Source organism: Peribacillus sp. AS_2, assembly GCF_026891895.1.
GTDB lineage: Bacteria > Bacillota > Bacilli > Bacillales > DSM-1321 > Peribacillus > Peribacillus frigoritolerans.
The window spans coordinates 1-57,671 of the sequence record NZ_JAPTGA010000004.1; the positions used below are offsets into that span (position 1 = coordinate 1).

The following is a 57,671-nucleotide window of genomic DNA, read 5'->3' on the forward strand; positions in this document are numbered from 1 at the left end:
GTTCCCTCCAGAAGGCGGCCGTCCATATGCTCCTACTGCACAAAATGCTTGGCAAATGGGTGAGCTCGTTGGATACAACCTATATGCAGCATTTGAAGGCAAGAAACTTGAAGAATTCTCACCTGTAAACTCAGGTACACTTGCGAGCCTTGGCCGTAAGGATGCGGTGGCAACCGTTGGGGCCAATAACACGTCCCTTAAAGGCCTTCCGGCTACATTGATGAAAGAAGCAAGTAATGTTCGTTACCTATCACACATCAAAGCCCTATTCAGCCTGGCTTATTAATTTTAACAATAAAAGAGGACCATTCATCTTTTGATGAATGGTCCTCTTTTGAAATCAAATCTTTACTTGGTTGATGCTGAATCTAAGGGAAAATCCCTCAGGTAATTTAGCCTTTGTCAATATTCTGGTTTCTTTCAAGCGTATATCATTATAAGAGGAGACCTCCATCAATTCTTCATCCATATATGCAGGATGGGTCATTATTTCCACACTCTCCCCATCCATTACTCTCCCTTTCAAGTTTTGAAAGTAATCTTCAACCACCATTTCTCCATAAAAATCATCCAGGAAAACATCTGTAACGGTTTGAATCCCTGCAAGGTGGCTTCCGGCATTACGGACTGGCAATCCATATTTAACTGACAGCTTTTTAATAACCGGTAGAAATGCTTTGATCCCGTGTACATGATGGTGGCTATCGAAATGAGTCGGGAATAGGCCAAATTCCAAAAATCTTTCGATTTGCGCTGACCACTCCCTCTCCAATTCGCCCAAGGAAATGCCGGCAGGATCCCCATATACCGTACCTTGCTTCTTAAAGAAACCAGATTCGTCAACCAAACTCGGAACATCACTCAACAAAGGTTTACCCCATGTCAGGACTAAGTGAATACCTACCTTCAACGAGGGTGTTTTCTTGGAGATTTCAATCGCATGCTCCGTTGCTTTCGCATTCATCATGATTGTTGCCGAATTGACAATTCCATATTTGTGGCTATCCAAAATCCCATAATTCACCGCTTTAGTTAACCCAAAATCATCTGCATTTACAAGGACTTCAATCATGATAAATTATCCTGCAACTCCTTTTTTTCAAAAAACTGCGGCAAATAATCTTTATGTGCCTCCAGCATTTCGTCCAAGATAAGTTTTGCAACCCGGTCGCTTGGAACGAGTGGATTGATCGTCATGGCAAGCAACGCAGTATCATAGTCCCCCGAAATTGCAGCTTCGATGGCTACCCTTTCAAAGGATTTGATTTGCTGAATTAATCCGCGGACAGCGACAGGAAGCTCTCCTACATTGATTGGTTTAGGTCCATCCTTAGTTATCACGCAACTGGTTTCAATCGCCGATCCGTACGGGATGCCTTCAATTGCACCATGGTTGACCGTATTCACCGCTTGAATATCTCGCTTATCCGTATGCATCGAGCAAATCAACCGCACAGCCGCATCACTGTAGTACGCACCTCCGCGCTCTTCAAGCTGCGGCGGCTTGATAGCCAGATCCTGGTCTTTGTATAGCTCGAATAAACCTGCTTCAAGTCTTTGAACGACCTCTGCGCGTGTTTCCCCTTTTTCCGCATCCTTCAATTCTTGGGCCAGCACATCACCCGTTTTATAATAGTAATTATGGTATGGACACGGAAACAGGTTCAACGCTCTAAGGAATTCCGGCTCCCAGCCCATTGCATGGATATTCTTCATCGTGACAGCTTTAGCTGGATCAGTAATCAACTGGATGATTTGATCTTTGACACTCTCGCCATCAACGAATACATCCAAGCCGTAAACCATATGGTTTAACCCAGCAAAGTCGATACGGACCCTTGATGGTTCTACCCCCATCAAATCCGCAACACCTCGTTCCATCCCAATCGGCACATTGCAGAGTCCGATGATTTTGGAAATATTACTGTGACGCAGAACTGCTTCCGTTACCATTCCTGCAGGATTCGTGAAGTTAATCAGCCATGCTTCCGGACATAATTCCTCCATCTCATGAGCAATATCCAGAATGACGGGAATCGTTCTAAAGGCCTTGAAAAGCCCGCCTGGTCCATTCGTCTCCTGTCCGATCACTCCGTGTTTCAATGGAATCTTTTCATCAAGAGCCCTGGCTGCGAGCTGGCCAACCCGCAGCTGGGTTGTTACATAATCAGCACCTTTAAGCGCTTTCTTCCTATCCAGCGTGAGATGGACTTCAATATTCACACCAGCCTTTTCAATCATCCTTCTTGCCAAATTCCCGACAATTTCAAGCTTTTCCTTTCCGGCTTCGATGTCCACGAGCCAAATTTCACTCACAGGAAGTTCTTCATGATATTTGATGAAACCTTCGATCAGTTCAGGCGTATAGCTCGAACCTCCGCCAATCGTGACGATCTTCAACCCCTTGCTCATTCAGCAGTCCTCTCCTTCACAGCATCTGCATGTAAGAATTCTTCGCGTAGATCGATCATTTCAATTGCAAGATCCTTCATAGTCATCGCTGTCATTAAATGATCTTGTGCATGCACCAGGATAATCGGAAGATCAAAAGAGTCCCCGCCTGCCTCAGCATGGATTAATTGGGTTTGGTATTTATGGGCTTGCAGTAATTCCGTTTCCGCCTCGGCGATTTTCAAACGGGCAGAATCAAAATCCTTCTTCTTTGCCTCCTGCAACGCTTCCATTGCAAAGCTTCTCGCATTCCCGCTATATAAAATCAATTGAAAGGATAGCTGGTATAATTCTTCTTTTTCCACTTTTCATCACTACTTTCTTAAAGGCTTAGCGTTTCTGAATCTTTTGTAAGCTTTGTTTCATTTTTTGTGTCTATCTTCACTTGAGCATAAACGAATGGTAAATAAATCGCTGTTGAAATGACTAAGTTGATTGCAGCCAAGACCGCTCCAGACACATGCCCGCCTGTGGCCAGGAATCCACCCACAATTGGAGGGGTTACCCATGGAATCTTGGCAACGATCGGGAAAACCATTCCGCTGCTTACTGCGATATAAGATATCACCGTTGTAATTACCGGGCCTAGAACAAATGGGATGAACCACATTGGATTCAGAACGATAGGCAATCCGAAAAGAATGGGTTCGTTTATCTGGAACACTCCTGGCGCCCCTCCGAGTGCAATCATCTGTTTATACCGTTTCCGACCGGCGATGATCATTGCAATGATAAGGCCCAATGTTGCACCAGATCCGCCTAAATATACAAATGCATCCAGGAAAGAACCCGCCAATACGCCGTATTGGTCCATGTCTTTGACGCCTTTTGCATATAAATCGATATTTTTCACTCCCGAACTTTCAAAGAGCGGTGTCGTTATCCCGCCAAGGATATTAGGTCCATGCAAACCGATCATCCATAATAAATGAACAAGAAAAACTAGTAAAATAGCGAATGGCAATGAATCTACTGCACTTTGTAACGGAGATACAATCACTTTACTCAGCCAGTCATTCAGTACCTGCCCATCCGTAGCTTTACGGAATAGCAGTCCGAATACGCCAGCGATAAAGATTGTTGCCATACCCGGCACTAACTTTGCAAATGAACGGGCTACCGCTGGAGGTACTCCATCTGGAAGCTTGATGACTAAATATTTTACCCGGGAAAGTCTCACGAAGATTTCAGTCGCTATTAAGGCAACGACAATTCCTGTAAATAGGGCTGTAGCATTAAAATAGTTTACGCTTACAAAACCCCATGCCCCGCCAGTAACATCCTTATCATCGATGGTTAAAGTTACATTTCCGATTTGAGGCAATAGTAAGAAGAAACAGGCTGCGGATACCAGCATCGCTTCAAAACCATCGTCACCGTATGATCGTGCCAATTTATAAGAAATGCCGAATACAGCAAATACCGTCATGAATGCAAAGGTTCCAAACCAAATATCACCGCCGAGCGTATTCCATGCTGGACCGAAGATGGCCTCCATCATTCTTCCGTATGGCTTGATGACTTGCCCTAGATTATTAAACAGGACGGCGAATGACCCGATCATTGTAATCGCTATCATTCCAATCAATGCGTCACGAATTGCAAGCAAATGCCGGTTATTTCCTACCTTTACCGCCCCAGGCATAATATACTTATCAATAAAAGTCATCATATCCTTATTCTCCTTTTATTAAAGTAGTGGCTTGCTTTAGCACTTCTTCACCATTACATAGTCCATAGAACATCGGATTGATGGTTGCGACTGGAATTCCCTTTTCTTTCCCCGCTTCCTGTAGCTTGGAAAGAAGATATCTAACCTGCGGCCCTAATAAAATAACATCGGCCTTATCTATTTCATTGTTAACTTCTGTAGAACCAACTGCCCATATATGACACTCTACCCCTTGGTTTTTAGCACTTTCCTCCATCTTGGTAACTAATAAACTAGTAGACATCCCTGCAGAACAACATAATAAGATATTCATTGAAATTACCCCCCTTTTTAATGATTGATTATTCAGTATTTTCAAGTGAGTTGAAACCGTTTTCTTTCTTATAAATAACCGATGTTACTTTTTTATCACTTCCCTTGAATGAAATGGGTATTATTGCCTCCATACATACATTGTAGTTACAAATCGAAAAAATATCAACACAAATTTAAATTTGTTACTACAAATTTGTGAATTAAAGTTGATTATTGTACTTATCCGAGATAATCTATATGTATATATTGGGAATGAGCATAGGAGGAATCACTGTGGAGACCATGAATAAAGAAGCGGCATTGCATTCCATAGTTAAGGAATCGATTATCGATCTCATAAAAAATGGCGAATATCAAACAAATACAAAATTACCGACTGAGGCTGAATTTTGTAAAATATACGGGGTAAGCAGGACAACAGTTCGCACGGCCTTACAGCAATTGAACGTCGAAGGCTATATTTACCGTGTCCAAGGCAAAGGTACTTTCGTTTCGGAGAATAAAGTGAAGCAATTTCTTACAAGCACGGTTGAAAAATTCTCTGAGCAAGTCACGATGCAAGGTAAAAATCCTTCAACAAAGGTCATTAGCTTAAAGGTGATTGAAGCAAACGCTACCCTTGCCAAGCTTTTCAAACAAAATATTGGAGACCCCGTAAATAAACTGGAACGGATACGTTACGTAAACGATATCCCCCTTCAATATGAAATTGCCTTTCTCCCTTGGTATAAAACACCCGGGCTTAATATCGAAGCCTGTGAAAAATCACTCTTTAAAGTACTTGAGACACAATTCAATTTAAAAGTAAAAAAAACGGTCGAACACTTGGAGTTTTCACTTGCCGACGATTCCATTTCTGACAAGTTGGACGTACCGAACGGCTCACCTTGTTTTTCATTGGAAACTTACACATATGAGAATGACGGATCGGTCATTGAATTCTCTAAAACTCTCTTTAGAGGCGATCGTGCTCACTTTGTCATCGAGCGGAACTATTGAAATAAGACGGATGCCTTATTAATTAAGGCATCATAGTCTGAAGACAAACTCGATTTTTTTTAGTGTTTGTAAGATTGGAACGTTGAATTCCACACCAGGGCCCCCCTCCAATCAACTGGAACGTTTTTTTAATAAAAACTGCATGCAAACTTAATTTTCTTTAGAGGCAATCATAACGATTGCCTCTTTTTGTTGCGCATCTTATATATTTTTACATAATTACAAATACATTCATTTTATGAGTAAAATTGACAAATATATCATAATCACCTAATCTAGAAGACTAGGAGATTCCATTCTATTTACATTGGCATTCAACTTTGTACCTATTTTTTGAAAATATTAATAAAAGATATTAGGAAATCTCTTACTATTAATTAATTAGGCAGGTGGATTTTATGTGCGGTTTTGTTGGATGTATTCACGAATATCCGAAAGCCATAAATTCAAATATGAAAGAAACGATTCAGAAGATGAACACGATCATTACCCATAGGGGGCCGGATGATGAAGGATATTTCTTTGATGAATTTGTGAATTTTGGATTTAGGAGATTAAGCATAATCGATATAGATAATGGAAACCAACCCCTTTCATATGAAAATGAAAGATATTGGATCATTTTCAATGGCGAAATCTATAATTATATTGAACTAAGAAAAGAACTCATTGATGAAGGATATGAGTTTACGACAGATTCTGATACGGAAGTAATATTGGCCCTCTTTAGTAGCCAAAAAGAGCAAACTGTCCAGAAATTGCGAGGCATGTTCTCTTTTGTCATTTGGGATAAAATCGAGCTAAAGCTTTTTGGTGCAAGGGACCACTTTGGAATCAAGCCTTTTTTCTATTGTGAGCAAGATGATGTTACTTATTTTGCATCAGAAAAAAAGAGTATTTTGACAGCCATGAATGACGAGCTGGATGTGAATTCATTACAGCATTTTCTTAGTTTTCAATATGTTCCCGAACCAGCGACCCTATCCAAGAATATTGAAAAGTTATTACCTGGACATTACTTCACTAAAGAACCAGGAAAGAAAATGGATATAAAAAGGTTCTGGAAACCTATTTTTCACCCTTCCAATATAGACGATTCAAAGGTCCTAAAAGAAATACAAGACACTCTGATGGATTCCGTAAACGTCCATATGAGAAGTGATGTTCCAGTTGGATCTTTTTTATCGGGCGGGATTGATTCATCATTTATCTGCTCCATCGCAAAAGAGATTAACCCTAAGATCAAAACTTTTTCTGTTGGGTTCGAAAGAGATGGATATAGTGAAATAAACGTTGCACAGGAAACAGCAGCCGCTCTTAATGTAGAAAATATAAGTTATATCATTAGTCCTGAAGAATTCTTGGCGGAACTGCCGAAGATCATCTGGCATATGGATGACCCTTTAGCGGACCCCGCTGCCGTTCCACTATATTTTGTCGCCCGGGAAGCTAAAAAACACGTCAAGGTCGCTTTGTCCGGTGAGGGGGCAGATGAGTTATTCGGCGGATATAATATATACCGGGAGCCCCATTCCCTGCGCATGTTTTCCTATTTTCCAACATCATTGAACAAAGTGTTGAAGGCGATTTCCTCTGTTTTGCCAGAAGGTGTTAGAGGAAAGAGTTTTATAGAGCGTGGAGTGACACCTTTAGAAAACCGATATATCGGGAACGCAAACATATTCGGCGAGAAAGAGAAAAAACGACTACTTGTGAATTATCACAACGGACTAGAAAATGAGAAAGTGACAAATCCCATCTATTCAAGTTCTTTAGGGTATGATCCTATAACCCAAATGCAAAACATTGATATTCAAACTTGGCTAAAAGGTGATATTTTATTGAAGGCAGATAGAATGTCCATGGCGAATTCTTTAGAGGTGAGAGTTCCCTTTTTGGATAAATGCGTTTTCAATACGGCTTCAAAACTTAATATGGATCAAAAAGTGAGAAATGGAACGACCAAATACATGCTCCGAAAAGCTGCCCGCGGGATAGTGCCGGAACATGTATGGAGCAGAAAAAAGCTAGGCTTTCCTGTTCCGATACGACATTGGCTGAAGGATGAGTTATACGATTGGGCAGTAAGGTTAATCCAGGAAAGCCCGACTGACTACCTTTTTAATAAAGCGCAAATTATAGAATTACTTGAAAACCATGTAAATAATAAAGCGGACAACAGCCGGAAGCTCTGGACCATTTTGACGTTTATGACCTGGCATCAAATTTATATAGAAAAACGATATGAGCCCCAAAAGAATTTACAATATGTTGTAAATTAAACATCCATTAAAAAAGGGAATATTGCTTAAGTGCTTATTAAGCATAAATTAAACTTAGTCCGATTTGGCGCGGCTCTTTAATCCCGAAGGACTTTTGCGATAAACTGAACCCCGTCATAACGGGGGTTCAGACTGTAGACAAACTCGATGAAAATCGAGTTTGTCTATTTTTCGCTTGTACAATTTGGACGTTAATTGGAACGTAGGGCACTCGCTTTCCGCGGGCGGTCGGCCCTCTGCTCTCGCCTGCGGGGTCTCCCCTAGACGCGCTTTTCTAAGCAGGAGTCTCGAACACCCGCTCCAATCAACTTCGGCTTACCTTTTAGATAGAACACTTTTGCCTAGAGTCATTTTTGCTTTAATATAGAAGTATTAAAACTTGAGGTGATGAGGATGCTTTCTAAACATGATTCTATTCAACGAGATCGACTTGAAGTAATTACTTTAGATCAACTGGTTCTTTTGTCTTTCTTTCCAAGTCAAAATATATTTCGGTATTAAAATGCCCTCAATTTTGAGGGCATTTAATAAGGCTTAATCCCCATTCTGATTAAGCCATTTTTTTGTGACAGCTATCATCTCTTCTTGTTGTTTCTTAGCTGAGATAGTCGCTTCATTATCTCCCTTTTGCTTTCCGTATACACCAAATTGACCGTGGTTTCCTCCCGCTATCTTATGCATGTTTGCCTCTTTAGATAGTAAGTGCTTTGTCTTCATAATCTTCTCTACTGTAGATAGCCCGTCATGTTCTGCATATAACGATAGCATAGGAACTTTCATTTTTGAAAAGTCATTCGAGTCACTGGGATATGAACCGAGGAGGATAATCCCTTCCACCTCTTTTGAATTTTCATAAGCATATGCGGAGGCGGCTACTCCTCCTAACGAGTGTCCAGCAACATACCATTTCTCCACTTCTGGATATGTACCTTTAGCTTCCGTCGCTTTATTTTTATCAAACAAAGCGAAATTGAACCTCACATTTGGGATAACGACTGTATATCCCTCTTTTGATAATTCTTTTGCATAATATCCGTATGCTTCCGGCTCAACCTTGGCACCTGGATACAGGACAATGCCCACTTTCTTGTTTTTTGTTGGTTCGAATGTGACAAACCCATTTTCCTTTTTTATATCCCCCTTTCCAACTAACGCATACAATTCATCTGATGGTTTGTATGTTTGTTCTGACCATATATAAAAGGCGCCGAAAGCGATAATCATTAATAGAATTATACTAACGAGAATATATTTAATGACTTTTTTCATTTTATACCTCACTATCCCTAAAATTTATTTCTAAGTACTTTTACTAACGCACATGATACTGGTATTGCTCTTCATTTCCTTATGGGCTATATAAAACGAACATTACGTCTAACTTCCTTCTCTTTTGAATATCTTATGTCATTTTCCTCATGTAGACGGATAAGTCATCTCTACTTAGTCTAAAAAAGAAACAAGACTCGGAAGGATCTGGTTATAATCGCCATTTATGATAATTTTTGATGCAATGCTTCCATCCTTGTTTAAATATAAAGTTTCTTATGTAGACCTTTGATACTTTATAAAAAGCACATATAAAGCCTACCCATTATATTCTCCGAATAGGTATTTCCAATCTTTCCTGAATTTGAATTTCACAATAAACTAAAATTATATTTAAATGGGTACTTTTATTTAAAGTTGATATGTTTTGTTCTATTATAGTACGGAAAAAACAATATAGGGGGTGATGTAGTTGGATACTATTTTATATTTTTGTTATTCAATCGTTTATATGATTCTTTTTATCATGGGAATGGCGTTACTTCGACAGGACCGCAAACTCTTTTCGTATTCAAGCTTTCTTCTTCTAGTTACTTTCGGGCTTATCGTGGATAACTTAATTATTGCCTCGGGAAAGTTCATTGGTGATGGCCCTTTGTTAAAGTCATTAAATGCATTACGTTTCTGGAGTCATGGATTTATCACTCCCACATTGATCTTGTTTGGATGGGAAATGGCAAAAAGAATACATATTCCTTTTACAAAAAAAACGATAACACCCTACTTTTTCCTTTTCCTTACAGCTGGGCTTATCATCTATGAATTTATTGAAAATATGCATAAGACATTTGTACCAATCTACGAGTATGGAGTTTTAAGATATGTTAGTGAGGAATCTTCGGGCCCACCTTTAATGGTGCTTATTGTCACCTTTATATTATTGGTGATTAGCATCTACATATTTATAAGAACACGTTGGATTTGGATGCTTTTAGGGGTTATAGTCATGATAGTTGGAAGTGCCATTCCTATTCCCATAGAAAGTTCGGCTGTTACCAATGCATTTGAATTAATTTTATTATGTTCACTATGGCTTACAAACTATAAACTAGAACCTCGCTCTCCATATACAAAGTGATTCATCCTTAGAAATAAAAGAAAATTAAAAGATAAAAAATGGAATAGGAGCATGCAAAAAAAAAGTAATAAGGATTTTACAATCCGCTTTAAATTAAACACCTTTATTGGCTTCACTCTTTGCACCCAAGCATCCATTAAAGATTGCTTGGGTGTTTTTATCACCGAAAAAACAATATCCATTCAATATAACAATTGGTATATGACGAATTTCTCAAAAGGATTAGATTCAGTCAAGCCAGGTAATATCACTTCGTTTTTCAGCTCGAAAGCGGTTTGATTTTCGAGGAAAAAAATATAATCTTGTGAAGCATAATATAGTATCAGTTCGATTTGGCGCGGTTCTTTTTCAAAGGAAAGCAAAATGTTATTGATGATTTTCATGAAAATCTGTACCGAGAACGGATTAAAGAAATAAAAATGATTGTCCTGCGTATCAATATCATATTCTTCTGCCAAGCAACAGTGGAATTCTATATCGTTTTTGTCGTTTTTCCTTTTTTTCATGTAGCCATTCAGATTCTCGATCGCTTCTTTATAGAAATTTTCATTCATTTCCACGCCAACCACAGATGATTGATAGAAGTGATGGATCAAAAAATTCAAGCGTCCTTTACCGCATCCAAAATCCACAATGCGATCATTTCTTTTCAATGGATATTCTTTTAATAACTGTTCTAATGCGCTGTATGGCGTCGGTTCATATCGATGATAATGCAAAGAATCATTGAATTTTTTTTGTTCACCTTCCGTCCTGATGTTCAGCATTTCATCATAATTTTTTACTTCCATTGTTATATGCACCTGCTTCATGTTTTTTAATAAAGGGCGTCCTAGCTAAAAACCCCGGAAAGTGTTGATCTTATCCAGGGTAATGTTTTGTTATATGAATGTCCAGACAATTAATTGGATTTTGCTCTCGTTACATAATCATTAAAATCAGAGATGCTTGGGTTGGCTATATGATTACCGCCTTCCACTTGGATCGTCTGACTTGTAATGAATTTGGACTCGTCAGATGCAAGGAATAATACGGTATAACCGATATCATCCGCTTCACCATGATATGGCAATGCATTGAATTTGCCAAAAATATCGAGTACGGCCTGAGGCATATTATTTTTCGCTGCAGGAGTTAAAATGAGACTTGGTGCCACTCCATTACAACTAATATGATCTTTACCATACTGTGCAGCGATATAACGAGTCAAATTCACTACACCCGCTTGGACGCACCATATGCGGATCGTACGGAGTCACCTGTAAATCCAGCCATTGAGGCCGTATTTATAATCGAACCTCCTCCAGCTTTAATCATGTGAGGAATCGCAAACCTGCTTCTCAATAGCACACTTTTTAAATTCACGTCCATAAGTCGATTCCATTCTTCCAAATCTAAGTTCACGACATCCAGATCTTTATGCAGATTAGTTAAACCCACATTATTAACGAGTACCGTAACCGTTCCATATTGTTCAATGGTAAAGTCGACTGCTGCCTGTATGGAATCTGCTTGTCCAGCATCCAAAAATACTCCAGCTGCTTCCCCACCTTGTTTTTTAATGTTTTAGGCCGCTTCTTTTGCTCCTGCTTCATTAAAAACAGCAATCACGACTTTTGCGCTTTCTTTAGCCATTAGTGGGGATATGGATAACCCAATGCCTGAAGCTCCACCTGTCACTAACTTTACCTTGTACTCTCCCCATGATAAACCACCTGCGCTTCAAAATGTGAATAGTTTTGTTTTATTAATCATGACTAACAGTACAGAATACAACGCATATAAAGTTATTACAAATAATTATACCTATAGTCTAATTTCATAAAATGCAGATGTGGTAAATTTTGTACCAATACAGAAAAAAGCTGAAGCACCCAGAATTGCTTCAGCTTTTTTTCATTTTTCTTCTTCATCATCCCATATGATCCAATCATGAGCTTCTAGAATTTCCAGGAATTTCATCAGCCTCGGTAAGGCTGGTTCCGCTTCCTCACCAAAATGTTCACTCATCGCTTCAGAGATCTGATTTACATTCCTTTGGAACTCCATCTGTTTAATGGCATATGCTCCAAACTTATCAAGCTTGATTTTACGGACTGATGGCTGTTTTAAGAAACGAATGGTCATTCTTTCCACAAAATTGGTCCTTTGAATGACCAAAAAAGTGGCTTCCGAAGATTCTTGCACCATAGTGACGCGTCTTTCCAAAAGGGGAATCATGGTTAACAGGTTCCTCTTTTTTGATTGGCGTTTACGAAGCATCTTCTTTTTTCCCTTTGCTGGATACGAACCAAAGCAATCCAGCTAGAGCAAGGAATAATAAGAATGGCAGCAAATTGCTGGCTAATTTAGCCGCAGCCGGAACTTGGACACCTGCTGCGATCAATATGGCAATAAGAACACCAATTAATGATTCACCCGCTATTAAACCAGAGGCAAATAATACACCTCTGTCAACCCGTGCTTTAAGCGCTTCTTTTGTTTTCGAGAAGAACTCAACGAAGAATCGAATAAATCCACCGATCATGATTGGTGCACTAGTATGAACCGGCAAGTATATGCCCACTGCAACGACAAGTGAATTCAAACCGAAAAACTCTAATGTAATGGAAATAGCCGCACCGATAAAGATCAGAGTCCAAGGTAAATCTCCCCCTAAAACACCTTCGGCAAGTATTTTCATAAGTGCCGCTTTAGGTGCAGGCAGTTCTGCAGAACCCATCGTATATGCGTTATCCATAAGAACCAGGATAAAACCTATGACAGAAGCGGACGCAACAACACCGATCATCATGGCAACTTGTTGTTTCCATGGTGTTCCGCCGACGATATATCCTGTTTTTAGATCCTGAGAAACATCACCTGAAACCGCAAGCGCTGTACAAATGATTGCAGCGACGGTTAAAGCTGCTACCATTCCAGTCGTACCAGTAAAACCAGTTGCCTTATAGACAATCGCAACAATCAATAGAGTGGCGATCGTCATTCCAGAAACAGGGGAAGACGAACTTCCGACGATTCCAACAACCCTTGAAGCCACTGTCACGAATAAAAATCCAAAAATCGCGATTGCAATCGCACCGATGATTCCTACATCCGTTATAGGTGTGAAAGCAATGATTAAAATTAAGATGATCGTACCCAACCAAACGTATTTAGCCGGTATATCTTGTTCTGTACGGATAGAACCCGATTTTAGTTGTCCTTTATTGGCTTTTACGCCTTTAAGAGTATCAATAACTGAACTGAAAAGTATTGGTAATGTTTTGATCAAAGTGATCAATCCGCCCGTTGCAACGGCACCAGCACCAATATAGCGAATATAATTATCCCAAATTCCCCATGCATCCAATTCACCGATCGGTACATCAGAAGGGAAAATGGCTGTCCCATTGTTTCCGCCAAAAAAGCTGATGGCCGGTATTAAAACGACCCAGGCTAATAAACCCCCACCTAGCATTTGTCCTGCAACACGCGGTCCAATAATGTACCCTACACCCAAAAGGGAAGGAAAGGCATCAAGACCAACCACTGCATTTTTAAAATTCGTGATCCCTGTTTCAACCTCTGTCTTGAAAAGCTTAAATCCATCACCAAGCCCTTTAACAACACCGCCAATTACCAAACCGGCTCCGATTAGCTTGGCGCTTGTACCGCCCTTTTCTCCTGACTTCAGGACCTCGGCACATGCCGTACCTTCTGGATAAGGCAATGTTTCATGCTCCCTTACAATCAAAAGCTGGCGAAGGGGAACCATCATGAAGACCCCTAAAAATCCCCCAGTTAATACTACGAAAATGATGAATGCTTGACTCACGTCCATGTCCCACATGAATAATGCCGGAATGGTAAATACAGCACCGGCACCAATAGCCTCACCTGCCGTGGTCATCGTTTGCACAATATTGTTTTCTAATATTGAATCCCTGCGAAAAACCCCTCTTAATATGGCCATTGAAATTACCGCCGCGGGTATAGAAGCAGAGACAGTTAAACCAATAAGTAGGCCTAAGTATGCATTTGCCGCCCCGAATACGATTGCAAGAATGATCCCTAGAATGATTGCAGTTGCAGTCAATTCCGGTAGAGATTTAGATGCAGAAACGTACGGGACGAATTTACTCTCTTTTGAATTGTTCGACAATTTAGCCACTTCCTATGTTAAACTTTAAAATCACAGAGAACATTATATCACTGTAATTTAAAGTCACGCAATGGGGAAATTCTGCTTATTAAAAGTTTGATTATATCCAATAATCAGATTAGTAGTTTCGGTTATAAAATATATAAAATAATATTGATATAATAACCATGACTAATACGTTACCCGAAGTCACTGTCTATCATTCATTCAATGAAAGTATCATCAGCAACCCTTATCACCTCGATAGGCACATAACCACTGGGTAAGTGCACATTAGAATGAGATTTAACATATCCTGAAAAATCAAGTCTTAAAAAAGGAATGATAAATTCATGGTCTCCTATATGGACTATACTTCACCATCCACACAATTCTTTTTCGATGTCAATAAAAGCAATTTCATGAAAAAAGACAATCAAAACTATATTAACTCATTAGGTGTTAAACAATTAAATACCCTCGAAAATGTTTCATTATTAGATATTTACCTTAGTACAGACAATGTCGTAGAACCGCATTATCACCAAAATGCAGCGGAGCTAGTGTATTGCATTTCTGGAGCGGCAACCGTTTCCTTACTGAATCCATTTACAAAGCAAATTCAAAATTACCCCATTAAACCCGGTCAAGTAGCCAACGTCCCACAAGGTTGGTGGCATTATGAAGTGGCTAATGCTGATAAAACCCACTTGCTCGCCATCTTTAATGCACCAACACCTGAGGTGATCCTCGGTTCAGATATCTTGAAATTGACACCTGCAAATATTATGGCTCATACTTATTGCATGGATGAAAACCAATGGAAAAAAGCAATTGCACCAGTTCAGCCATCAACATTCATCGGTCCGCCAGCCAACTGCCATCGAGCGGCCGAAGAAGACATGCAGCAATATCCTCAATATATTAATCACCATGATAACCAAATGTATACTGCCCCGAATTACAACTATCAATATCAGCCCAATCCCCCATATTATTATTATTGAAGATAGATATCGGGAGCATGATTCCCCCTGTTCGAGGGCCTATACAACTAATAAATCGGAATCGAAAAAGCAATGGAGAACCCTATTACATAAGGGTTCTCCATTGCTTTTAATTACATGATCCGTTTTTCACGCCACATCTTATATTATGTTGGTAACCTAATGTGGTTTATGGGCATTAAAAATCCAGGGTAAGCTTGGATACAATCAGTTATACTTCTCTTTATATTCTACCGAGTTTCTTCTTATAATATAAGAAGTTCTGCCCCCCATCTATAACAGCAGATGATTCATTTCAATTTTGCTGTTGGCTCAGAGCTTTTCTTCTCTAAAGGTACCTACAGATATCAAAGTGTTCAATCCAATTCCATAATTTTCAACTATAATGTTGGAGTTCGGAGAAAATGCTAAAATGGTATCAGAAAGATTAGCACATTCAAAATCAGGACTCTTCAGCAGAAAACTTTACAAAGGCTAACTTTTTACAAAGTGGAAGCTCCCTGTTTTAGTTCAGACTTTAAGAAGGAAGCTGACTGGACTGCAGCCATTGCAGCCTACGATTGAATTAAACAAATTAAAAGTAGCTGCGCAGCTAGTGAAGATTTCCGAATAGATCAAGTGATTTATAATGATGAAGTTGATATTACTGAGTTAGTTAAGAAGGTTAGAACTAAATTTTATTTACTATAAAAAAACAGCCAAGTTATGCGAACAGGCTGGTTTTTTTAAATAGAAAAGGCTTCTTATAACGATAATAATTTTTGTTTTTGAATCTGAAACTCTTCATCTGTTAGAAATCCTTGTTCTTTTAATTTTGCTAATTTTTCTAACTTTTCAACAATATCAATCTCTTTTATTGAAGGAATTGAGTTAAGCAGTATTAATACTTGATTTTGCCCAGTACGTTTCATTACCCTGAAACCTTGATCTGCAGCTGTAGCAATACCTTCTTTAAAAGGACGACAGTAACCGCCTGCCTTACATGTACCGTCATCTCGAACGAGAAGCTTCCCGACTAGTCCTACCGCCACCCATTCAGGTTTTTCTAACCTTGAACCGCATTGGTTGGATGGATCCCACAAAGGATTTAGTTTCTTTCTTGATAGCTCGTGCTCTTCTATTAGAATGTTTCCTTCATTATCAGTTACGTCCGGAATTATGACTTCTTCGTAGACAGGCCGGTTCCATTCATCCAGTAAATATTTACTACATTCAGGGTCTTGAATATCAGCAAGTACAGCAGGATTCGAACTAGTAATTCCTACGATAAAATCATCGAATGAATTCGCTATACGAATTTTTTCAGTTTCCCCGTCAAACGTTACAAAATAACCAACATCAATCGATTTACCGTTGGATGTTTCAAACATTTCAGCAAAGTCACAGGCCACGGGTGCAACGATGTTGGCAGATACATCTCCTTCAAAACAGGCCGATCCATCGTTTAGTATTTTGGCAACGACTCCACCCAACGCACCGTTTACTAGATACCATGAAAAAGGTAAGTCTCCTACAGCTGGTCCACCATTTTGCCCCATTACGTGAACTCCATTCAGACCACTTGCTGTAGTATTCAACCCTTCAGTATGTGAGAAGTCAGCATTTGCAAGCGTTCCTAGTCCTTCAGCATGAGATGCTTGCCCACTGGCAGTTGTATCTGCCCCTTCAGAATGAGAGTAAATCCCATTAGCGGTTGTACCTATACCTTCTGCATGGGAGAAGGCCCCGCTGGCAATTGTATTTGCCCCTTCGGCATGGGCGGAAGGTCCAACGGCGGTAGTCTGAAAACCCTCAGCATGGGAAGCTGATCCACTAGCGGTTGTTCGTTGCCCCTCGGCATGAGCACCAAAGTTTCCAGTTGCAATTGTATTCATTCCTTCTGCATGAGAGAAATCCCCCAAAGCTTGCGGACCAGATTGGGACGTAATATCTTGGGTTCCCCCTTCCGCATGAGCAGCAAAACCACTTGCAGTTGTACCGATGCCTTCCGCATGGGAACTATCTCCACTCGCCAAGTTAGGAGCTGGATTACCCAATGGATCTAAGCCGCCGCCTTCCACATGGGAGGCTCTTCCACTAGCTGTATTACCTTCTCCTTCAGCATGGGACGCATCTCCATTGGCAGTTGTAAACAAACCTTCGCTATGAGAAAATGCTCCGTTGGCAATCGAAGCGCCTTCCGCATGAGAAGTCAATCCAAAAGCTCTTGACTGGCCTTCGGCATGGGACGCAAATCCATTTGCAATTGTATTGACACCTTCCGCATGAGAAACATCTCCGCTTGCAGTTGTACTAATTCCTTCGGCATGGGAAACTATTCCGCTTGCTATTGTAGAGGATCCTTCCGCATGAGCACTATCACCTTGTGCCAAAGTTGTATTGCCTTCGGCATGGGACGCAAATCCACTGGACGTAGTCTGAAATCCTTCGGCATGGGAATCTGTTGCAGTAGCGTTTGTAAGTTGGCCTTCTGCGTGAGAATTAATCCCAATAGCGTTTGTATTGCTACCCTCAGTATGAGAAGCTTCCCCACTTGCGGTTGTACTTTGCCCTTCCGCGTGGGAACGTGGCCCACTGGAGACAGAACCCTCCCCTTCGGCATGGGAGGAATCCCCACCCGCATTTGTTCCTAACCCTTCCGCGTGGGCAGCAAATCCACTCGCATTTGTATTGACACCTTCGGCATGGGAAGCAAGCCCATTGGAGATTGTACTAATCCCTTCCGCATGGGCAGCAGGATTACCGGCAGATGTATCGAAGCCCTCGGCATGAGATGCAGGTCCACTCGCGGTTGTCCCTACGCCTTCTGCGTGAGCACCATCTCCGCTTGCTAAGGTAGGTAATGGATTACCCATTTGATCTACTCCACCCCCTTCAGCATGGGAAGCCCTGCCACTTGCTGTATTCCCTTCTCCTTCCGCATGCGCGTTAACACCGCTGATCGTTGTTTGCGTATTCATTCCTTCTGTGTGCGAATTAGCTCCGGCTGCTGTTGTGTTGTTCCCCTCTGCATGCGATTGAGCTCCAATTGCATTAGTTTCAAAACCTTCCGCATGGGAAGCCATCCCGCTTGCTGTGGTAGAAGATCCCTCTGCATGTGCTGTACCTGCTGTCGCCGCTGTCCGAAACCCTTCCGCATGGGAGGAATTTCCCGTAGCAATTGTTTCACTTCCTTCCGCATGGGAAGTATTTGCAATAGCGTTAGTTAGATATCCCTCCGCGTGGGAGGCAACCCCGCTTGCTATCGTAGTAGATCCCTCTGCATGTGCCGTATCAGCTGTTGTTTCGGTATCATACCCTTCGGTGTGTGAAGCGTTACCACCAGCAGTTGTGGTACTTCCCTCCGCATGAGAAGCAATCCCATTGGCAATTGTATTCATTCCTTCGGCATGGGAGGCTGTCCCATTTGCAGTAGTATTGATTCCTTCCGCTTCAGAACACGCCCCTATTGGATTTTGGTTACATCCATTAGCCATCAACATTCTCCATTCTTATTAAATTTGTTCATATAAAAAACCCTATTATTACGTTATGCATATTTTTTAAAATGGTATAGACAATCTACATTAACTAGTTAGACTATTTAGGATTCTAACTGGATAAATGCGTTGTTAAAATAAGTGGTCTATCACGGAGATCATATTTCGGCATGTTTGGGTTTGGTCTGGCATTTATGCGATTGCGATTATACATAACACGATGGTTCTTACCTAATTTAAAAAGGAGATAAGAAAAGTGAGTATTAATAAAAATAAAGATCTTAAAGTATCAGATTACTTAAGCAAATCTAAAAATGAACCTTTAAGAAAGAAGAATATCCATCATTGAAATAACCGAAATATGTTGATCGTGCCTTTCGTATTCGCATATTTCTAAGTACAACAAATACGTTAAATCCAATTCAACTACAGTTTCAAAACCAACTTATTTTGGAGATTGGAAACGCATTGCTCTTTCCACGTACATTGCCTGTAAGTGAACAATACCGGAAACCATTTTAACAAGCATTCGCCGCTTGGTTTCATCAAGCTATGGAATATTAGCAATCAACTTTCATCGCTTCCTCGTTGAGATTGCTGATACTAAAGTAGGACAGCCTCCATCATCCACTCCTTTCTGGGAAGGCTCCGTTTTTTTACAAATTGAACCCTCAATGTCTTTTCAATTTGGACTACCCATATTAATAGTAAGGGAAGCTAACACTGACACAAATACTGTAATTTGGTCAGGAGGAACTGCCCAACTCAACACATTCAAAAGCTCTAGGAATAAAGAGCATGGACCAATAAATGTGGTCATTTTGTGGTCATTTAACTAAAAAAGCAATGGAAAACCCTATTACATAAGGGTTCTCCATTGCTTTTAATTACATGATTCGTTTGAACATTTTTTCCATTTCATATATGGAATATGAGATGATGATAGGTCTTCCATGAGGGCATGTGAAGGGATCTGTTGTCCGCCTCAGTTCATCCAGTAGTGCTTGGATTTCATCATTGCGCAGGTGACGGTTTGCCTTTATGGAGGCTTTACAGCTCATCATGATGGCTGCTTCTTCGCGCAATTTTTTGATGTCGACCTTTTTCATCGATAGCAATTGTTCGATCATTTCCTCAAGGATTTCCTGTTCAATTCCTTTAGGGAACCATTGTGGATGCGATCGGACAATATAGGCATTATAGCCAAACTCCTCTAAAAAGACGCCGACTTTTTCCAACTCATTCCGATATTCATTTATCCGGATACATTGGTCCGTTGAAAATTCAAGGGTGATGGGGACCAGCATATCCTGTAGCTCGTTTTCAACCCGACCGACTTTTTCTTTAAAGTATTCGTATTTGATCCGTTCCTGGGCAGCATGCTGGTCTATGATATACAAGCCCTTTTCGTTTTGGGCGAAAATATATGTTCCATGCATTTGCCCAATCGGGTACATCGGAGGGATGCGGCTTTCCGGTTCATTCGCCTCGATTTCCTCCTCTTGTTCGACTGTGTAGGTTGTAAACTTTTCAGCTGACTCGAAATATGATTTGCTTTCATCATCTAGTAAGACCGGTACATAGACATCTTCCATTTGCTGCTGTTCAGTGCTATAGATTATTTCCTTTATTGGTTCAAGATTGAAATCTTCATTATGATCCACGTAATTCTTTTGTTCCTGCTTTTCCCGTATCAAGGTATCCTTCAAGAGGGAAGCTTCTTTCTTGGCTTCTTCCAGGACCCGCTTGCCGCTTTCCACAACATGGTCCAATTCCAGAGTGGTTTGCTCACTTTTCACCTGTTCCGGCTTTGCTGCTGGTGTATATCCACTTGGTATTAGAGACATCTTTTTAAACGAAGATTTAATCGTTTCCGATACAAGACTGTACAATTCCTGTTCCTTGCTGAGCCTTACCTCCATTTTGGATGGATGTACATTGACATCGACAAGAATCGGATCCATTTCGATATTCAGCAAAGCGATTGGAAAACGTCCAATTGGAAGAAGTGTATGATACCCATCCAGGATTGCTTTCACGAGCGCATAGTTTTTAATGAAACGCCCGTTTATCATGGTTGAAATGTAATTCCTTGATGCCCGGGTGATCTCGGGCATGACGATATATCCGGATAATTTGAAATCCAAGGAGCTTGCCTGAACCGGAATCATCTTTTTGGCAATATTCGTACCATAGATTGCCGCTAGCACCTGCCTGACATCACCGTTACCATTCGTATGGAGGATACGCTTCTCATTGTGTGTTAACCGTATAGAAACATCCGGATGTGAAAGTGCGAGCCTGTTAGCGACATCCGTAATATTTCCTAGCTCAGTATGAATGGTTTTCATATATTTTAACCGTGCAGGGGTATTAAAAAACAAGTCGGAAACCAGGATATCCGTTCCTTTACGGCTGGATGAAGCCTCAAGTTCCTTAACCAAGCCTCCTTCAAGAAGTATGCGCGTTCCTACCCCTTCGCCAGTGCTGCTTTTCATTTCAAAACGGGAAACTGAAGCAATACTGGGCATGGCTTCACCGCGGAAGCCAAGTGTTCGGATTCGGAAGAGATCATTTTCGTCTTTAATTTTACTAGTGGCGTGACGTTTAAATGCCGCTTCTATGTCATCAGGTAAAATCCCATCGCCATTATCCACGATCCGAATGGAACCAAGTCCAGCCTCCACCAATTCAATCTCTATAATGGTACTGTTTGCATCTATTGCGTTTTCCACAAGTTCCTTAACGACTGAGGCTGGGCGTTCAACAACTTCGCCAGCTGCGATTTTATTAGATAAAGCCTCATCAAGCTGTATGATTTTTCCCATTTTTATCGCCTCGCTTTAATTCTCATTTAAGTTTCTTTTGTAATTTATAAAGGGTATTCATTGCCTCAAGCGGCGTCATTTCAAGGATATCCAGTGATTTTATGTCATCCAGCACCTTTTTTTCCTTTGGTGAAGAATTCACCCTTCCTTTAGGAGCTTCTTCTCCAAAGAAGGAAAGCTGTGCCTCATTGACGGATGTAACAGGGGCAGCTTCGGCAATAGATGCTTTTTCAGCAGCAGGCTGTTCAGGAATCGCCTTTGCCTGTCCATTTTCATTCTCTAGCTGGGCTAAAATAGCAGCCGCCCGATCTATTAACTGCTCCGGTAAATCAGCAAGCTTAGCCACATGAATTCCATAGCTTTTATCTGCTGGCCCTTCTTTAATTTTATGAAGGAAAACGACATTTCCATTTTGCTCAATGGCACTTACATGGATATTTTTCAATTTTGGGAGTTCCGTTGCCAATACAGTCAATTCGTGATAATGAGTCGAAAAGAGTGTCTTTGCCCCAATTTCCTCATGAATATATTCAATGATGGCCTGAGCAAGCGCCATCCCATCATAAGTTGATGTTCCCCGGCCTATTTCATCAAATAATATCAAACTGTTTTCTGTCGCATTCATGATGGCATTTCTTGCTTCAAGCATCTCGACCATGAATGTACTTTGACCGGAAATCAAATCATCTGCCGCGCCAATCCTGGTAAATACCTTATCAAAAATAGGTAATTCAGCTATACTTGCGGATACGAAGCATCCAATTTGCGCTAAAATCGATGTTAGCGCTATTTGACGCATATACGTACTTTTACCCGACATATTGGGCCCTGTGATCAAGAGTAACTCCCGATCTCCATCCATAAAGCAGTCATTGGGGACATATTCCTGTGATTGAAGGACTTTCTCGACCACTGGATGCCTGCCTTCCTTCAGTACGATTCTTCGATCATCGGAAAAGACAGGCTTCACATAATGGCGTTCTTCACTAATCGTCGCAAAGCACTGCAGGACATCCAGTTCACTGACGCCTTTCGCCAAATCCTGTAAGCGAGGGATATAGCTTTTGACCTCTTCACGAAGATTGAGGAATAAGTCATACTCCAAACTGATGCTTTTTTCTTCTGCTTGTAAAATCAAAGCTTCCTTTTCTTTCAATTCAGGTGTGATATAACGTTCGGCATTCGTTAAAGTCTGCTTCCGTTCATAACGGCCTTCTTCAAGCAGATGCAAATTTGCTCGTGTGACTTCAATGTAATAGCCAAATACACGATTATATCCGATTTTCAAGGATTTGATCCCGGTGCGTTCCCGCTCTTCGCGTTCAAGCTGTGCAATCCAAGTTTTTCCGTTTCTGCTGGCATCCCTGTATGTATCCAGCTCCTTATGGAAACCATCCTGAATGATATTCCCTTCCTTCACGGACAATGGAGGGTTTTCTACAAGCGCCGTTTCAAGTAAATCCGTCACTTCTTCACAAGGATCCAATTTATCGGCCAGGATTGAAATATCCTGATTGGAAGCCATTGACTTCACGATTTCACGAATGACCGGCACCTGTTGCAAGGAACGTTTCAGTTGAATCAAGTCCCGAGCGTTTACATTCCCGAAGGCCACCCTTCCGGCAAGCCGCTCCAAGTCGTACACTTCCTTCAGGCGTTCACGTAAGTCTTGTCGTTCGAAGTATTGATTTTTCAGGGTTTCAACAAGGCTTTGTCTCCGCTCGATCTGTTTTTTATTTATGAGCGGTCTATCAATCCATTGCTTCAACATCCTTCCGCCCATGGCTGTTTTTGTTTCATCAAGCAGCCAAAGTAATGATCCTTTTTTACCTTTGGAACGAATGGTTTCAGTTAATTCCAAATTACGTTTGCTATAATAATCAATTTTCATATATTGTGATGTTTCATATGCAAGCACTGGCTGTAAATGATCCAGGCTGCGTTTTTGGGTACGGTATAGATAATTCAATAAACGTGAGGTCGTTGTCGCCAGTTTCTGGTCTTTTAACAAATGAAGCAATGGAGCGAATGACTCGCTTTGGACCAAATTACTCTCTAGGGATAGGGCGGCTGCGCCCCGTTCTTGAAGCATTTTTTTCCATTCTTCATTGAAATCCTCGGCAATGACCACTTCACTCGCACCAAGGATGGCAAATTCATTCAGAACTTCCTCGAAACTCTCAATCAATGTAACCTTATTTTCCCCTGTCGATAAATCATTGTATCCAAAGCCAAACTGACCATCCGTAAAATAAGTGATGGTGGCAATATAATTATTTTCCTTTTCACGAAGACCCTTACTATCCATTTTCGTTCCCGGGGTAATCAGCTGGACAACTTCCCTGCGTACCACACCTTTGGCTTGCTTCGGATCTTCGGTCTGTTCACAAATAGCTACTTTAAAACCTTTTTCTATCAATATATCAATATAATTAGCAGCCGAGTGATACGGAATGCCGCACATCGGAATTCGCTCTTCACTACCGCCTTCTCGGCTCGTTAATGTGATTTCGAGCTCTTGTGATGCCTTCAGTGCATCATCAAAAAACATTTCATAAAAATCGCCTAAACGAAAAAATAAAAAGGCATCCTGATACTCTGCCTTAATTTTTAAATATTGCTGTATCATTGGAGTATATCCAGCCATTCCTTCAAAACCTTTCCAAACTAAAATCTATTACACATTTATGTCCTTCATTATAACATACGAAAATGCAACATGGCCTGTATTCGAAATTGCATGGTAAATCAATTATCCTTTACATTGTAAGCTAGCTGTATCTGTAAAGCCATAGGGACTTGTCCCGCTTCAAATTAAATAAAACCGGATGAAGGGAATGTCATCCGGTATTAATTTCTATATTCTATTCGTCTTCGAATTCATCAAGGAAATCCGGATCTAAATCTTCGAAATCCTCATCATCGAAATCAGAGCCCCAGTCATCCTCACAGCGGCCATCTGGACTTACAGCGACACAAATTTTCGTTTCGCCGACGACTTCCACAAAGAATTCCCTTTCCACATGGACAATGATTTTTTGTCCACATGGGGAGATGCATGCTTCTAAACAATTCGGCTGTTGGACAGCTTTTGCAGCGATTTCATGGTCATCAAGATAATCGGGATCACGGTATTTCAGCGAAATAACGTCGGTATATTGCACTTTTTCAGTTACAACTTCCGTCTTCGAATTATGGTTATAAGAATACCAGACGTTGATTTCGTAGCTGCCGTGAATTTCTACCTTTTTGCCGACTTTCTTTGCATCGTATTTATGGTTGATGATCCAACAACCTAGAATGCTAGAAGGATGATGAGCCGGGCAAATGGTGTGAGAGGACTTTGTGAATTTACGTCCTTTTGCCACCACCGCTTTAGTAATTATCTCTCTATATTGTGACATGCTAGCGAACCCTCCTCATACAGTTTCCATTCATCCTATGCGTGGTAAAAGTCTATTGTGCGTAGAATTTTAATTGTTTGAAAACTGCTGTAATGTTTTAAACCTAGGTTATTTTATGCGCATGTTTTGGGATATGTGTCACGAATGGGCACTGTATAAGGATTTCCGCATATTAAAAAAGCCCTTCTGAAACCAGAAGGGCTTTTTTAATATTCATGAACAGCTTCCGCCGCCTGCTTGTACCTGTGAACCTGTCTCACCTCGAAGGACATCGCCTTCGGTTGATTCAATAATCAGGTCCGTCACCTTATTCGATACCTGTGATGAGACCATTTGTAAAAGATCATTTACATCCACTTGGGATTGTTTGAATTCTTGCACGATCGGAAGTTCATCCAATTGTTTTTCAAGTGCATCAATTTTGGCCTGCACTTGACTGTATGCTTTCTCTTTGCCGTAATGTTGGAAGTTTACAGCCTGTTTTTGCAAACTCTTGATGCTGGCGATCATTTCACGGATTTTTTGATTTTCATTGATGTGAGCTTCTGCCCGTTTAAAGAAATCGACTTCTTCCGTGCTGGCGATCATTTCAGCAAGCTCGGCCGCTTTATTCAGAATGTCATCTTTAGTATATTTAGTCATATTACTCCACCTCAATCGCCGTTGCTTCTTCAACCATATCCCCATTTAATGACCATGTTTTCGTTCCGGTGATTTTCACTTTTACGATTTTGCCAATAGCGGATTTTGGTCCTTTGAAGTTCACGAGCTTATTTTTCGTTGTATAACCTGCTAATACTTCCGCATTCTTCTTGCTTTCGCCTTCAACGAGCACTTCAACAATCTGTCCATCATACTCTTTCATTTTCAATGCGCACGTTTCATTTACAAGGGCATTCAAGCGTTGCAGACGTTCCTTTTTCACTTCCATCGGTACATTATCCTGCATTTTCGCAGCCGGTGTTCCCTCACGTGGTGAATAGATGTAAGTATATGCTGCATCGAAACCAACTTCACGGTATAATGACATCGTTTCTTCAAAGTGCTCTTCCGTTTCATTCGGATAGCCTACAATGATGTCCGTGGTTAGCGATGCACTTGGGATAGCTTCCTTTATTTTTTTAACTAGCTCTAAATATTGTTCGCGTGTATACTTACGGGCCATGATTTTAAGTGTTTCCGTACTTCCCGATTGAACTGGAAGATGGATATGGTCAACGAGATTTCCGCCTTTAGCCAGTACTTCAATCAAATGATCATCAAAATCACGGGGATGGCTTGTCGTAAAACGAATACGCGGAATGTCGATTTTGCGGATTTCATCCATCAAATCGCCGAAACGATAATCGATATCCGTAAAATCTTTACCGTAAGCATTCACATTCTGTCCAAGCAGGGTTATTTCCTTGTAACCCTGTGCCGCTAAATGACGGACTTCCTGGATGATATCTCCAGGCCTGCGGCTTCTTTCTTTCCCTCTCGTATACGGTACGATGCAGTATGTACAAAACTTATCGCAGCCATACATGATATTGACCCATGCCTTGGTTTTTCCTTTACGCACTTTCGGAAGGTTCTCGATTACATCACCTTCTTTAGACCAAACCTCAATGACCATTTCCTTGGAAAGATACGCTTCATTAAGAATTTGCGGCAGGCGGTGGATGTTATGCGTTCCGAAAATCATATCTACAAAATGGTGCTTCTCTAGAATCCGCTTTACAACTGTCTCCTCTTGTGACATACAGCCGCAAACCCCAAGCAGTAGATCCGGCTTTTCCAATTTCAATGATTTCAAATGCCCCAATTCACCGAACACTTTATTCTCTGCGCCTTCCCGAATCGCACAAGTGTTAAGTAAAATGACGTTAGCATCATCCACCGAGTCTGTCGCCTGATAACCAAGTGCCATAAAGATGCCCGCCATGACTTCTGTATCATGTTCGTTCATTTGACAGCCAAAAGTGCGAATGTAAAACTTTTTACCTTCTCCCATTCCGCGGAAACCTTCAGGAATGGCAAAGTCATCATGATATTCTACTTCTTCTTTTCCCCGCTTTTTCGCATCCTTTAAGGAAGGCGGAATATAAACGGCTTGAAAGTACTTACTGAAGTCCTTTTCGGATTTTTTGTCCGCTGGATTCTCAGCCTGTACTTGTTGTGATTCTAATCGTTGTTTCTCGTTCATAGTTAATCTCCTTTCAAAATAGTTAGTTTATTTCTTTCACCAACTATTCCAAGACCTATCATCAAATGGATTTATACGGATTCCTTTTTAAGAATTTCCAGTAAATATTAGCTATTAAGTGTGATATATCCACATTATCATAGTATAAAGCTTTTAACAGCAAGAAACAATCATTCTGTCGTGGCTTCTTCAATTGTAAGAAATTTTTCACAAATATTGAAAATAAGAACATGAAAGAAGAGGCTATGACGAATTTAGCCTCTTCTTATCATTTTTGGATGGCGCTTTCCCCTTTCATGATTTTTCAAATGCAGAGCATGCAATTTCCACCTTTTTAGGTGTTCAAGGTATAAGGAGAACCTTACCACACTGGCCTTTGATCATCAGTTCAAATCCCTTTTCAAAATCACTGAGTGAGAACCGATGGGTAATCATTGGTTTTACATCAACCTTGCCACTTTCAAGCAGACTTGAAACCTGTTGCCAGGTTGAAAACATCTTCCTTCCCGTTATCCCTTGGACAGTAAGACCCTTGAATACGATATCCTCCGTTATATTAATCGTGACGGGCTTAGAAGGCAGACTTAGAATGGATATTCTTCCACCATTGGTCGCCATCTTGAACCCTTGTTGGATAGCTGCTGGATTCCCGCTCATTTCACAAACAACATCCACCCCGTCCCCACTTGTAATGTTTTTCGTGATTTCCACTGGATCCTGATTCATTGAATGAATGAGGTGTGTGGCACCCATCTTTTTGGCTAGCTGAAGTCGATAATCATTAATATCAAGAGCGATTACTTTATCAGCACCTGCGGCCTTTGCTACAGCAATCGCCATAAGCCCAATTGGACCACAACCGATTATTGCCACCGTTTTACCCAGCACCTCGCCAGCTAGCACTGAATGGACGGCATTCCCCATCGGTTCTTGGATGGTAGCTATATCGAGTGGCATATCACTTGGATTTTTCCATAAATTCTTGGCTGGCAGAGCTATGTACTCTGCAAAGCACCCTTGTTTATCCACACCGATAATGTTTGTTTTTTTACAGATATGGAATTGTCCGGTTAAGCATTGCCTGCATGTACCGCAAACTATATGTGTTTCGGCAGATACACAATCACCAACTGAAACATTACTGACACTTGCTCCTATCTCGATTACTTCCCCTGCAAATTCGTGCCCAAATACGTATGGCGGGCTCACCCTTCCTTGTGACCATTCATCCCAGGTGAAAATATGAATATCCGTTCCGCAGATCGAGGTCATCTTCACTCGAATCAAGACCTCGTCATCACGAATGTCCGGTATATCGACAACTAGTAATTGTGCCCCATAACCTCGGTGTTGTTTGACGATCGCTTTCATTTTACCTCTCAACATGTACATTCCCCCTGAAATAGGGCTGTGCTTTTTCATCTACCTTAATATGTAAAGATATGAAAAATCAATCACAAAAATACCATAATCACTTTTGTACCGGCATTTTCACATTAATAATGATGATTTTTAGGCATTCGTACATTTTTGTTAAATGGGTCATGTTTCTATAGCATCTTGTCCGCTCTCGAATAAGATATCTTGTACAACAAAAAACAAAAACAATGAAGGAGTGACTTATATGTCATGTGGATGCAATAATCATGATCGGGATCGCGATCGGGATAGAGATCGGGACAGAGATCGGGACAGAGATCGGGACAGAGATAACAAGAGAATCGCAGACGATTTTTGTCGTGCTGTGAGGGGCTGCAATAGGCGCGATCGCGACCACGATCGGGACCGCGATCGGGACCACGATCGGGACAGAGATCGGGACCACGATCGGGACAGAGATCGGGACCACGATCGGGACAGAGATCGGGACAGAGATCGAGACCACAACCGCCATCACAATTGTTGCAGAAGAAGGAATCGTTGCAATTTCTTCTGTGGATGCAATAACGGTTGGTGGTAAGCTAATCTAGGGAGGCTAGTGATTCTCTCTACTGAGCTTTCCAGTTAATCACAAAAAAAGGTTCACCCCATCTTAAGGGGTGAACCTTTTAACTTTTACATAAATTCAGCAACAAGCTTATCAAAGTGCGCTTGATCCAGTGTCAAATCTGATTTGTTTAGCGCTTTTTCAGCATACCCTGGCACTAATTCCTGGTACGAAGGGCGTGAAGAATCTTGATAAATGATCCCTGTCACAAGGCTGTCATGCTGCATCAAAGTCTGCATCGCCTGTTCTTTATTTGAAGAATCATAGCCTTCAATTGTGTTCAATTTAGTTAAGTTTTGTTTAAACCAATCATACGTATTGATCTTATTGTATGTTACGCAAGGAGAGAAAACATTGATAAAGGAGAATCCTTTATGGTTTATCCCTGCTTCAATGATCGCAGTAAGATCTTTCAAGTCAGTGGAAAAGCTTTGGGCGACAAACGTAGCGCCAGCTGACAATGCTAATTCCATAGGTGAAACAGCCTGTTCTATTGATCCTTCTGGAGTGGATTTCGTTTTAAATCCAGCAGCGGATCTAGGAGAAGTCTGGCCTTTTGTCAATCCATAAATTTGGTTATCCATGACAATATACGTAATGTCGATATTACGGCGGATCGCATGGATGGTGTGTCCCATCCCGATTGCAAAACCATCTCCGTCACCGCCTGAAGCTATAACGGTCAATTCACGGTTGGCCATTTTTACTCCTTGGGCAATTGGCAGTGAGCGCCCATGGATGCCGTGGAAACCATATGACTTGATGTAACCGGATATACGCCCTGAACAGCCGATACCGGAAACAACGGCCAAATTCTCCGGCTCCAATCCCACATTGGCTGCCGCACGCTGCATGGCAGCCTGAACGGAGAAATCTCCGCAGCCAGGACACCAGTTAGGTTTTACATCATTCCGAAACTCTTTAAACGTTGCCATATTCGAACATCTCCTTGCATTGTGTGTGAATTTCATGCGGGAGGAATGGGTTGCCATCATATTTTAGGATGCTTTTTATTTTATTAACATGTCCGACATTCATCTTGATAATATTAGCCAATTGTCCAGTCGCATTATTTTCAATAACTACTACTTTCTTAGCACTTTGCACCAATGAAAGGACTTCATCAGCTGGGAAAGGATGAATCAAGCGGATTTGCGCATGATTCACTTTCACTCCATCCGTTTCTAAACGGCCGATCGCTTCATCAATCGTCCCGCGTGTTGAGTTAAAACCAAGAATTAATAAATCCGCTTCTTCATGCGGTGTGTTTTTGTATACTGGTGTTTGGAATGTGTTAGTTAAATTATTCAGCTTACGCATCCGTTTATCCATTTGCAATTTGCGATTCAAGGCCGTCTCGGAAGGTCTGCCCGTTTCATCATGTTCAACACCCGTAACATGGTGAATTCCATTTTTCATACCAGGCACTACCCGTGGTGAGACTCCGTCTTCCGTTACTTCATAACGCTTGAAGTAAGATTTGTTTTCTGGCTCTTCAATTTCAAAGTCAACCAATTTTCCGCGTCTTATCTCCACTTTGCCGTAATCAAGCGGCTGAACCGTCTGTTTACCTAATGATAGCTGTAAGTCGGATAAAACGATAACCGGACATTGATATTCCTCTGCAAGGTTGAATGCTTCTGCCGTATCATAAAAAGCTTCCTCAACAGTACTCGGAGCCATGACGATTTTAGGTATTTCACCATGTGTACCATAAATCATGGCCATTAAATCGGATTGCTCCTGTTTTGTAGGAAGTCCCGTAGATGGACCTCCACGTTGAGTATCGACGATGACAATTGGCGTTTCGGTAATGCCCGCTAAACCAATCGCCTCCATTTTCAAGGAAAGCCCAGGTCCAGCTGAAGCTGTGATGGCACGTACACCGCCATAATTCGCACCGATAGCCATTGTGGCTGCCGCGATTTCATCTTCAGTCTGTATGACCGTCCCGCCAAATTGAGGAAGTTTCTTAATTAAGTATTCCATGATTTCGGAAGCCGGAGTAATCGGGTAAGCTGCCATGAAGCGACAACCTCCTGCAACAGCGCCTAAAGCGATAGCATCGTTTCCGATCATGAACATTCGTTTCTGGCCGTCTGCCTTTTCCAGCTCCATCGCGCCCAGTTTTTCTCCAAGCAACACTTCCATTGCCTTATAGCCGGCAGTAATGGCATCCATATTCTTCTTAACGATTTCTTCACCTTTACGGCCGAATATTTCATCAACCACATCGTTGAATACGGAGATTTCCATTCCGAGAACAGCACATGTTGCACCGATGGCAACCATATTTTTCATTAATGATGTTCCTAATTCGGCTGCTATTTCCGTAAAAGGAACAATATATAATTCTGCCTTTGTATCTTCTGGGCAGACAGGTTTGAATTTTGCATCTGCAATTATGATGCCACCCTCATGTAATTCTTTATAATTGACGTCAATTGTTTCTTGGTCAAAAGCAACTAAGATGTCTAAATCATCAGAGATAGCACGAGTTTCCGTAGTACTTACACGAATTTTGTTATTCGTGTGTCCACCCTTGATTCGGGATGAGAAATGACGGTAGCCATACAAGTAATAACCTAAGCGATTGAGGGCAATACAGAATATTTCTCCTGTACTTTCAATACCTTCACCTTGTTGTCCGCCAACTTTCCATGAAAGTTGATTGATCATGTCTTACACTCCTTTAGGACGTTCGTATATAAATGCATTTAACCGCACCTCTCTTAGAACATTCAACTATGTATAATTATCGTTCTAATTTAGGAAAGGTGTACTAAACGCTTTCAATTCTATCGGTTAAATCATCAAATTGCAACCTTTTTGCTTTTATTTTTTATATTTTCAGAATATTTATTCATATCTATATAGTAAGAATTGAAAATCACTTAAGATATTTCCTTTTCAAGCGGAAAATTACGAGTGAAATTATCAAAAAGGAGACCTTTTACAAACTCACTGGAATAAAGCCTGTTCAATTCATTTATTAAGTTATGATAATCCTTATATGACGTTAACTTCTCTACCATATGATCGATTCCATCGAAGTCGGACCCTAATCCAATTTGTCTTTCCCCGCCCAAACTGCATATATGCTCTATATGTTTCAAGATATCCTTTATCGTAACCGGGCCATTTGCTAGAAATTGCGGGACAAAGGTTACTCCGATCACCCCATTTTTCTGTAAAAGGGCTTTTATCTGCCCGTCCTTTAAATTTCGCGGATGTGGACAAAGCTGATAAGCATTCGAATGGGAGGCGATCGGGAATTTCGCCAACTTTAGGGTGTCCCAAAATCCAGCTTCAGATAAATGGGATAAATCACACCAAATTGACTTCTCATTCAGTAGCGCGACCACTTCCGTTCCAAACCCTGTCAAGCCTCCCCCTCTTGTTTCCAATGCCCCATCCGCTACCAAGTTAGCATGATTCCAAGTCAAACCTACGGAGGATACTCCAAGATGAATAAGGGTTTTCAGTTTCAACAAATCATTCCCAATGCAATCGCACCCCTCCAAAGTTAGCATTGCACCGATTTCCTTTTCTTTTAAAGATTCGATATCTGCCTTGGTCTTTATAAATTTCATTTCCGGCTCCGACAAAATCTTTTCATGAAAAATATCCACCATCGCCAAAGCCGCTTGAAATCTCATATCAGGGTGGACTTTTTCAGGTATATATATGGCAAAACATTGGACTTTTCCCCCTTCGTCCAATAAACCCCGCTTTGTTATATGTAATTTATCACTATTTGTAAAAGAAATATCCGGATCGATGAACATCTTCATCAGCACATCACAATGTGCATCAAAAATCTCCAATGTAATCCCCCTTCCTGTACTTTTTTATGATTATATATACCATTATAAGGCGACACGGGCCTTTCGTCATTTGGAAGTCACGACAAAAAAGTGCCTGCTCGCCATCCGACAAACAGGACACCCAAACTTGCAATTATCTTGGTTCAATGATTAGTTTTATTGCCGTTCTCTCTTCGCCATCAATAAGTATATCTGTAAAGGCAGGAATACAAATCAAGTCAACTCCACTAGGTGCGACAAACCCTCTTGCGATTGCTACTGCCTTGACGGCTTGATTTAACGCACCTGCACCGATTGCTTGAATTTCGGCTGCTCCTCTTTCCCTGAGCACTCCCGCTAGTGCGCCTGCTACAGAATTAGGATTAGATTTTGCTGAAACTTTTAATATTTCCATTCCTAGTCCTCCTTGTTTTCCCTGCCGATTCTAACTTGGCTCAATAGTTATAACACTTTCCACTGCTACTATATTCATCAAGTAAAACTTGTATGACAAAGAAAACCGGGATTGTACACCATTTATTAAAGAATGTAAAAACGGATGGCAGTTTGACTGTCCATCCGTTCGAATCAATGGTAAAAGGGATGATCTTCGTTAATCAGGATCCTTTCTATCTTCTTTGCCTTGCCAGTTTTCTCATCAATTTCAAGGAGAACCCCGCTTAATAGGGTCCGTCCCTCTTTTGGGACTTCAAAACGAACTGGAAGGCTAGTCAGGAACCGATGGATGACTGCCTCTCTTTCCATACCAAGGATGGCATCATATGGTCCTGTCATGCCTACATCTGATATGTAAGCGGTGCCTGCAGGTAATATACGGTTATCGGCTGTCTGGACGTGTGTGTGTGTACCAACGACTGCTGTAACCTTACCATCCAGGAACCAACCCATGGCTTGCTTTTCACTTGTCGCTTCACCATGAAAATCGACAAAGATGATCGGTGTCTTTTTTCGAGCCTCCGCCACTAGTTCTTCCGCCTTTTTGAACGGACAGTCCAAATCCGGCATGAACGTTCTCGCTTGCAAATTGATGACCGCTATTTCATGCTGGTTCAATTTTAAAAATTTCATACCTTCTCCGGGTACCCCGTCTGGAAAGTTTGCTGGACGGACAAGATATTTCGCTTCATCAATAAAGTTGAAAATATCACGATTATCCCATGTATGGTTTCCCATGGTCACTGCCTGCGCTCCCCACTCTAAAAAACTGCGGTAAATCTTTTCTGTAATCCCCCGGCCACTTGCTGCATTCTCGCCATTGATGACCGTGATATGCGGACGATACTTTTCTTTTAACTTAGGAAGGTATTCTTGAATCATGTCACGACCTGGAGATCCCACTACATCCCCTATAAATAGCAATTTCATTGTAAAACCCTTTCTGGATTCACCTGATTATATGAATTATTCAAGTATGTATTGTAACATAATTGGGGGTAATTATAAGAATTATGCTTAACGATTCATATCGGAAAAAGAAAAAACGAAGTGGTTTGCACCACTTCGTCTTTCACTAACAATTATTTGGCATATTCGACTGCTCTTGTTTCACGGATGACCGTGACTTTTATATGACCTGGGTAATCGAGCTCTTCTTCAATCCTTTTCCGGATATCACGTGCGAGTCGATGTGCCGAAAGGTCATCGATTTGTTCTGGTTTCACTAGAATCCGCACTTCTCGTCCGGCTTGAATCGCAAAAGATTTCTCCACTCCATCATAGGATTCGGAAATTTCCTCAAGCTTTTCAAGTCTTCTAATGTAATTTTCAAGCGTTTCACTTCTTGCTCCCGGTCTTGCAGCTGATAATGCATCAGCGGCAGCCACAAGCACTGAAATGATGGAAGTTGGTTCCGTATCGCCATGATGTGAAGCGATGCTGTTAATGACAGTTGGATGCTCTTTATATTTGGTTGCTAATTCAACGCCAATTTCAACGTGACTGCCTTCCACTTCATGATCGATCGCTTTCCCAATATCATGCAATAAACCTGCACGGCGGGCAAGAACTTCATCCTCACCGAGCTCAGCGGCCAGTAAACCTGAAAGCTGGGCCACTTCAATTGAATGTTTAAGTACGTTTTGCCCATAACTGGTACGGAATTTCAAACGTCCTAGTATTTTGATGAGATCTGGATGGAGACCGTGAACTCCAACTTCAAAAGTAGTCTGTTCACCAATTTCACGAATATGTTCATCTACCTCACGTCTTGCTTTGTCAACCATTTCTTCAATGCGAGCCGGATGGATCCGTCCGTCCTGAACAAGTTTCTCAAGAGCCAAGCGTGCCGTTTCCCGTCTAATTGGATCGAATCCAGATAAAATGACAGCTTCAGGAGTATCATCAATAATAAGGTCAATACCTGTTAGCGTTTCTAACGTCCGGATATTTCGTCCTTCACGTCCGATTATCCGTCCTTTCATTTCATCGTTTGGAAGATTTACTACAGAAACGGTGGTCTCTGCAACATGATCAGCCGCACAACGCTGAATGGCAAGAGAAAGGACTTCTTTTGCTTTTTTATCAGCTTCTTCTTTGGCACGGGTATCACTTTCTTTAATCATAAGCGCTACATCGTGAGCAAGCTCGTTTTCCATTCGGTCTATAATGATTGCTTTAGCCTCTTCACGAGTTAAACCGGAAACACGTTCAAGCTCTGTTTGCTGCTTACGAACCATCTCTTCCACTTTGCTTTCCATCTCTTCAATATGCTGTTGTCTTTGGTTTAGAGAATCTTCTTTTTTCTCCAAAAGGCTCTCACGTTTGTCTAACGTTTCATCCTTACGGTCCAGATTCTCTTCTCTTTGCAATAACCGATTTTCTTGTTTTTGTAATTCGTTCCTTCTTTCACGGGCTTCCCGATCCGAATCGGCACGAACTTTATGAATTTCATCTTTTGCTTCCAACAAGGCTTCTTTCTTAAGTGCTTCCGCTTCACGTTTTGCATCCTCAAGGATGTGTTCTGCAGAGCCCTTTGCCCCTGCTATTCTACTCTCAAATTTTGATTTGTGAATAAAATAACCAACAACTGCACCGACGATTAGGCCAAGCAAAGTGAAGATGATTGTCATGGGTTCCATCGTTTCACCTCCCCTTGCTATGAACTTTTTACATAAAATGTTGAACTGTCGGCAAGTACATTGCACATAAATTCAATATACAGCACTTAATTTTCAAAATTTTAGTTTGAAAAATTGTAAAATATACATATTAATTGTATAGTTGAGAATTTTTATTGTCAAGCGTTTGTCCCTTATGTATCAATGTTTATTCAAGTTTTCTTAATATCAACCATCATAATGTACAGCATTCATTATGGAAGGAGTCTGTAAATCTGATTACAATGCCATTTAATCCACTGAAAATTTCGCATTTTTCTTAAAATATACATAAAAGGCCTAAGCGAATAAGCTTAGGCCTTTTCCAAATATCATTAATCAAGCAATTCAAAATGCTCTTCTGTTTCATTTTCTTCTGGTGGTAATTCATGCTCTCCATCAAGATTATAGTGATCTCTGATTTTCTGAGAAATTTCCTGAGCGATATCCTGATTTTCTTTCAGGAAAAGCTTCGCATTTTCACGGCCTTGTCCGACACGCTCTTCATTGTATGAATACCATGAGCCGCTTTTAAGGACGATATCAAGGTCTGCACCCATATCGATGATTTCACCTTCCTGTGAAATCCCTTGACCATACATGATGTCAACTTCTGCTTGGCGGAATGGTGGAGCAACCTTGTTTTTTACAACTTTGATTTTCGTTTTATTACCCACGATTTCATTACCTTGTTTTAATTGCTCCGCACGGCGCACTTCCAGACGAACAGTTGAATAGAACTTCAATGCCCGGCCTCCCGGAGTCGTTTCTGGATTCCCAAACATAACACCGATTTTTTCACGGACTTGGTTAATGAAAATGGCAATGGTATTTGATTTATTAATGGAACCAGACAGTTTTCTAAGTGCCTGAGACATCATCCGGGCTTGGAGACCCATATGGGAATCTCCCATTTCGCCTTCGATTTCAGCTTTAGGAACAAGTGCTGCCACCGAGTCAATGACAATAATATCTACCGCTCCGCTTCGAACTAACGCTTCAGCGATCTCTAGGGCTTGTTCACCCGTATCAGGCTGTGAAAGCAGTAACTCATCGATATTCACACCAAGTTTTTCTGAATATGCTGGATCTAAAGCATGCTCGGCATCAATGAATGCAGCCGTCCCGCCAGTCTTTTGTACCTCTGCAATAGCATGTAATGCTACAGTCGTTTTACCGGAGCTTTCAGGTCCATATATCTCAATGACCCGGCCTCTTGGATATCCGCCTACTCCCAACGCTACGTCCAATGCTAAAGAACCGCTTGAGATCGTTGAAATCCTACGATCAGTCTGTTCCCCAAGTTTCATAATCGAACCTTTACCAAATTGTTTCTCAATTTGTTTTAACGCCATATCTAAAGCCGCTTGACGATCACTCACTTAATTTCCTCCTCTATATTCAACTAATCGGCTGTCCGATTAAAGGTGTACTTACGTTAGCAATTATTCGAGTTCAAGGTTTGTACCCTGTCTCAAAACCTATCTTTACTATATACTCTTTTTACTATTTTGCCAAGCAAAAAGTCGAACATTCATTCGTTTTTTTCTTTCGGGATATTCTTTGTAAAAAAGCGTTTTAGCTTAAGGAAATTTCCATTTCGCTTCACTTACTCCCTAAAAAATACAATTTTATTGAATTAACTTTTTTCTTTTTTCCCTATTTTTCAAGAAACAAACTTCTAAAACCAAATAAAAAGCAGAGCTGTATTAAAGCTCTGCTTATGGCGTTTATAAATCCCTTAATAGGTAATGACAGCCGTATTTCACACTCCGAATACGGTTTTGCGCCCTGCTACCGGAAAGATTCAACTCCTTGAAATGAGTGTTTCCATCGCGATAGGAAATGCCAATAAATACTGTACCAACAGGCTTGCCTTCTTGTTCATCCGGCCCTGCAACACCCGTAAAGCTTATGCCTACATCCGTATCGAGCTTACTCCGGACATTAGAGGCCATTTCCATTGCACACTCACCGCTGACCACCCCATACTCAGATATGGTATCATCACTGACGCCGAGGACATTGGACTTCGCATCATTCGTATAGCAGACCATTCCGCCCTTGAAGACTTTACCGGCGCCCGGGATGGTTGTCAGCTGTTCTTGGAACATCCCCCCGGTCAAGCTTTCAGCTGCTGCGATTGAAAGCTTGCGGACCGTTAATTCTTTTACAAGTTCCTTTATTAGCGAAGTATTATCACTTCCATAATGGAACTTGCCGACCCTGCCAAGAATTTCTTTTTCCGTTTCTAAAATAAGTTCTTCGCATTTTTCTTTGGAAGGGCCTTTGGCGGTGATCCTTAACGTCACTTCCCCTTCGGCTGCCAGCGGAGCGATTGTCGGATTCGTTTGATTGACAAGGAGATCTTCAATCACCGTTTCCAGTTCGGCTTCACCTATACCGTAGAACCGTAAAACCTTGGAATCGATCCGTTCATGCTTTTCCAATTTATTCATGATCTTTTCATAACCATAACTTAAAAACATCGGCTCCATTTCACTTGGTGGACCAGGCAGGAGCATATATGTAATCCCGGATTTGGACAAAACCATTCCTGGGGCCATGCCATGATCGTTTGCCAACACTTCACTGCCTTCTAAGACAAGGGCCTGCTTTTTGTTGTTTTCCGTCATCGGCCGTTCCCGTTTTTGGAAGTAAGCTTCAATGGATTGCAAAGCTTCATCATTAAAAACGAGCTTTTTCCCGATATGGCGAGCAATCGTTTCTTTCGTTAAGTCATCTTTGGTAGGACCAAGCCCACCGGTAAAAACAATCAAGTTCGCCCTCGATTCAGCGATTTCTATAGCTTGTTGTAATCGACGGTCGTTATCCCCGACCACAGTATGGTAAAAAACGTTGATCCCCATTTCCGCAAACTGCTGCGATAAGAATCTTCCATTAGTGTTATTGATTTGACCTAAAAGAAGCTCTGAGCCCACTGCAATGATTTCTGCATCCATCTTTTCAAAACCACCATTCGTTTTTACTTTGAATTAACAAATACTTCTTTGTTTTTTATAAAATAATCCAAACCTGACCAGATTGTAAAGATTAATGCAATCCATAATGCGATATTGGCAAATGGAAGTGAAATGAGGGCAAATGGAAGGTTATGCAGCAATAAAGCCGAAATAGAAACAATTTGTGCCCATGTTTTAATTTTACCTAGCTGGTTCGCTGCAACCACTTCCCCTGTACCCGCTAACACCAAACGCAATCCAGTGACTGCAAATTCGCGACTTATGATCACGATGGCAATCCAAGATTGACCATACATTAAATCCAGATCAACCAAAACGATTAAGGCAGCCGAAACAAGAAGTTTATCTGCCAATGGATCTAAAAATTTCCCTAAATCAGTAATCATATTATATTTTCTGGCAAAATGGCCATCGATCCAATCCGTAGTGGAAGCAATTATAAAGAGGATGGCTCCAGCCAGGTGTGCCACTGGCAAACTGTATTCTCCCCAAGTCAGAGTCCCCCATGAAAAAGGAACGAGCATGATGATTAAAAATACTGGTATTAAACAGATTCTTGCTACTGTAATCTTATTAGGCAGATTCAAAACTTTTACCTCCAAAATTTACGCCTGCCATTCGGGCCTGCGTCTTAGATCTAAAATAATGCTTATATGTATAATTTAACTCAAAATCCAATCTTATATGCCGAGTGGACCATTTCCCGCCGCCTTACCATTAAATAGAGCAAAAATAGTCATCTATAAGATGACTATTCGGCTTTCGTAAATTGTATCGTAACCAATTGCGTATTCACTTCAGTCGGTGAAATGGAATACTCCAGCTTCTCATCATTCACATAAATCTCTGTTTCATATGCCCTGCCTATATTGATGACAGCTTCTTTTTCATTGGTGAAATCAATTTCCTGGCTTTTGTCCTTTTCGATAGTGCCTTGGAAAAGTAATTTACCTTCACCATTTTTTATGCCGACCCATGGTGAGCCTTTGGAGGTCACCTTTAATTTAAAAGTATCGGTATTTTTTAATTCATACGTACTATTTTTACCGCTGGAACTTGTGACGGCAAGATTTTGCTCTTTCTCTTCATCTTTGACTGCTGTATCATCTTCATTCTTCTTTTCAGATGAATCTGATTTTTCTTCATTCTGTTTTTGGTCTGCATTCTCTTCTTCTTTGTTAAACTCTTCACTTTTATTGTAACCCACGGCATCGCTTTGTTTCGCGTCCTTTTTGTCCTCGTTATCCGGATTACTCATATAGTTCAATACCAGAACCCAAATCAATACGGCCGCACCAATGACTAAAACCGCAGCCGAGATCTTCGGTAACAATTCCACTACCTTTGAATCTCCTGCCGGAATGGTTTTCCGGGATTGGACCCGTGAAAGCTGTTCTGGCAATTCCTCACTATAGACCGATGGTATTTCACTCTTATATTGTTCGAAAATCTCTTCTGAATCCAGTCCGACCGCTTCACAATATTGCTTTATGAATGCCCGTACATAGAACTTTCCTGGCATCATACTGTAATTTCCCTCTTCAATGCCAATGAGGTAACGCTTTTGGATCTTCGTTAATTCCTGCAAACCTTCTAGGCTAAGACCTTTGGCTTCCCTAGCTTCCTTTAATCGATTACCCAACTCAGTCAAATAAAACACCTGCCATTTTAAAAGTCAAAGGAACCAAAATCGGACCCTGAAAACTGGTCTTTTTGGTCGACAACTTCATATGTTATTTCTTCTTCAGGATTGTTTCGCAATTCAATAATATAATCAAAGTCTTCGAGGGTATACTCCGTATTTTGGACAAAAACATCCGGATGTTCGATTACTTTGACAGCATCAAGCCTCATTATTTCACGAATCAACTGCCAATGACGCTCATTTGCACGGCGAGTGGAAACAATTCCATCTAAAATGAACAAATTATCATTATTATATTCATCCTCAATAAGCTGGCTGCGGATAGTCTGCTTTAAAAGGGTCGAGGATACAAACAACCATCTTTTATTAGCACAAACACTCGATGCCACGATAGATTCAGTTTTTCCGACACGGGGCATCCCTCGGATCCCGATTAATTTATGACCTTCCTGTTTAAATAGCTCGGCCAGGAAATCGACAAGCAAGCCTAGTTCATCACGAACAAACCTAAAAGTGTTTTTCTCATCGGCATCGCGCTGAATATAGCGTCCATGCCTGACTGCGAGGCGATCACGTAATTTAGGTTCCCTAAGCTTAATGACCTTTATCGTATCCATCGTACGGAGAATTGACTCGAATCTTTCTATATTACGGCTGTCTTTGGCCAACAAAAGTAACCCACGCCTGCCTTCATCGACCCCGTTAATGGTGATGATATTAATGGAAAGCATACCCAGAAGGGATGAAATATCCCCTAATAAACCAGGGCGGTTGACTTGAATTTCATATTCAAAATACCATTCTTTATTATCCACGATAACACTCCTTAAGCCTAAAAGCTTTTACCCTAATCATGGGCAAAAAACTTATCCATCGTAAATTTCAAGGTCTGAACACTTTAATATTAATTGTCTAGCTTCTATAATATAGCATTTCGTGATAAGTTAAAAGGAAAAACCCTATAAAAGTATTCATTTTTATATAAGTGGACAAATAGTCATCCCCCTCGAATCCAAAAGGCCCTGTTAATTAATAACAGGGCCTTTTGGATTGATATTTTACTTCGTTCCATTGTTCTCGACTAACTTGACCATGACACTTGCCATGGCATGTTTTTCTTGTTCGCTTGCCACTGACCAAAGATCAGCAAGCACTTTCTCTTGCTCATTCTGGGGCTCAACCTGATTAGCTAGGTAATCACCGATTTCGTAAGCCAAGTTGTTAACAGCGCCTTCTGACAAGCCTTGTTGTTCACCTTGATGTAATCTGTCGCCTAAGAAGTTTTTCCATTGATCCCAATTGTCCAGTACAGACATGAATGGTCACCCTTTCCTTCAAAATAGTACAAAGATATTTTGTGAAGAAATTGAGGGAATTATACATGTCTTTAAAAAAATCATGTGTACCATCCGCCATTTACGCCTAAAATCTGCCCTGTTATATAGGACGACTTGTCGGAAAGCAAATAGTATACGGCCTCCGCGACCTCTTTGGAATGCCCCATCCTGCCCATCGGGATATCGCCTTTGATGATTTCCAGATCTTCTGCACTGAAGGATTCGAGCATGGAAGTGGAAATCGCACCGGGGGCAACGGCATTCACCCGGATTCCATTAAGCGATACTTCTTTGCTAAGCGCCTTGATAAAAGCATTTTGACTGCCTTTGACCATTGAATATAATACTTCACAAGATGCACCTGTCTGCCCCCAAATTGATGTGACGGCAACGATGGCAGCCTGTTCTTGGTACATAAGCTTTGGAAGCAGTTCCTTTGTTAATTGGAAAGGGCTCGTTACATGCAGCTGAACCATTTCAGTAACGATAGTCTCATCCATATCAGATATAAGCCCATAATAGCTATTGCCACTATTAAGGACGATTGCATGAAGGGCAAAAATATTTTCCGCCAATTTCTTATAGCCGTCCGGTGCAGCCAAATCCGCTTGTATCGGAATAAGTTCGACTTGATGAGGCTTCAGTTCTTCAATCAGGGCAAGTATCGCTTCTTCATTGCTGTTATAATGTAAATAAAGTGAGTAATTCTCCTCGGCGAGCTTTATAGCGATTTCCCTGCCGATTCCTCCACTGGCTCCTGTAATAAGGGCAAAACGTTTCCCCACTTTCACGCCCCCTTTATATTATTTCGGAAGTACCTGACAGACTGTCATCCGTTCATCGGATATTAAGTCCTTGGCGACCTCCCTGATATCTTCGATAGTTAGTTTTTCCAATACCGATACAACATCGAACAAGTTCATATCATTGAATGCATATCTGGTGAATTGATTCGCTATATATTCCGGCGAATTCAAGGAACGAAGGAAAGAACCGATTTTTTTCTTGATAGTCCTTTGCAAGCTTTCTTCATTCAGGCCGGTTCCGGCTTTTGATTTTTGCAGGATACCGAATAAAGACTCCATCAACTCATCAGGTTTGGCACTGTCCCCGCCAATTAACGCAAACCCAAAACCTTGTTCCTGTGTGTAATCATATGAGAAGCTTTGATCGATCAACCCTTCCTCATACAGCTCCTCATGCAAAGGCGAACTTTTGCCAAACAGCATTTCCAAATAAATATTGGTCGCCAATTCCCTTTTCAAAAGCTGTAAACCGGATTGGTTTACATTGATGGCCTTGATGCCCAGCATCACTTTTGGTGTCTGGACATTCATCCTTAAGACTTCCTTATCCTTGGCAACGATTTCCGGCTCTTCGTCAAATTTACGTTCCACTGCTGGTTGTTCGTTGTACCCTTTATCATTTTGGTTATCCCGAATCAGTTTCATGGTACTTTCGACATCTACCGGTCCTACAACAAATAGGAGCATGTTGCTAGGATGGTAAAACGTATTATAACATTCATAAAGCATATCTTTCGTAATACCTGCAATCGATTCCACAGTACCGGCAATATCGATTTTCACTGGATGCTGATGATACATATTGGCAATCGTCCCAAAATATAACCGCCAGTCTGAATTATCATCATACATGTTGATTTCCTGCCCAATGATTCCTTTTTCCTTTTCTACCGTCTTTTCCGAAAAGTAAGGATCCTGGACAAAGTCAATTAAGGTAGTAAGATTCCTCTCGAAATCAGACGTGCTGGAAAATAAATAAGCTGTACGGGTGAAAGAGGTAAAGGCATTTGCAGATGCTCCCTGCTTTGAAAATTGCTGAAAAACATCACCATCTTCCTTTTCAAATAGCTTATGTTCAAGAAAATGGGCAATCCCATCTGGTACTTTAGAGAATTCCGTTTCATTCAATGGTTTGAAATGGTTGTCGATTGAACCATAATTCGTCGTGAAAGTCGCAAATGATTTATTGAACCCGCTTTTCGGAAGAATATATACTTCGAGACCATTATCCATTTTTTCATGGAAAAGCTCTTCTTTCAATTGAGTGAATGCTATTTTTTCCATTACCCTTGCACCTCCGCTTCCGTTAGGAAATAAATCGTATCAAGCTGGATCTTTTGACCAACTGCAATGATTTCTTCCTTTGTCGTCCGCTCTGTTTTTGTAAACCACTCGTCGAGTGATATATCCTGCCCGGAAATCACATTATGATATAAAATTTCCACAAGCCCTCTCGAAACGTCAATGGTTTCAAGGAGCTGGTTCTTAACGACCGCCTTTGTCTGTGCAAGTTCTTCATCGGAAAAGTTACCTTGCTTCATTTCCTTCATTTGTGCATGAATGATATCCAATGCCTGCTTGTAGTTGGCATTTTCAATGCCGGCCATGACCATCAATAGTCCTTTATGACTTTCAAGCCTTGAAGCGGCATAATAAGCAAGGCTGGCTTTCTCCCTGACATTAATGAAAAGTTTTGAATGTGAAAAGCCACCAAAAATCCCATTGAAAAGCTGAAGAGCATAATAATCCGGATCACCGTATGCAACTTGGGTTCGATAACCGATATTCAATTTCCCTTGTTTCACATCCGAATTCTCGATGATTTCTTTTTCCTTCTCCACTGCCTTGCCCGTATCCCTCGGCAGTCTAACAGGCTCACGTTCTTGCAACGACACATACTTGTCAGCAAGTGCCTCCACTTCCGATCCATCGATGTCGCCGATTACATATAAATCGATTTCATCTTCCGACAGCATTTTTTTATAGTAGGCGAATAGGGACTCTGGAGTTATCGTTTCCAAGTCTTGAAGATTACCGCTCGCTTCTAAAGCATATGGTTCGTTTTTGCACATTTCCTCTACTAGTCGTGTAGCTGAATATCGCATTTTGTCATCGGAAATGGATTGAATCCGCTGTTTTAAGGAACGGATTTCATTGGAAACCGTTTTAGAGTCAAAGGCTTCGCCGTTTTTCTTCGGATTGAAGATCACCTCTGATAACAACCCAAAAGCCTTTTCGAGAAGCGGGGTTGAATCACTAAGGAATTTTTCATTGACGATATCAATCGTAAAACTTATGATTTGATATTCTCCTTTTTTAGCTACATCGACATAAAACCCTGCTCCATATAAATCATCAAGATAAGATCGAAGCTCGGGTGTTGTAGGATATTTACTTGTATTGCTTTGTAACACATATGGCAGCAGTGCACGATATGTAACGTCCTCTTTTGTCAAAGCGGCCTTCATCTTCAGCACGAGAGTATTCGTTTTATATTTATCCGTCCGGACCACATGAAGCTTGTAGCCGCTTTTTTCCGTAATTGTATCGGAAGCAATAGACATGAATAATCCTCCTCATTATATAAATCACCTTTATTAGCTTATTGTTTGTAGTTTGGAACCCTTTTAAACATCTACTTAAAATATACATGTGAAAGGAAAAATCATGCAAGTTACAGCTACTTTTTTTGTTTTTTCACCAGCTCACCATCATTTATGGCTCAATCTCTAAAGAAAAAACCGGCCAGCACAGTTTGCTGACCGGTTAGACACTTATCTTTTCCCTTTGATGTATGGCTGTCCGGATGCTTTTGGAGCATCAGCACGTCCAATGAAACCAGTCAGCGCAATGATCGTCAGAACATATGGAGCGATCAAGAGGTAAACTGATGGAATATCCTTAAAGAAGGGAAGGCTCGAGCCAACGATACTTAAACTTTGAGCCAAACCAAAGAATAAAGCTGCTCCCATTGCCCCGATCGGGTGCCACTTACCAAAAATCATGGCGGCAATGGCCATGAAACCTTGACCATTAATTGTCGCATGATTGAATTCATTTGAAAAGATGGTAGCATAAATCGCTCCGCCGATACCTCCAAAAGCACCTGATAATAAAACGGCGGCATATCGGATTTTCGTAACATTGACACCCATCGTATCAGCAGCCATGGGATGTTCTCCCACTGCACGAATCCTTAACCCGAATGGTGTTTTATAAAGAACATACCAAACGACAAAAGATATGAGAATCGCTATATATACGATGTAATAACCATTTGCGAAAAAGATGGGCCCAATAAATGGAATATCACTTAATAATGGAACATCAATCCTTGGGAATGTTTCTGTGATTCTATCAGTTTGACCTTTGTCAAAAATCAGCTTCACCAAAAACATGGTCAGACCTACTGCCAACAAGTTGATGGCAACCCCACTAACCGTTTGGTCCGCCCTGAACGTAATGCATGCCACAGCGTGCAGAATGGAAAACAGCAAGCCGGCAATCATTGCCGCTAAGACTGCGAGCCAAGGAGTCCATTCTCCAAATACATCAGCAAACATTAAGTTAAAAACAATCCCTGTAAAGGCACCAATGACCATCAAACCTTCTAAACCGATGTTTATGACACCAGCCCGTTCAGAAAACACTCCTCCGAGTGAAGTAAAAATAAGTGGAGCAGCTAGAGCTATCATAGATGGAATAATAATTTGTAATACTTGGAAAAAATCCACTTATTTCACCCCTTTCTTAAATCGAGCGGCAATCCAACGAATAAAATAACTGGATGCTACGAAGAAAATGATCAATGCTATGACAATATCCACAATTTCACTAGGTATTCCGGTTTCTAGCGGCATATTTAAGGCCCCGGCTTTCAGTCCCCCAAATAATAAGGCTGCAAGCACAACACCAATAGCCGTATTCGCCCCTAATAAGGCTACTGCAATCCCATCAAAGCCCATACCTGTGAACCCGCCTTTGACCGCGGCATAACCGAAAGTTCCAAGGCCTTCCATCGCACCCGCAAGTCCTGCAAAAGCACCTGAAATAACCATGGAAAGTATAATGTTCTTATTGACACTCATCCCTGCATACTCGGACGCGTGCTGATTGAAACCTACCGCTTTCAGTTCAAAGCCGGTTTTGGTCCTTTCAAGCAGGAACCACATGATGATTACGCAAATAATCGCTACCACTATTCCCCAATGCATCCGGGAAAAATCCGTAATGCTTTCAAAAAAAGGAGACCGCAGTGATGCTGTATCAGCAATTCTTTCTGTTTTATCCAGCTTGTCAGTCATTACATTCCTAATTAAATAATTCGTCACATATAAAGCTGTATAATTCAACATGATGGAAACGATTACTTCATGTACACGGAACTTAGCTTTTAAATAACCAGGGATAAAAGCCCATAATGCCCCAGCAGCTGCACCAGCTAATATGGCCAATGGCAAATGGATGATCCTTGGAAGATCAAAAGCGATACCGACCCATACTGCCGCCAGCCAGCCTACAATTAATTGCCCTTCTACACCGATATTGAAAAGGCCCGTGCGAAAAGCAAAAGCCACTGCCAAACCGGCAAGGATATAAGGGATGATTGTCCTGACGGATTCCCCTACATAATAAGAATCCCCAATAATTCCATTTACCATGGAGCCATAGCCGGCAACTGGGTCATAGCCGCTTACCAACATGATTATGGCCCCAACGACTAAGCCGAGGATAACTGCTATTAACGGACTCGTTAATTTAGATAAATACTTAGACATTTTGTTTTCCACCTGCTTCCGTCCGTTTACTGCCGGCCATGAGAAGGCCAAGCTCCTGTTCAGTCGTTTCTTTCGGATTGACAATTGCGACGATTTCCCCTTCGTATATAACCGCAATCCTATCGCTCACATTCATGATTTCTTCCAATTCAAATGAAATGAGAAGTACTGCTTTTCCTGCATCACGCTGTTCAATGAGCCGTTTATGGATAAACTCGATCGCTCCTACATCAAGCCCGCGTGTTGGCTGTGCGGCAATCAATAAATCCGGGTTCCTATCAACTTCCCGGCCGATGATCGCTTTTTGCTGATTCCCGCCAGAAAGAGCCCTTGCCGGGGTATATTCACTCGGAGTCCGAACATCATAGCTTTTGATCAATGAACGGGCTTTTTCAAATATTTTCTTTGAGTTCAAGATACCGGCTTTTGAAAAAGGCCTTTGATAGTAGGTTTGCAAGACAATATTTTCCCCAATGCTGTAATCGAGAACCAATCCATGCTTATGCCTGTCTTCTGGAATATGGCCGACACCTGCTTCAGTGATTTTACGCGGCTTCAGATTCCTGATTTCTTTTCCATTTAGCATGATCGAACCAGCTGTTGTCTTCCTTAGGCCAGCCAATGCCTCAATCAGTTCGGATTGACCGTTTCCATCTACACCGGCAATACCGACAATTTCTCCTGCACGGACTGTTAAATCCAAGTTCCGAACAGCTGAAACGCCCCGGGAATCCTTGACTTCCAGTTCCTGAACCTCGAGAACTACATCCGAAGGAGTAGCGGCCGTTTTTTCCGTCTTGAATAGAACTTCCCTACCGACCATCAAGCTCGCCAATTCGTTAGGATTCGTTTCGTTGACGTTCACTGTACCAATTCCTTGCCCTTTGCGGATAACCGTTACCCGGTCACAAACCTCCATGATTTCCTTAAGTTTGTGTGTGATTAAAATGATAGATTTACCCTCTTTGATAAGGGCTTTCATAATATAAATCAATTCCTTGATTTCTTGAGGAGTCAATACAGCGGTCGGTTCATCAAAAATCAATATTTCCGCACCACGGTAAAGCGTCTTAAGAATCTCGACACGCTGCTGCATCCCTATTGAAATATCGGCAATTTTCGCATAGGGGTCAACACGAAGCTGATATTGTTCTGATAGTTTCCTAACTTCCTCGCTCGCTTCTTTTAAATCGATCTTACCCGCTTTGGATGGTTCTTTTCCTAAAATGATATTTTCCGTTACTGTAAAAGGGTCAACGAGCATAAAATGCTGATGGACCATCCCAATTCCTAAATCATTGGCAATGTTGGGACTGGTAATCTTGACTGGCTTGCCATTCACACGGATTTCTCCCTGCTCAGGCTGGTATAAGCCGAATAAAACATTCATCAAAGTGGATTTACCCGCGCCATTTTCACCTAATAATGCGTGAATCTCCCCTTTTTTAACCTGAAGTGTAACGTTATCATTTGCGACGATGCCGGGGAATTCCTTACGGATATTAAGCATCTCAATTACATATTCCACGTATTATCAACTCCTAAAATGAGTGTAAATATTCTTAAATCATTTAATTGCTTTTACTAGCTTATTGATTTTTTAAAAAAACCAAATGAAAAACTACGATTCTTTCATAGTTTTTCATTCGATATTTTTTCAGTTTCAAAGCGTGATTGGGAAAAGAAAGAATAGAGGGCAATTCTGCCTCCCTATTCTTTCTGGCATTACAGCTTATAAATCAAGTTTTTCGAATTCTTCATCCGTACCCGGAACGACGAATTCACCTGATTTAATTTTTTCTGTCCATTCTTCGACCGCTTTTAAAGATTCTTCTGTTACGTTATCTTTTGTTTCGGAAATGCCTACACCATTTTCTTCGATACCGTACTCAATTACTTTTCCGCCTGGGAAGTTTCCTTCTTTCGCTTTCTCGGAAAGGTCTTTAACTGCCACGTCAACTCGTTTTAGCATGGAAGTCAGAGTGATGTTGTCGTCTGTTCCAGGAACTGCTCCCAATTTAGCTTGGTCGCTATCTACACCGATAACATAGATTTCTCTCTTAGGATCTTTTTGCTTTTGCTCTACTGCTTCAGTGAATACACCTTTTCCAGTTCCGCCAGCAGCATGATAAATGATATCGATACCTGAAGAATACATGGAGCCTGCAGTTGATTTACCGATGTCAGCTTTATTGAAATCCCCGGCATATTTAACTTCAACTTTTGCATCCGGATTTACAGATAAAACCCCAGCCTTAAAGCCAACTTCGAATTTCTTGATTAACTCAGATTCAACTCCGCCGATAAAACCGACTTTGTTTGTTTTCGTTTGCATTCCGGCAATTACACCTACTAGGAAAGAACCTTGCTGCTCTTTAAAATTAATGCTGGCTACATTCTTTTTGTCTACAACTGTATCCACGATGGCAAAGTGTGAATCCGGACGTTGGTCAGCCACTTCACCAACAGCTTCCGCTAAAAGAAAACCGATACCATAGATTAGTTGGTAATCTTCACGTACAAGCGTATTCAGGTTCTTAGCGTAATCGGCATCAGATTTAGATTGCAGGTAGTTGTAGCCATCTTTACCTTTTTCCAGACCATTATCCTTACCGAATTCCTGAATGCCCTTCCAAGCGGATTGGTTGAACGACTCGTCATCCACGCCGCCAGTATCAGTTACCATCGCAACAGTGAAGTTATCTTTGTTTTTCCCATTTGAAGATTCTTTATCATCATTCTCTGAATTACCACATGCTCCCAGTAGCGTACCGGCTGCAAGAACAAGTGAAAGAGCTAGTCCTAATTTGCGCTTTTTCAATTTTTATCCCCCTAATTTACATAGTTTTTTGAGCAGGAATGTTCTGAAAAGTCATTCATGTTTGCGTTTTCACTTCTCGTTAATTTTTTTTGCATACGTTTTGATCGACTTTTTTTGGAATCGAAACAATCGCTTGCATTCATCCGTTTGCAGAGTCAGGCCTACACACGTTTACGAAGAACATGAAAGCTGAACATATTGGCTTTAAAGTAGTTAACAGAATACAGGATAGGCTGGTCCCAATCATCCAGATGCATCTGCTTTAAAACGAGTAGCGCGGCTTCTGGCGAGCATTTAAGGATAGGAGAAACTTTCTCATGATATCCAATGGGCTCAATCTCCGCTACGGCATGCGTAATTTTCCGATGCGCATCCCTTTCCAAAATATCAAAAAGAGACTCATCATTACGGTCAAAATTTTCTGAAAGAATAGATTCAGGAATTTTGTCAATACAGTAGACAACCGGCTCCCCATTCGCTGTCCTTACTCGTTCGATGCTGACGATGCGTTCGTCTGTTGAACAAGAAAACCTGCGTATATCCTCTTCCGTAGGTTCTTGGGCCGTCGAGCTTAAGAAAATCGTACCCGGCTTCATCCCTGCCTCTTCAATCATGTTCGTGACACTTTTTAATTGCTCGATACCTGAAGTGAACCGAGGTTTCGGATTGACGAAAGTCCCAACTCCATGGCGGCGAATGATAATGTTTTCTTCTTCCAAAATTCGCAGCGCTTCTCGAAGTGTCGCCCTACTAACTCCCAATTTTTTCGCAAGATCGAATTCTGAAGGGAATTTTTCATTTTCCTGATAGACTCCAGCTTCAATATCCTGCTTCAGGTAATCAATGACCTGCAAATATAAATGTCGACTATCTGATTTTATTGACATACAGTTTCCCCCAGCTAATTTCTTAAGACATCAGACCTCTGATGTTGAATCATTCCTACTAATCGAAAATAATATAACATTTTTTTTAATATAAATAAATAGTGTTTTACTATTTACTTTAAAAGAATTTAGGAGAAATTACCCTTCCCTGTGTCTTTCAATCTAGATGTGGCCGCGGAATTTGTACGATTATTCTCCTAAATCAGATAAACTTTAAAAAAAATGCAAGATGCATGCAGCTATGTTCAAGATGCTTTTTTCCTGTATAATAGGATTTATCTTCTTTGAAGGGATGTACACAAGATGTTAAAGATTACAGAATACACAATCGAAAAATTGAATGATCCATTTGGTATTTTGTCCGGGGAACGTTACGAGTTGTTCTTGGATATTGAAGTGCCTGAAGAGGATGAGCTCTTTTCAGAAAATGGTTTATATATCCGGGTGCTTTTTGCTGTAGAAGAACAAAAAGGCAAATTGATTAAATATGATATTTTTGAAAAAGGGAACGAAGGCGCACTCGAATTCGATTTAGAAGAAGATGAAGAAGCGATGATTACCGACTTCTGCCTTCAACATTTAGACGAGGCGATGAATATTTAAAAAACCGGGCAGCTGCCCGGTTTTTTCTTTACCTATGATGAATGCGCTTCATCTTGTTCATCTTTTGTAACCAATACATTTCGTGGTTTACTGCCTTCATATGGACCGACAATTCCCCTAGCCTCCATTTCATCAATCAATCTGGCTGCCCGGGTATAGCCAATCCGGAAACGGCGCTGCAGCATGGAAACGGATGCAGTCTGCATTTCTACGATCAAGGATACCGCATCCCCATATAAATCATCTTCGACTTCACCATTTGAGGTTTCTGCAATTTCATCGGGTATCATTTCTTCGTTGTATTGTGCTTTTTGCTGTGAAATGACATATGTGACAACTTCCTCGACTTCATTGTCGGATAAAAAGGCCCCTTGGACGCGGACCGGTTTTGAAGCTCCTGAAGGCAGGAAGAGCATGTCACCCCGGCCTAACAGTTTTTCGGCCCCGCCCATGTCGAGGATCGTTCTCGAATCGGTCATTGATGAGACACTAAAGGCAATCCTAGACGGGATGTTCGCTTTAATGACCCCTGTAATTACATCTACGGATGGCCGCTGAGTGGCAATTATCAAGTGGATGCCAGCAGCACGTGCCATTTGTGCAAGCCTTGTGATGGCATCCTCTACATCGTTAGAAGCGACCATCATCAAATCTGCCAGCTCATCGACAATGACTACGATATAAGGCAAGAGCGGTTGTTTGGCGTCTTCTTCAATGTTATACCGGTTAATGTAATCATTGTAGCCTTCAATATTTCGCGTACCGGAATGAGAAAAGAGCTCATAGCGCCTTTCCATTTCACTGACCACTTTTTGCAGAGCCTGTGCAGCTTTCTTCGGATTGGTCACTACAGGTGCGAGTAAGTGGGGAATTCCATTATAGACATTCAACTCGACCATTTTTGGATCGATCATCATCATTTTCACTTCATGCGGTTTTGCCCGCATCAGAATACTCGTAATAATCCCATTGATACAAACGGATTTCCCGCTGCCAGTTGCACCAGCCACTAATAAATGCGGCATTTTATTGAGCTCCGCCTTAACCGCTTCACCGGAAATATTCCGCCCTAAGCCTATTTGCAGTTTTGCGTCAGGCTTGTCAACTTCTTTGGCCTCCAAAACTTCCCTTAATGACACCATCGCCACTTCGGAGTTAGGCACTTCTATTCCGATTGCCGATTTTCCGGGAATCGGCGCTTCGATCCTAATATCCTTTGCGGCAAGTGCAAGGGCCAAGTCATCGGATAGGCTGACAATTTTACTTACCTTCACCCCTACATCCGGATGTACTTCGTATTTGGTTACGGCAGGGCCTAAATGAACTTGAGTGACCCTCGCTTTCACTCCAAAGCTATGAAAGGTGCGCTCAAGTTTTGCCGCATTTTCATGAATCAATTGGTACTCTCCGCTTTGGTCGGTTTTTTTAGGCTGCAATAACAAAGAAAGAGGCGGTAAAAGATATTCTTTATTCTCCACTTCCGTAAAATTCATAGGCGGAACGGCATCATCCTGGTCCCCTGCATTTTCAGCTGCAGTTTCCGGAACAGCGGGAATTACTTCGTTTTCGTCATTATAGGCTTTATCAGCAAAGCTGGAAATGATCCGTTCCGTCGCCATTTCCTGTGTTTCCTCTTCTAGAGGGGGCTGATCCGTTTCTTCCACCGGTTCGTTTTGCCGTTTCTTCTTTTTCACGGGATTCTTTTTCTTTTCTTTTTTGTCTTCATTCCACGTTTTCACATCATCTCTGAATGCGGACCATTGCTTTATGAAAAAGCCTCCAAGACTCCTGAAAAACTTCCCGAGGGTTTCACCTAACGTTTTCCCGGTCAATAGGACGGCACCTACAATGATAAAGAGGAATGAAACGATTTTCGATCCAGCTTCGTCGAATAAAAAGTATGAAGCTGCAAATAATATCGCTCCAATCATACCGCCCCCAAGGTCCTTTGAGCTGGCCTTGCCGGTCACTTCCATCCAGAATAGTTCCCATGTATTCGAAATGACGCTGGGCTTCGTAAATGGTCCCCCATCTGCAAGCATGTTAAACAGGGTAACATGACTTAGCAGGAGCATGCTCGCAACAAGGAAGTACATCCCGACCAATTGCCGTTTCAACAGGTACGGGACCTCTCTCTTTATCATCAAATAGAAACCAGCTGCAATTGCTCCCAACAAAAAGAGGATATACCATTCCCCCATGAAGAAGCGGATTAAAAAGACCGTCCCGTTTCCCACTGCTCCAAGCTTGGCAATGGCAATGATGGCCAATCCTATTATGGTGAGGCCAATCAATTCATATTTAAGCGTTAATTTTAACTTCTCTGTACTATTCTTTTTTCTGCGTTTCTTCTTTGCCATAATATCACCTGATTCTTCATGAAACTATTCTAACTTTCCTATTCAACATCACTACTTGATTTCCCTTCACGAAACAAACGTTCGCTACTGATTATACCAAATAAATATGACCCTGTCCTTGATATATATACCATTCATTCTTTAGGCGGACATTTTTCCCATATAATGAATAAAGCAGCCAAGCGGCTGCTGATTTTCATTCCAGTATATCATAATTTACCTCAGTTAGTCGTATCTACTAATGGTTCATATGTTCGAACACATTTATGACAGCTCCCGGCTGAATGTGTACATTCATATAATCTTCAGGATCGGTGCTGACGATTCGATCAATGCGAAACGTACGGCCACCGTCATGTTCAACCATCACATGTACACCATTGTAGATCATTTCTATTAAATTTGCCGTCTTCTCATGGTGATGAGGGAAAATTATTTCTTCAGGAACGATCGTATAAAGCGTCATTGCAGAAGCCCCTCCTCTTCCCCGGCAATTTTTGGCCTTCTTTCTTCCATGAAGCTATTTAGTTTTCTCATGGCCTGGCCCACTCCTCCTACATCATCGATCATACCGATTTCAACTGCCTCGGCCCCGATAACATTCGTACCGATATCACGTGTCAAGTTTCCTTTGGCAAACATTAAATCCTTAAAACTTTCTTCCGTAACGTTGGAGTGGCGCGTAACAAATTTAATCACTCTTTCCTGCATTTTATCCAAGTATTCAAAGGTTTGAGGCACGCCAATGACTAGTCCCGTCAAACGAATCGGATGAATCGTCATCGTTGCTGTTTCTGCAATATAGCTATGGTCACACGAAACCGCAATCGGCACACCGATCGAGTGCCCTCCCCCAAGTACAATCGAGACGGATGGCTTTGATAGGGAAGCCAGCATTTCTGCGATTGCCAGTCCCGCTTCGACATCTCCTCCGACTGTATTTAATATGACAAGCAGCCCCTCTATATTGGGATTTTGTTCAATTGCCACAATTTGCGGAATAACATGTTCATATTTGGTCGTTTTATTTTGAGGCGGCAGCTGCATATGTCCTTCAATTTGTCCAATGATCGTCAAACAATGGATTTTTGAGTCTTGAGATAGTTGCGGAACATTAGTAGCCCCCAGCTGCTGGATCTTTTCGATTAAAGTTGAATTCTTACCTTCCTGCTTGCCTTCATTTTCATTTGGTAATGGTGCATTATCCACTATGCCAACCCCTTTCTCTTTTAGCCTATAGCTTTATTATGTCTCGAGCCTCGGACTTCATTCTTCAAGATATAAGAGTCAGAAAAAAGAACCCCTGACTGTTCAAATCAGGGGTTCCTTACTTAATATTCCATTATGATCGGTAAAATCATTGGGCGGCGTTTCGTTTTTTCATAGAAGAATTGGTTTAACGCATCACGCATTTCCTGCTTCAGCGTGGACCAATCAAAAGGCTGGCGCGACCCATTTTTCTTTACGATTTCACTTACTATTTCAGTTGCTTCCGCAATCATTTTTTCTGATTCGCGAACATATACGAAGCCCCTTGAAATGATTTCAGGGCCTGCTGCAATGCTTTTATCCTGACGGTTCAACGTGACAACTACAATCAAAATGCCATCTTGTGATAACAAGCGCCGATCACGAAGAACGATATTACCCACATCTCCAACGCCGCTGCCATCTATCAAGATATTTCCTGCAGAGACTTTGCCGGAAAGCCCCATTTTATTGCCCTTAAGTTCGATGACATCCCCTTTTTCGGCAATTATGATGTTTTCACGCTTAATTCCCGCAGCAACCCCAACTTTTTGATGGGCATATAAATGGCGATATTCCCCATGTACAGGGATTAAGAATTTAGGATTCATCAAATTGATCATCATTTTTAGCTCTTCCTGGCTGCCATGCCCTGTTACATGCACTTTATATTTATTGGCAGATACCACTTCAGCACCTACCCTGTATAGCAAATCGACGGTTTTGGATAAAATAAGTTCACCGCCCTGCAGGGGTGATGCACTGATCAAAACGGTATCTCCCTTTTTGATCGTTACCTGCTTGTGGGTCTGCTTTGCCATTTTTTGAAGTGCTGCAATGGGTTCGCCCTGATGACCTGTCGATAACACGACGATTTCACGGTCGTCATACTGGCCAATTTCATTAATCGGGATTATTAGCTCTTCTTCGACCTTTAAGTAACCAAGATTCAAGGCTGTTTCATAAACGCGTTGCAGGCTTTTTCCTACAACTGCCACTTTTCTGCGACTTGCCGCGGCTGCATTGAAAACATGTTGAATCCGGTTGATGTTCGAAGCGAAGCACGCAACGATGATCCTTCCGGAGGCAGCATGGAAAGCCTCTGTAATATCTTTGGCCACAACTGCTTCTGAAGTCGTATAACCTGGCCTCTCGGCACCGGTGCTATCCGAAAGCAGGCATAGGACACCTTCTTCACCGATACTGGCCATCTTACCGATTTCCGGTTTATATAGATCCGTTGCTGCCTGGTCGAATTTGAAATCCCCTGTATAAACGATTGCACCTTCACGAGTGTGGATCACGACTCCGACAGAATCGGGAATGCTATGGTTAGTCCGGAAAAAGGACACGGCTGCTTGAGGGAAACTTAAAAGGGAATCCGAATCGATTTCAGTGAAAGTTGCCCTGCCGTTAAAGCCATCTTCCTTTAATTTCGTTTTGATTAAAGCAAGTGTAAGCTTAGTTCCATAAACAGGAGCCGGTAAATATTTCAAGACATAAGCAAGCGCTCCCATATGGTCTTCATGACCATGGGTAATGAATATCCCCTGCACCCGTTCCTTATTATCCATCAAATAAGAAATATCTGGGATGACCGCATCGATTCCAAGCATTTCGTCTTCCGGCAGCATTAATCCTGCATCAAGAAGATAGATGTCCTCGTTCACCTCAACGACGTACATATTTTTACCAAGCTCCCCTTGTCCTCCAAGAGAAATCACTTTTATTCCATTATTTTTATCTTTACCCAATCGAATATCCTCCTTAAAAAATCCCGTTCATAATTTCCCAATGATTTCATTATAACCGATGTTCAAAAAACATGACAACACTTACCATTTTCAGAGGTACTTTTTCATATAATTCAAAAAAACAACCTATTATGTAAGAGATGTTTCAATTGATCATAAAAAATTCCAATACTATCATCCCGAAATCGGAAAGTATATCCCGTTCATATACATCATTATGTAAAAACAAGCCAATCTTCAACGATCAGCTTGTTCCGTGTCTTTTTATTTTTTTAATACCATGGTTAATGCCAGGCGTTCCTGCTCCGTCAATGGCACGATTGGGAGTCTCACCGATCCAACGTCAATTCCATATAACTGAAGAGCTGTTTTGACAGGTGCAGG

Annotated in this window: 46 protein-coding genes and 2 pseudogenes (1 of these 48 running past the window's edge); 6 read left to right on the forward strand and 42 right to left on the reverse strand. The window is 41.3% G+C overall.

What is annotated here, in order from left to right; genetic code table 11:
* A pseudogene (locus OTG27_RS07920) lies at positions 1-286 on the forward strand (NAD(P)/FAD-dependent oxidoreductase); the annotation flags it as partial.
* 54 nt (positions 287-340) lie between these two features.
* Here the strand turns inward: OTG27_RS07920 and chbG are convergent.
* Genes chbG through OTG27_RS07945 form a run of 5 tightly spaced genes read right to left on the reverse strand, consistent with a single transcriptional unit; the run spans position 341 to position 4,436 of the window.
* Entirely contained in the window at positions 341-1,072 is a 732-nt protein-coding gene (gene chbG / locus OTG27_RS07925; protein WP_268936680.1) for a chitin disaccharide deacetylase, read from the reverse strand.
* Complete coding sequence (locus tag OTG27_RS07930; RefSeq protein WP_098865156.1) at positions 1,069-2,412, reverse strand: 6-phospho-beta-glucosidase; 1,344 nt, start codon at positions 2,410-2,412, stop codon at positions 1,069-1,071. The genes chbG and OTG27_RS07930 overlap by 4 nt, the downstream gene beginning before the upstream one ends.
* Positions 2,409-2,756, reverse strand: a complete 348-nt coding sequence (locus OTG27_RS07935) for a PTS sugar transporter subunit IIA (protein ID WP_095678825.1) — start codon at positions 2,754-2,756, stop codon at positions 2,409-2,411. The genes OTG27_RS07930 and OTG27_RS07935 overlap by 4 nt, the downstream gene beginning before the upstream one ends.
* Before the next feature lie 17 nt (positions 2,757-2,773).
* Positions 2,774-4,123, reverse strand: coding sequence for a PTS sugar transporter subunit IIC (locus tag OTG27_RS07940; RefSeq protein ID WP_048684683.1), 1,350 nt, complete (start codon positions 4,121-4,123; stop codon positions 2,774-2,776).
* A gap of 4 nt (positions 4,124-4,127) precedes the next feature.
* Positions 4,128-4,436 carry a PTS sugar transporter subunit IIB gene (locus OTG27_RS07945; RefSeq protein ID WP_063576866.1) on the reverse strand — a complete coding sequence of 103 codons (309 nt, stop codon included), beginning with the start codon at positions 4,434-4,436 and terminating at the stop codon, positions 4,128-4,130.
* A gap of 284 nt (positions 4,437-4,720) precedes the next feature.
* Here OTG27_RS07945 and OTG27_RS07950 point away from each other — a divergent pair, with 284 nt between their 5' ends.
* Entirely contained in the window at positions 4,721-5,437 is a 717-nt protein-coding gene (locus tag OTG27_RS07950) for a GntR family transcriptional regulator (protein ID WP_057278475.1), read from the forward strand.
* A gap of 398 nt (positions 5,438-5,835) precedes the next feature.
* Positions 5,836-7,719 (forward strand): asparagine synthase (glutamine-hydrolyzing), encoded by a 1,884-nt coding sequence (gene asnB, locus OTG27_RS07955; RefSeq protein WP_268936681.1) that lies wholly within the window; start codon positions 5,836-5,838, stop codon positions 7,717-7,719.
* Positions 7,720-8,253: 534 nt separating this feature from the next.
* Here asnB and OTG27_RS07960 read toward each other — a convergent pair.
* Positions 8,254-8,988, reverse strand: coding sequence for an alpha/beta family hydrolase (locus tag OTG27_RS07960; protein WP_145504997.1), 735 nt, complete (start codon positions 8,986-8,988; stop codon positions 8,254-8,256).
* Positions 8,989-9,460: 472 nt separating this feature from the next.
* Here OTG27_RS07960 and OTG27_RS07965 point away from each other — a divergent pair, with 472 nt between their 5' ends.
* Positions 9,461-10,126: a hypothetical protein gene (locus OTG27_RS07965; protein WP_268936682.1), complete on the forward strand. Its 666-nt coding sequence runs from the start codon at positions 9,461-9,463 to the stop codon at positions 10,124-10,126.
* 182 nt (positions 10,127-10,308) lie between these two features.
* Here OTG27_RS07965 and OTG27_RS07970 read toward each other — a convergent pair whose 3' ends face one another.
* The 4 genes and pseudogenes from OTG27_RS07970 to OTG27_RS07985 form a co-directional block, all read right to left on the reverse strand.
* Complete coding sequence (locus OTG27_RS07970; protein WP_098184623.1) at positions 10,309-10,917, reverse strand: methyltransferase; 609 nt, start codon at positions 10,915-10,917, stop codon at positions 10,309-10,311.
* Between the two features lie 110 nt (positions 10,918-11,027).
* A pseudogene (locus tag OTG27_RS26670) lies at positions 11,028-11,806 on the reverse strand (SDR family NAD(P)-dependent oxidoreductase).
* A gap of 216 nt (positions 11,807-12,022) precedes the next feature.
* Positions 12,023-12,388, reverse strand: coding sequence for a PqqD family protein (locus OTG27_RS07980; protein ID WP_268936683.1), 366 nt, complete (start codon positions 12,386-12,388; stop codon positions 12,023-12,025).
* A complete protein-coding gene (locus OTG27_RS07985; protein WP_063576869.1) occupies positions 12,378-14,270 on the reverse strand; it encodes an OPT family oligopeptide transporter in 1,893 nt (630 codons plus the stop codon). Before OTG27_RS07985 ends, OTG27_RS07980 begins: the two co-directional genes overlap by 11 nt.
* Positions 14,271-14,602: 332 nt before the next feature.
* On the opposite strand from OTG27_RS07985, the gene OTG27_RS07990 reads away from it, so the two are divergent.
* Positions 14,603-15,256 (forward strand): cupin domain-containing protein, encoded by a 654-nt coding sequence (locus tag OTG27_RS07990; RefSeq protein ID WP_268936684.1) that lies wholly within the window; start codon positions 14,603-14,605, stop codon positions 15,254-15,256.
* A 743-nt stretch (positions 15,257-15,999) separates the two neighbouring features.
* On the opposite strand, the gene OTG27_RS07995 is transcribed toward OTG27_RS07990, so the two are convergent.
* From OTG27_RS07995 to OTG27_RS08125, 27 genes are all read right to left on the reverse strand, one after another.
* Positions 16,000-18,732, reverse strand: a complete 2,733-nt coding sequence (locus OTG27_RS07995; protein ID WP_268936685.1) for a peptidase G2 autoproteolytic cleavage domain-containing protein — start codon at positions 18,730-18,732, stop codon at positions 16,000-16,002.
* Between the two features lie 890 nt (positions 18,733-19,622).
* On the reverse strand, positions 19,623-21,563 hold the full coding sequence (gene mutL / locus OTG27_RS08000; RefSeq protein WP_063576870.1) for a DNA mismatch repair endonuclease MutL: 1,941 nt from the start codon (positions 21,561-21,563) through the stop codon (positions 19,623-19,625).
* Positions 21,564-21,585: 22 nt separating this feature from the next.
* Entirely contained in the window at positions 21,586-24,210 is a 2,625-nt protein-coding gene (mutS, locus tag OTG27_RS08005) for a DNA mismatch repair protein MutS (RefSeq protein ID WP_268936686.1), read from the reverse strand.
* Positions 24,211-24,427: 217 nt separating this feature from the next.
* On the reverse strand, positions 24,428-24,967 hold the full coding sequence (locus OTG27_RS08010; RefSeq protein ID WP_057278378.1) for an outer spore coat protein CotE: 540 nt from the start codon (positions 24,965-24,967) through the stop codon (positions 24,428-24,430).
* 213 nt (positions 24,968-25,180) lie between these two features.
* The gene (locus tag OTG27_RS08015) at positions 25,181-25,609 is read right to left on the reverse strand and encodes a YlbF/YmcA family competence regulator (RefSeq protein ID WP_034313499.1); all 429 of its coding nucleotides are present in this window, start codon (positions 25,607-25,609) and stop codon (positions 25,181-25,183) included.
* A 1-nt stretch (position 25,610) separates the two neighbouring features.
* On the reverse strand, positions 25,611-27,155 hold the full coding sequence (gene miaB / locus OTG27_RS08020; RefSeq protein WP_048684706.1) for a tRNA (N6-isopentenyl adenosine(37)-C2)-methylthiotransferase MiaB: 1,545 nt from the start codon (positions 27,153-27,155) through the stop codon (positions 25,611-25,613).
* Between the two features lie 342 nt (positions 27,156-27,497).
* Positions 27,498-28,538 carry an L-threonine 3-dehydrogenase gene (gene tdh, locus OTG27_RS08025; protein ID WP_268936822.1) on the reverse strand — a complete coding sequence of 347 codons (1,041 nt, stop codon included), beginning with the start codon at positions 28,536-28,538 and terminating at the stop codon, positions 27,498-27,500.
* A gap of 672 nt (positions 28,539-29,210) precedes the next feature.
* The gene (locus tag OTG27_RS08030; protein ID WP_057278380.1) at positions 29,211-30,077 is read right to left on the reverse strand and encodes a 2-oxoacid:ferredoxin oxidoreductase subunit beta; all 867 of its coding nucleotides are present in this window, start codon (positions 30,075-30,077) and stop codon (positions 29,211-29,213) included.
* Positions 30,064-31,821 carry a 2-oxoacid:acceptor oxidoreductase subunit alpha gene (locus tag OTG27_RS08035; RefSeq protein ID WP_053534401.1) on the reverse strand — a complete coding sequence of 586 codons (1,758 nt, stop codon included), beginning with the start codon at positions 31,819-31,821 and terminating at the stop codon, positions 30,064-30,066. The genes OTG27_RS08030 and OTG27_RS08035 overlap by 14 nt, the downstream gene beginning before the upstream one ends.
* Before the next feature lie 215 nt (positions 31,822-32,036).
* Positions 32,037-32,969 (reverse strand): dipeptidase, encoded by a 933-nt coding sequence (locus OTG27_RS08040; protein ID WP_098865165.1) that lies wholly within the window; start codon positions 32,967-32,969, stop codon positions 32,037-32,039.
* A 133-nt stretch (positions 32,970-33,102) separates the two neighbouring features.
* Entirely contained in the window at positions 33,103-33,363 is a 261-nt protein-coding gene (spoVS, locus tag OTG27_RS08045; RefSeq protein WP_029281188.1) for a stage V sporulation protein SpoVS, read from the reverse strand.
* Between the two features lie 173 nt (positions 33,364-33,536).
* On the reverse strand, positions 33,537-34,334 hold the full coding sequence (locus OTG27_RS08050; protein ID WP_063591644.1) for a TIGR00282 family metallophosphoesterase: 798 nt from the start codon (positions 34,332-34,334) through the stop codon (positions 33,537-33,539).
* Between the two features lie 152 nt (positions 34,335-34,486).
* Positions 34,487-36,046, reverse strand: coding sequence for a ribonuclease Y (gene rny, locus OTG27_RS08055; protein WP_057278383.1), 1,560 nt, complete (start codon positions 36,044-36,046; stop codon positions 34,487-34,489).
* Between the two features lie 353 nt (positions 36,047-36,399).
* Entirely contained in the window at positions 36,400-37,446 is a 1,047-nt protein-coding gene (gene recA / locus OTG27_RS08060; RefSeq protein ID WP_034313522.1) for a recombinase RecA, read from the reverse strand.
* 348 nt (positions 37,447-37,794) lie between these two features.
* The gene (locus OTG27_RS08065; RefSeq protein WP_268936687.1) at positions 37,795-39,027 is read right to left on the reverse strand and encodes a competence/damage-inducible protein A; all 1,233 of its coding nucleotides are present in this window, start codon (positions 39,025-39,027) and stop codon (positions 37,795-37,797) included.
* 23 nt (positions 39,028-39,050) lie between these two features.
* The gene (gene pgsA / locus OTG27_RS08070; protein WP_034313524.1) at positions 39,051-39,635 is read right to left on the reverse strand and encodes a CDP-diacylglycerol--glycerol-3-phosphate 3-phosphatidyltransferase; all 585 of its coding nucleotides are present in this window, start codon (positions 39,633-39,635) and stop codon (positions 39,051-39,053) included.
* A gap of 164 nt (positions 39,636-39,799) precedes the next feature.
* Complete coding sequence (locus tag OTG27_RS08075) at positions 39,800-40,699, reverse strand: RodZ domain-containing protein (protein ID WP_268936688.1); 900 nt, start codon at positions 40,697-40,699, stop codon at positions 39,800-39,802.
* Between the two features lie 17 nt (positions 40,700-40,716).
* A complete protein-coding gene (locus tag OTG27_RS08080; protein WP_034313530.1) occupies positions 40,717-41,508 on the reverse strand; it encodes a DUF3388 domain-containing protein in 792 nt (263 codons plus the stop codon).
* A 243-nt stretch (positions 41,509-41,751) separates the two neighbouring features.
* Positions 41,752-42,009: a DUF3243 domain-containing protein gene (locus OTG27_RS08085; protein ID WP_268936689.1), complete on the reverse strand. Its 258-nt coding sequence runs from the start codon at positions 42,007-42,009 to the stop codon at positions 41,752-41,754.
* A gap of 80 nt (positions 42,010-42,089) precedes the next feature.
* Entirely contained in the window at positions 42,090-42,815 is a 726-nt protein-coding gene (gene ymfI / locus OTG27_RS08090) for an elongation factor P 5-aminopentanone reductase (RefSeq protein ID WP_048684725.1), read from the reverse strand.
* Positions 42,816-42,833: 18 nt separating this feature from the next.
* Positions 42,834-44,120, reverse strand: coding sequence for an EF-P 5-aminopentanol modification-associated protein YfmH (gene yfmH, locus OTG27_RS08095; RefSeq protein WP_057278387.1), 1,287 nt, complete (start codon positions 44,118-44,120; stop codon positions 42,834-42,836).
* On the reverse strand, positions 44,120-45,400 hold the full coding sequence (yfmF, locus tag OTG27_RS08100) for an EF-P 5-aminopentanol modification-associated protein YfmF (RefSeq protein ID WP_057278388.1): 1,281 nt from the start codon (positions 45,398-45,400) through the stop codon (positions 44,120-44,122). Before yfmF ends, yfmH begins: the two co-directional genes overlap by 1 nt.
* A gap of 210 nt (positions 45,401-45,610) precedes the next feature.
* A complete protein-coding gene (locus tag OTG27_RS08105; protein ID WP_048684941.1) occupies positions 45,611-46,531 on the reverse strand; it encodes an ABC transporter permease in 921 nt (306 codons plus the stop codon).
* A 39-nt stretch (positions 46,532-46,570) separates the two neighbouring features.
* Positions 46,571-47,614, reverse strand: a complete 1,044-nt coding sequence (locus tag OTG27_RS08110; RefSeq protein WP_034313547.1) for an ABC transporter permease — start codon at positions 47,612-47,614, stop codon at positions 46,571-46,573.
* On the reverse strand, positions 47,607-49,142 hold the full coding sequence (locus OTG27_RS08115; protein WP_268936690.1) for an ABC transporter ATP-binding protein: 1,536 nt from the start codon (positions 49,140-49,142) through the stop codon (positions 47,607-47,609). The genes OTG27_RS08110 and OTG27_RS08115 overlap by 8 nt, the downstream gene beginning before the upstream one ends.
* A 204-nt stretch (positions 49,143-49,346) precedes the next feature.
* A complete protein-coding gene (locus OTG27_RS08120; protein ID WP_048684735.1) occupies positions 49,347-50,435 on the reverse strand; it encodes a BMP family lipoprotein in 1,089 nt (362 codons plus the stop codon).
* A 161-nt stretch (positions 50,436-50,596) separates the two neighbouring features.
* Positions 50,597-51,322 carry a GntR family transcriptional regulator gene (locus OTG27_RS08125; protein ID WP_034313556.1) on the reverse strand — a complete coding sequence of 242 codons (726 nt, stop codon included), beginning with the start codon at positions 51,320-51,322 and terminating at the stop codon, positions 50,597-50,599.
* A 303-nt stretch (positions 51,323-51,625) separates the two neighbouring features.
* Here OTG27_RS08125 and OTG27_RS08130 point away from each other — a divergent pair, with 303 nt between their 5' ends.
* Entirely contained in the window at positions 51,626-51,925 is a 300-nt protein-coding gene (locus OTG27_RS08130; RefSeq protein WP_057278391.1) for a DUF6509 family protein, read from the forward strand.
* Positions 51,926-51,957: 32 nt separating this feature from the next.
* Here the strand turns inward: OTG27_RS08130 and OTG27_RS08135 are convergent, their stop codons facing one another.
* The 5 genes from OTG27_RS08135 to dapA form a co-directional block, all read right to left on the reverse strand.
* Complete coding sequence (locus tag OTG27_RS08135) at positions 51,958-54,285, reverse strand: DNA translocase FtsK (RefSeq protein WP_268936691.1); 2,328 nt, start codon at positions 54,283-54,285, stop codon at positions 51,958-51,960.
* 238 nt (positions 54,286-54,523) lie between these two features.
* Positions 54,524-54,751, reverse strand: coding sequence for a YlzJ-like family protein (locus tag OTG27_RS08140; protein WP_034313564.1), 228 nt, complete (start codon positions 54,749-54,751; stop codon positions 54,524-54,526).
* Positions 54,748-55,494 carry a ClpP family protease gene (locus OTG27_RS08145; protein ID WP_034313566.1) on the reverse strand — a complete coding sequence of 249 codons (747 nt, stop codon included), beginning with the start codon at positions 55,492-55,494 and terminating at the stop codon, positions 54,748-54,750. The genes OTG27_RS08140 and OTG27_RS08145 overlap by 4 nt, the downstream gene beginning before the upstream one ends.
* Before the next feature lie 122 nt (positions 55,495-55,616).
* A complete protein-coding gene (locus OTG27_RS08150) occupies positions 55,617-57,287 on the reverse strand; it encodes a ribonuclease J (protein ID WP_054396876.1) in 1,671 nt (556 codons plus the stop codon).
* Between the two features lie 264 nt (positions 57,288-57,551).
* Positions 57,552-57,671: the 3' end of a 4-hydroxy-tetrahydrodipicolinate synthase gene (gene dapA / locus OTG27_RS08155; protein ID WP_268936692.1), read on the reverse strand. Its footprint extends 750 nt past the window's final position; only the last 120 of its 870 coding nucleotides appear in the window; its start codon lies off the right edge, out of view — the gene reads right to left on this strand; the stop codon is at positions 57,552-57,554.

What these genes read in the sequence shown, in the direction of transcription:
- chbG (WP_268936680.1), bottom strand. Translation starts at nt 1,072, where the DNA reads ATGATTGAAGTCCTTGTAAATGCAGATGATTTTGGGTTAACTAAAGCG.
- OTG27_RS07930 (WP_098865156.1), bottom strand. Translation starts at nt 2,412, where the DNA reads ATGAGCAAGGGGTTGAAGATCGTCACGATTGGCGGAGGTTCGAGCTAT.
- OTG27_RS07940 (WP_048684683.1), bottom strand. Translation starts at nt 4,123, where the DNA reads ATGATGACTTTTATTGATAAGTATATTATGCCTGGGGCGGTAAAGGTA.
- OTG27_RS07945 (WP_063576866.1), bottom strand. Translation starts at nt 4,436, where the DNA reads ATGAATATCTTATTATGTTGTTCTGCAGGGATGTCTACTAGTTTATTA.
- OTG27_RS07950 (WP_057278475.1), top strand. Translation starts at nt 4,721, where the DNA reads ATGAATAAAGAAGCGGCATTGCATTCCATAGTTAAGGAATCGATTATC.
- asnB (WP_268936681.1), top strand. Translation starts at nt 5,836, where the DNA reads ATGTGCGGTTTTGTTGGATGTATTCACGAATATCCGAAAGCCATAAAT.
- OTG27_RS07960 (WP_145504997.1), bottom strand. Translation starts at nt 8,988, where the DNA reads ATGAAAAAAGTCATTAAATATATTCTCGTTAGTATAATTCTATTAATG.
- OTG27_RS07970 (WP_098184623.1), bottom strand. Translation starts at nt 10,917, where the DNA reads ATGGAAGTAAAAAATTATGATGAAATGCTGAACATCAGGACGGAAGGT.
- OTG27_RS07980 (WP_268936683.1), bottom strand. Translation starts at nt 12,388, where the DNA reads ATGCTTCGTAAACGCCAATCAAAAAAGAGGAACCTGTTAACCATGATT.
- OTG27_RS07990 (WP_268936684.1), top strand. Translation starts at nt 14,603, where the DNA reads ATGGTCTCCTATATGGACTATACTTCACCATCCACACAATTCTTTTTC.
- OTG27_RS07995 (WP_268936685.1), bottom strand. Translation starts at nt 18,732, where the DNA reads ATGGCTAATGGATGTAACCAAAATCCAATAGGGGCGTGTTCTGAAGCG.
- mutL (WP_063576870.1), bottom strand. Translation starts at nt 21,563, where the DNA reads ATGGGAAAAATCATACAGCTTGATGAGGCTTTATCTAATAAAATCGCA.
- mutS (WP_268936686.1), bottom strand. Translation starts at nt 24,210, where the DNA reads ATGGCTGGATATACTCCAATGATACAGCAATATTTAAAAATTAAGGCA.
- OTG27_RS08010 (WP_057278378.1), bottom strand. Translation starts at nt 24,967, where the DNA reads ATGTCACAATATAGAGAGATAATTACTAAAGCGGTGGTGGCAAAAGGA.
- OTG27_RS08015 (WP_034313499.1), bottom strand. Translation starts at nt 25,609, where the DNA reads ATGACTAAATATACTAAAGATGACATTCTGAATAAAGCGGCCGAGCTT.
- miaB (WP_048684706.1), bottom strand. Translation starts at nt 27,155, where the DNA reads ATGAACGAGAAACAACGATTAGAATCACAACAAGTACAGGCTGAGAAT.
- OTG27_RS08030 (WP_057278380.1), bottom strand. Translation starts at nt 30,077, where the DNA reads ATGGCAACGTTTAAAGAGTTTCGGAATGATGTAAAACCTAACTGGTGT.
- OTG27_RS08035 (WP_053534401.1), bottom strand. Translation starts at nt 31,821, where the DNA reads ATGATCAATCAACTTTCATGGAAAGTTGGCGGACAACAAGGTGAAGGT.
- spoVS (WP_029281188.1), bottom strand. Translation starts at nt 33,363, where the DNA reads ATGGAAATATTAAAAGTTTCAGCAAAATCTAATCCTAATTCTGTAGCA.
- OTG27_RS08050 (WP_063591644.1), bottom strand. Translation starts at nt 34,334, where the DNA reads ATGAAATTGCTATTTATAGGGGATGTAGTGGGATCTCCAGGTCGTGAC.
- rny (WP_057278383.1), bottom strand. Translation starts at nt 36,046, where the DNA reads ATGGAACCCATGACAATCATCTTCACTTTGCTTGGCCTAATCGTCGGT.
- OTG27_RS08065 (WP_268936687.1), bottom strand. Translation starts at nt 39,027, where the DNA reads ATGGATGCAGAAATCATTGCAGTGGGCTCAGAGCTTCTTTTAGGTCAA.
- OTG27_RS08085 (WP_268936689.1), bottom strand. Translation starts at nt 42,009, where the DNA reads ATGTCTGTACTGGACAATTGGGATCAATGGAAAAACTTCTTAGGCGAC.
- yfmH (WP_057278387.1), bottom strand. Translation starts at nt 44,120, where the DNA reads ATGGAAAAAATAGCATTCACTCAATTGAAAGAAGAGCTTTTCCATGAA.
- yfmF (WP_057278388.1), bottom strand. Translation starts at nt 45,400, where the DNA reads ATGTCTATTGCTTCCGATACAATTACGGAAAAAAGCGGCTACAAGCTT.
- OTG27_RS08105 (WP_048684941.1), bottom strand. Translation starts at nt 46,531, where the DNA reads ATGATAGCTCTAGCTGCTCCACTTATTTTTACTTCACTCGGAGGAGTG.
- OTG27_RS08110 (WP_034313547.1), bottom strand. Translation starts at nt 47,614, where the DNA reads ATGTCTAAGTATTTATCTAAATTAACGAGTCCGTTAATAGCAGTTATC.
- OTG27_RS08125 (WP_034313556.1), bottom strand. Translation starts at nt 51,322, where the DNA reads ATGTCAATAAAATCAGATAGTCGACATTTATATTTGCAGGTCATTGAT.
- OTG27_RS08130 (WP_057278391.1), top strand. Translation starts at nt 51,626, where the DNA reads ATGTTAAAGATTACAGAATACACAATCGAAAAATTGAATGATCCATTT.
- OTG27_RS08135 (WP_268936691.1), bottom strand. Translation starts at nt 54,285, where the DNA reads ATGGCAAAGAAGAAACGCAGAAAAAAGAATAGTACAGAGAAGTTAAAA.
- OTG27_RS08140 (WP_034313564.1), bottom strand. Translation starts at nt 54,751, where the DNA reads ATGACGCTTTATACGATCGTTCCTGAAGAAATAATTTTCCCTCATCAC.